Origin of the sequence: Streptomyces sp. NPDC087440, from assembly GCF_044744005.1 — a bacterium.
Taxonomy (GTDB): domain Bacteria; phylum Actinomycetota; class Actinomycetes; order Streptomycetales; family Streptomycetaceae; genus Streptomyces.
In genome coordinates this window covers 1-49,403 of sequence record NZ_JBIUXN010000038.1, presented here as the reverse complement: position 1 = coordinate 49,403, position 49,403 = coordinate 1, and the positions used below count along the sequence as shown (strand labels likewise).

Sequence of the window (49,403 nt, the reverse complement as noted above, 5' to 3'; positions counted from 1 at the left end):
CGCAAACCCATCCCGCACTCGGCACCGCCCCGCTACACTCCCCACACCCAAGCCGTTGACCAGGCAGTACATCAAAGTCCGGCTGGAGTACTAGGGCGGAAGCCGTGGGCCGCGCTCCTCCCGGTCGCCGAGTGGATGCCGTACCGCGTCCACCGCGCGTAGACGGCTCACGCCCCTGCGATTGCCGTGCCGCTGCTGGCCCGTCCCCCTGTGCAGAGCACGGCGTTGTACTGCACACCGCGAAGCGATTCAGTGCCGACGCGGCACCGTACGTGACAACCCACCCCCCACAGGAGCAATCTGACTGTTCGTCACCCTGTGCCGTGTCCACAGCTCTGCACCCTTGCTGCGAGGAGCCTTGAGGTCATGGAACCGTCGCCCGGCTCGTCCCACCGCCCCGCGGATCCGTTGTCGCGCTTGGTCGAGGAGTTCGGCGGCGAACGGGACGTCTGGTGTTCCGCCCCCGGGCGGCTGCTGGTCACCGGGCCCGGAGCGGCACGTGAGGTCATGGGCAACCGGCACGGCAGGTACGTGGACACGTCGGACTTCTTCCACACCCGGCACGGGGTGTTCGGTCCCCGGTCCGCACAGGTGGAGATCGGCCGCGCGGCGCGCGTCCTTCTCCACCGGCACCTGGCGGCCCATCGTCACACCCTGCCCCAACTGGTCGAGGACCGGCTCTCCCCCTTCAGCACCTGGCCGGACGCCGGGAACCTCCTCGTGTACGCGCACCTGGCCGACGTACTGCTCCACCGCGATGCCCCACAGGCGCTGAGGGACACCGTGGAGAACGTCATCGAACGAGCGGTGCTGGCCGGGGCGCGCGCCAGGCATGCGGCGCTGTCCCGGCTGGTCTTCCGGCGCCGTGCGATGTCCGCTCTGGCGGCGGAGATACAGACACGTCGCAGCACGGTGCGTCCAGACCCCCGTGACCTGCTGGACGTCGTGGTGGCGGGCGGCGGGAGGGAGGCCGATCCCGCGGAACTCGCCGAGGTCTACCTGTCGTTCGTGTTCGCGACGGTCGGCTCGATCGGCTTCGCACTGGGCTGGGCGGTCCGGCTCGCGGGTACCCACCCGGGCAGCGCCGACGTGCCGCAATGGGTCGTCCGGGAGGCGCTGCGGCTGTGGCCGGTCGCCTGGCTGTTCACCCGTACCCCTCGTGTCCCGCACGAACTGGCCGGGGTGGCGGTCGGCCCCGGGGACACGGTCGACGTGTGCGCGTTCCTGGTGCACCGCCACCCCGGACACTGGGAGCACCCGGACGCCTACCTGCCCGGCCGCTGGGCGCGCAGCCCGCGCGAGCCGGCGTTCCTGCCCTTCGGCCACGGTCTGCACAGCTGCGCCGGCGCGACCTTCGTGACGGCGCTGCTGGAGGACCTCGTCCGGATCATCGTCTGCGGCCGACGGCTGTCGGTCACCGCCGAAGGGGACCTTCCCCTGCTCGGCCCCGCGCTGGCTCCGCCACGCTTCACCGCGGAACTCGGCGACCGTACCGGCGCGCCCGGAAGGAGGTGATCCCCATGCGCAAGCTCTACCGCTCCGCCCTCGCCGCACTGAACATCCGCTCCAGCTACGGCGGGCTGCACAACTTCTGGTACCTGTACCACCACATCTGATCCCTTCGGGGGCGGCGGGCCGTCGTACCGCACACCCGGGGACGGCCCGCCGCCCCGCCCTCGGAGAGGAGGGTGACGACATGACCAGTCCGCACCGTCCCGATGACTTCCTGCACGACCTGCGTGCACGCAGTGCGGCGGAGGGCGGCGTCTTCTGGATCAACGACGGTCTCCTCGCCGTGTTCGAACCGGAGGCGGCACGACACGTCAGCAGGACGAACTGGCAGGGCTTCGTCATGCCCGAACGGGGTCTCGACCTCCTGCGCCGCCGCCCCAGCCCCGAAGTGGCCTGGACCCGCGTGCGCACCGCCTGGCTCACCCAGCTGCACCACCTCTCCACCGCCGAGCGCAGAGACCGGCTGACCGCCCGGATGCGCGCGGTGATGGACGCGCGCCTCGGCCGCCGCATCGATCTGGTCACCCTGTCCCAGGACGTGACCGTACGGTCCTTGCTGCCCGTCGCCCTGGCGGGGCTCACTCCCCGGGAGAGCGTGTGGGTCGAGCGGGACCTCGATCAGAAGCTGCGGCGCCTGATCGACCGCGCCCCCGGTACCGGCCCCGGTCACCGGCTGCACTTCGCCGCCGTGCAGGTACGGGCCGGACGGGTCGTGCGCAGGGTGCTGCGGGCCCGCGCCTCGGGCCGCCGTCCACGGGAGCGCGACCTCGCGGACCCGTTCGTCGACCTGTTGCCGGAACTCGGCATGGACCGGGCCCTGAGCGTGGTCACCACCGTGCTCACCGCGATCGGCGGGCCTCCCGGGTCGGCAGCTGCCGCCGTGCTGTACGAGTTCGCCCGCCGGCCCCGGTGGGCGGCGCTGCTTGCCGCTGAACACCAGGGCACCGACGAGGCCGACTTCCTCGCCGCACCCGCCGGGGCCGCGCCGCTCACTCACCGCTTCGTCCAGGAGACCCTGCGCATGTGGAGCCCGCCCCTGCTGCTCGTACGGCGGGCCCGCGGCACGTACGACCTGGGCGCCGCCACTCTCCGGGCGGGGCAGGAGTACATCCTGAGCCCGCACATGATCCACCGCGACCGCCGGTACTGGAACGAACCGGACACCTTCGACCCCGACCGCTTCCTGCCCGGTGCTCCGCACGGCCCGGCCGGCCGGGGCTCCTACGTGCCGTTCGGCTGGGCACCCAAGCGCTGTGTCGGCGCCGACCTCGGCACCGTACAGCTCATGGCACTGTGCAGGCTGCTGTGCACCCGCTACCGGCTCACGGTCCCGGATGCGGACCAGGTCGCCATGGCCTTCCGATTCGCCCCCGTACCGCAGGACTTCCACGGCACCCTCGCACTGCGCCGGCACGTGGCCCGGGACGGCACCGGCCACGGCGGGTGAGCCGGTGGAGCGAGCCGACCGGCGGTCCCTGTGCCGCTCAGGCTGCGGCAGGGGTCTCGGACAGAGCGGTGCGCAGTGCGAAGACGCCCAGCAGGCCACCGGTCGTGAAGCGCTGTGCGGCCATCACGCGGGGGCGGGTGGCGAGGAATCCCGCCACCTGTGCCGCGCCGAGCATGATCAGGGCGTTCACGGAAACACCCACCACGATCTGGACGCCGCCGAGTTGGAGCATCTGCGCCCAGTCCGGGCCTGCCTGCGGGTCCATGAACTGCGGCAGGAGAGCGGCGTACAGGAGCGCGATCTTGGGGTTGAGCAGGTTGGTGAGGAGGCCCATCGAGAACAGGCGTACGTCGGACACCGGGGGCAGATCGTGCTGCGGGGCGAAGGGCGAACGGCCGCCGGGCTTGAGGATGTCCCAGGCGAGGTAGGCCAGGTAGGCGGCCCCTGCGAGCTTCACGATCGTGAACGCCAGCGGTACGGCGGCGAACAGCGCGGACAGGCCCGCCGCCGCGGCCACCAGGTAGCACAGGAATCCCACCGCGGTCCCGCTCAGGCTGACCAGGCCGGCCCTGCGGCCCTGCGTGATCGCGCGGGAGGCGAGGTGGATCATGTTCGGGCCGGGGATCAGGGCCATGCCCAGTTCCACCAAGGCCACTCCCGCCACTGCGGCCGCACTGATCACCGGTCAACTCCTGTTGTCGGCCGGGTGTGTGGCACCCGGGGCGGGGCGGTGCCCCGTCGAGGCGTACGGGGACCGCGGCGACGCTCTGGTGTCTGCGGCGCCCGCTCATCCTACGTTTGTGCTGCTCGACGGCTTCGGGCACCCCTGCGTACCGGGTGTCTGACGGCGCCGCCGGGACACGAGGAGCCCGCGGTGCAGGCTTCGTGTCCCGGCGGCGCCGGTGTTTCTCGGGATGCGTCGCGGCGGGCGCGGTGTCGGCCCGCTGGTGCGTTCAGCAGCTGAGGTTGGAACCCGGGGCGACACCCAGGATCTGGGTGAAGCTCTGGTAGCTGTTGACGCGGCTCTGGACCTGTGCCGGGTTGCGTCCGTCGCACTCCAGGGAGCCGTTGATGGAGCGGATGGTCTCGCCGAAGCCGCGTCCGTTGACGATCGCGTCGTGCGGCGTCATGGTGCCGGGACCGTTCTGCGTGTTCCAGTACCAGAGGCCGGTGCGCCAGGCGACGGACGGGTTCTGCTCGACCAGGTACGGATTGCGCAGCAGGTCGATGCCCAGGGCGTCGCCCGCCGCCTTGTAGTTGAAGTTCCAGCTCAGCTGGATCGGGCCGCGCCCGTAGTAGGCGGCTTGTCCGGCGGGGCAGCCGTAGGGCTGGGCCGCGTCGCAGTAGTGGGGGTAGTTGGCGGTGTTCTGCTCGACGACGTACCGCAGGCCACCGGTTTCGTGGTTGACGTTGGCGAGGAAGGCCGCGGCCTCCTGGCGGCGGACGGTGTCGCTGCCGGTCTTGGTGAACGCCGGGAAGGCCTTCAGCGCGTCGACCAGGCCCGCGTAGGTGTAGAAGCTGTTCCGGCTCGGGAACATCTGGTTGAACTGGGCTTCGGAGACGACGAATCCGGACGGGTCGGGGTCCTGGCCGCCTCCGCCGCCACAGGCGCCCTGGTCGGCCCAGACGCCCCACTGGCCGGTGGAGCCGGGCGTCTCGCCCTGGGTCCACCACTTGGCCTGGTAGTTGTGGCCGCCGTGCGAGACGGTCATGCCCTGGGTGTAGACCGCGCCGGAGCTCCAGGCGGCGGCGCAGCTCGCGGCTGCCGCGGTGGGCACGGCTGCTGCGGTGGTCGCGGCGACGAGGGGGAAGAGCACCGCGAGCAGGGCCGCGGCAAGGAAGGAGGCGAGGAGCCGGGGGAGTTGGGTTGCGGAAGTCAGTGTGCGTAACACGACATCACATCCTCGGTGGGGGGGGCGAGTGGCCCGAGCCAACCGCAATGGTCTGGACCTGTCAAGGTCCAGACCATTGCGGGATGCTGGGCGAGGTGCCGCCGTGGCCGAGGGTGCGCCCGACGCACCGCCTCCCGACCGGGGAACCCCTGCCGAGAGCCTTGACAACCCCATTGGTCTGGACCAAGTTGGGCGGCCATCGAAACCTCCATCTCCCCCGCACCGGAGGCAGTTGTGGATCGTCCCCGTCGAGACCGCGGCACCAGACGCCGCCGTTCCGTCCGACCCCTCGCCCTCACCGTCACCGCTCTCGCCCTCGCCGCCTCCGGGCTGACCGCCGCCGCCCCCGCCGTCGCGGCCGATGCCGAACTCGCCCGCAACGGCGGCTTCGAAGCCGGGCTCGCCGGCTGGAACTGCACCGCGGGGGCCGTGGTCACCACTCCGGTCCGCAGCGGCACCTCCGCCCTGAAGGCCACTCCCGCGGGCAGCGACCACGCCAAGTGCGCCCAGACCGTCACGGTCCGACCCAACTCCACGTACACACTGAGCGGTTGGGTCCGCGGTTCGTACGTCTACCTCGGCGCGAGCGGCACCGGCACCACGGACGTGTCCACCTGGACGCAGTCCGCCGACGCCTTCAAGCAGCTCAGCACCACCTTCAAGACCGGTGCGAGCACCACGCAGGTGCAGATCTACACCCACGGCTGGTACGGAACCCCCGCCTACTACGCCGACGACCTGAGCCTCCTCGGCCCCGGCGACCCCACTCAGCCGCAGCCGCCCGCCCCGCCGACCGGGCTCGCGGCGGGCACCGTCACCTCGACCACCGCCGCCCTGAGCTGGTCGGCCTCCACCGGTGCCACGTCGTACGCGGTCTACCGCAACGGCGTCAAGGCGGCCACCGTCACCGGCACCTCGGCCACCTTGACCGGGCTCTCCCCCGCGACCGCCTACAGCGTCCAGGTCGCCGCGGTCAACGCCGACGGCGAATCGGCGAAGTCGGCCGCCGTCACCGTGACCACTCCCCCGGGCGGCGGCGACCCGGATCCCGGCGGCGGCCTCCCCGCCCACGCGCTGGTCGGGTATCTGCACTCCAGCTTCGCCAACGGCTCCGGGTACGTGAAGATGGCCGACGTTCCCGCCTCCTGGGACGTCATCAACCTGGCCTTCGGTGAGCCGACTTCCGTGACCAGCGGCGACATCCGGTTCCGGCTGTGCCCGGTCGCCGAGTGCCCGACCGTGGAGTCCGAGGCCGATTTCAAGGCGGCGATCAAGGCGAAGCAGGCGCAGGGCAAGAAGGTGCTCATCTCCATCGGCGGGCAGAACGGGCAGGTCCGGCTGACGACGGCAGCCGCCCGCGACACCTTTGTCGCCTCCGTCTCGAAGATCATCGACGAGTACGGGCTGAACGGCCTCGACATCGACTTCGAGGGCCACTCGCTCTCCCTGGACACCGCCGACACCGACTTCAAGAACCCGACGACCCCCGTCGTGGTCAACCTCGTCTCGGCGGTCAAGTCGCTGAAGGCGAAGTACGGCAAGGACTTCGTCCTGACCATGGCGCCCGAGACGTTCTTCGTGCAGTTGGGGTACCAGTTCTACGGCGTGGGCAAGTGGGGCGGGCAGGACCCGCGGGCGGGAGCGTACCTCCCGGTCATCCACGCGCTGCGCGACGACCTGACCCTGCTGCACGTCCAGGACTACAACTCGGGCCCGATCATGGGCCTCGACAACCAGTACCACTCCATGGGCGGCGCCGACTTCCACATCGCGATGACCGACATGCTGCTCACCGGCTTTCCCGTCGCGGGCGACGCGAACAACGTCTTCCCGCCGTTGCGCCCCGAGCAGGTCGCCATCGGAATGCCAGCTTCCACGCAGGCCGGAAACGGGTGGGTGTCGTCCGCCGAGGTCAACAAGGCACTGGACTGCCTGACGAAGAAGACCAACTGCGGCAGCTACCAGACCCACGGCACCTGGCCGTCCCTGCGCGGCCTGATGACCTGGTCGATCAACTGGGACCGCTTCAACAACCAGGAGTTCAGCCGCAACTTCGACGCCTACTTCGGGAGCTGACAGCAGTTGCTCCGCGCCGGTGTGGTTCCCTCACGCGGGCGCGGGGCACCCGTGGCGCAGGAGGACTCCGCAGTCTCCGGTGCGGGACAGTCTCCGGTGCGGGACGACTCCGGGTCGCCGGAGTGCGGAGTGCCGTGAGCGGCGGGCCGCTCCCGTCTCCCCTTCCCGCTTCGCGGACACCCGTCCGCCCGGTACGAGACGGGCATCGCGCCCGGTTCCTGGTACGTCCCCGCAGTCGCGTCGGGCGTCCGGTGCGAGCCCGGGCGGTGGCATACGGAGCGACTGCACGCACCTCGCCGCCCGGGATGGTCCCCGCGTTGCGGTTGCGCGGGGAGTTCGGGCATACGGAGCAGGCCAGTGATGGGCCGTCGGCCATGGGCAGGTCGTCCTAGGCGGAGACCGGGCTGGCGTCGATGCCCGCGATGCGGCCGGCGGCGTCGAAGGAGACCACCGCGGCGCCCCCGCCGGGCAGAGGAGCGGTGATCCGGTCGGCGGCCTCCTGCACCGGAACGCCGTGCAGGGCGAACCAACCGGTGACGACCAGCCGCGACGAACGTGCGAACAGCTGGGCTCCCGTGAGCAGATGGCGCGGCATGGCGACCGGGTCCAGGCGCGCGGGCCGGAGTTGCGGGTCCTGCGGGACGAAGTAGACCCGGGTCTCCGGGCCGGCCTCCTGGCCGATGTAGCCGGGCGCGCCGAGCACTGCCATGCCCAGGAAGGCCAGCGCCTCCGCGGCGCGGTGCGGGTCGGCGAAACGGGCCAGGTCCACGCTCTCCTGCTGCAGTTCCGCGATGCCGTGGCTGCGGCCGAACTCGCCGATGCGCGTGCTGGCGGCGGTCACTTCGGTGCCACGCAGCCCCGGGTTGGCCCAGCCCCACAGCCAGGTCTGCTCGGCCTGGTCGTAACTGCCCAGCAGTCCGATGCGAAGGCTTCGGCCGCCCGACTCGTAGCGGCACTGCTCCAGGTCCGCCGTCCACGGTCCAGCCGGGAAGGCCTGGTCGATCAGTTCCAGCTGCTGTACGCCCCAGGCCGCGTGGTACTCGGCGGCGTGCAGGAAGGCGTCGGAGAAGGCCAAGGTCATCCGGGCAGCGTAGCCAGTGCCGGGTCGACCGCCTTCAGCGGCCTCGTCCCGGGACGGTGGAGTGAGGCAGTCACGCCCTGCCTCCTCCCCCTCCGTGCGCCGCACGCGGATCCCACCGGCAGGGCCTCGGCGGTGGCCGTGCGGGCGCAGAGCACGAGGCGTCCCCTCCGGTACGGCTCGACCGGGCCGGCGGATATCAGCCCCGCGAGGACCAGGGCCCGGGACCGGCCGAGCAGCGCGGCCGCCGAACTCCCGCAGCGGTGCTGCTCGTACGACTCATACGAGCGGGACGCCGCACCGTGCACTCAGCGGCGCAGCACCTTGCGGGACAGTGCGTTGCCGAGCAACTGCGCCGCCTGGACCAGGCCGATCAGGATGAGCACCGTGACCGCCATGACCCGGTCGTCGAACCGCAGGTAGCCGTGGGTGATGGCCAGGTTGCCCACTCCCCCGCCGCCGACCGTGCCCGCGATCACCGAGAAGTCGATCAGGGCGACCAACATGAACGTCATGCCGAGGATCAGCGGTCCGAGCGCCTCGGGGATCAGCACGGTCAGCAGGATGCGGATCCGGTTGGTGCCCATCGCCCGGGCAGCCTCGATCACGCCGGGTTCGACGCCGACCAGGTTGCTCTCCACGATCCGGGCCACCCCGAAGGTCGCGATGACCGTCATGGGGAAGATCACGGCGTCGGTGCCGACCGCCGTGCCCATCAGCTCGCGCGTCAGGGGGTTGAGGATCACGATCGCGATCAGCGCGGGAACCGGCCTGATGACGTTGACGAGGAAGCTCAGCACCACGAAGACGAGGCGGTTCTGGAAGATGCCGCCCTTGCGGGTGGCGTAGAGCGCCAGGCCGACGGCCGTGCCGAGCAGCGTGGCGAAGACCAGGGTGGCGAGCACCATGTAGACCGTCTCGCCCGCCGCATCGACGATCTTGGGCCAGAGGATGTTCCAGTCCTGCTGCATTACGCGCTCACCGCCCTGTTCTCGCTCGCGACGTCGTCGCCGGTCTCGGAGCCGTCGCCCGATGAGTGGTCGCCGTGAGGGGTGAACTCCGTTTCCCCGTGGTCTTCCCCATGGTCGAGTTCGGCGAGGATCGCCTTGGCGGCGGACGGCTCCACCCCGTGTTCCCGCAGCAGGCCCGGAAGCAGGCCCAGCACGGGGGAAGCGTGCAGGGCCGCCCGTACGAAGGCCTGGGTCGTCGGGTGCTGCGGGCGCGTGAAGACGTCGTGGACCGCGCCCCGTTCGACGACCCTGCCGTCCTCCATGACCGCGACCTGGTCGCAGATCGCCGTCACCACCTCCATCTCGTGGGTGATCACCACGATGGTGACGCCCAGCTCGGTGTTGACCCGCCTGAGCAGCTGCAACACCTCCTGGGTGGTCTGCGGGTCGAGCGCGGACGTCGCCTCGTCGCAGAGCAGTACCCGGGGTGAGGTGGCCAGCGCACGGGCGATGCCGACGCGCTGGCGCTGGCCGCCGGAGAGCTGCTCCGGGTAGCGCTTGGCGTGTTCTTCCAGGCCTACGAAGCGCAGCGCCTCCAGGGCCTTGGTGCGGGCCTCGGCGCGTGAGCTGCCGGACTGGCGCAGCGGGAAGGTGACGTTGCCGAGGACCGTGCGGGACCGGAAGAGGTTGAACTGCTGGAAGATCATGCCGATGTCCCGGCGTGCTGTGCGCAGTTGGCGCTCGCCGAGCGCGGTCAGCTCCTGGCCGCCCACCGTCACGGTGCCCGAAGTCGGCCGCTCCAGCAGGTTGACCAGCCTGAGCAGGGTGGACTTGCCCGCCCCGCTGTGTCCGACGATGCCGTAGACGCTGCCCGCGTCGACGGTCAGATCGACCGCGTCGACGGCGCGCACGCCACCCGCGAACTCCTTGCCGACCGCGTCGAGCCGGATCATCTCCGGCCCGGAGCGCTGCCCGGAATCCTGTGCGGTCCTCGGTGCGGTCCTCGGTGCGGGCCTCTGCTCGGACTTCACCGCGTCACTTCTTGAGCTGCTGCGCGACACGGTCGAGCTCCTTCTCCAACTCGGGCTGCGTCAGGTCGAGATGGACGCCCGTGCCGTTGGCGAAGCGCTGGTAGGCGTCCTGGACCGGCTTGCTCGCGTACAGCTTGGCGATCTTCGCGTAGTCCGGGTTGTCCTTCTCTCCCTCGCGTACGGCGATGACGTTGATGTACGGGCGGATCGCCGCGTCCTTGGGGTCGTCGTGGAAGAGCGCCGACTTGGCGTCGATCTTGGCGAGGCTGGCGACGCCGTCGTTGATGATCGCGGCGTCCACGTCGGGCAGCAGGCGCGGCGTCTGCTGGGCGTTGACCGGGGTGAACGTGATGTTCTTGGGATTCTTGGCGATGTCCTCGGGCGTCGCGTAGAGCCCGGTGCCCGGCTTCAGTTCGATGACCTTGGCCCGGTCGAGCAGGTGCAGCGCCCTGCCCTCGTTGGCAGGGTCGTCGGGGTGGGCTATCTTCGCGCCGGCCTTGAGGTCCTGAAGCTTGGTGATCTTCTTGGAGTAGATCCCCATCGGTACGACGGTGGTGGCCGCCAGCGGCACGATGTCGGTCTTGTTCTCCAGGTTGGACTGGGCGAGGAAGACCAGGTGCTGGAAGGCGTTGAGGTCGATGTCGCCCGCGGACAGCGCCTTGTTGGGCAGGGAGTAGTCGTCGAAGGAGACGGGTTCGACGTCGAGCCCCTCCTTCTTGGCCTCCTGGACGAGCGTGTCCCACTCCTGCGCGTCGCCGCTGACCCCGACCTTGATCGTTTTGCTGTCGTCGCCGCCGAGCAGTCCGCAACCCGACATCAGGACGGTGAGGGTGGTGCCGGCGGCCACCGCGAGGGCGGTACGGCGGCTGAGCGCGAAACGGTGCATCGCAAATCACTCCAAGGGAGGTCGGGGTACGGGCGCGACGGCCTGTGGGCCGCGGTCGCGCCGGTGGTTCGGCCGACGGATTCTCAGCGGCGCGCGGCAGCCGTACGGCCGGGGTCACCGGAGTACGTTGCGGGGCGCGTCGCCGGACGGCTTCGCCTGTTGCGTGCCGTCACAGTCAGCGACGCTATCCCACCCCAAGGGCGGAAACGGCCCCGTACGTGAACCCTCTATTTCAGCTTCAATAAAACGCTGACCTGCGGCTTTCCCGCACCCGGCGATCGGCGCACCACGCGGTTCACCGTGTACGAGGCGACTGCTCAGCACGGGAGGCCGGAGGCTTCGTCCCAGGTCTAGGGTTCAGCCCTGCGGGTAGGCCCCGGCGACGAGCTTCTCGCGCAGCACCTGCCACTGCGCCGCCATGTCGTGCACCAGGTACAGGTCCCGGCGTCGGGTCCACGGCTGGCCCGACTGCGGGTCGTACGTGTGGGGCATGCTGTGGCCCTGCGGTGCGTAGGCCGTCATGCCCCGGTCCCGTGTGGTCTGCACGCAGCGCTTGATGTGGTCGCGGAAGCCGACCACCCCGGCCGTTCCGATGCCTCCGGGCAGGCTCTCCCGGGCTTTGACGACCTGCGCGGCAACGCCGTCGGTGCTCAGATAGGTGATCGTGCCGTCGGGTGCGACGACCGGCTCGATCGACGTGACGTGCCGCATGCGGTACTTGGACTCAAGGAAGTGCGCGATCTCCCACTGCGCGTACACGGGGACGTTGCGGTGCTTGCGGATGCGGGCGACGGTGTCGGCCAGCTCCTCGTTGACCGGGCCCGGTCGGGGGCGCACCTTCGTCGGGTCTCCGCCGCCGGCCGGGGGCCGGTTGCCGAAGCCGTACGCCACGAGGAAGTCGAGCTTCCGCAGGGGCGCGGTCTCGGGGTGCCAGTCGAAACCTACGTCGTACAGGTGCGGGACGAGGGTGCGAGCGGCTCCCCTGTCGTCCAGTTCGGCGGACAGCACCGGCAGCATGCGGCGGGCCAGGTCGTCGGGGGTGTGGCTGTCGCCGGAGTGCTGCTGTGCGGTGGCAGGGGACGCGCCGAGCACTGCGGGCACGGCGAGGGCGGCGGCCAGTCCGGTCGCGAAGTCACGTCGCTGCATGGTGAGGGGGAGACCTTTCTCTGGGGCAGGGCTCCTCGACCGTTCCGGTCGTGGGGGACGGGCGGCTGAACACCGTGGGGCGTTCTCGTGTCGGGAGCAGGGCATCGGGAGCACGGTGTCGGCAGCTTGGCGTCGGGAGTTTGGCGACAGCGACGGTCGCACGCCGAGGTGCGGACCGGAAGGTGCGGGACGCGGGCAGTTACGTACGGGTTCACCTGCTGCGGCCCGCGCGCCGCGGCGTCCGCTCCGACCGCGCGGCGAGCACCGCGCCGATGCCCGAGGGGGTCTGCCGCCCAATCGGGTGACGGATCAACCGGCTTGCGTTGAAGGACAGATGGGAAGGATGGCGCTGCACCGCGTCCACCGTCCCGTACGGGGTCTCGCGCCCCCGTCTCCATCCCCCCTTCCCCCGCTTCCCACTCCATCCCTGGAGGCATCCCATCGATCCGGTCCGTGTCCCGCTCGACCCCCATCTGGACCTCCAGGAGCAGGCACGCGTCCTGCGTGCGCACGGCAGTGTCGTACGAGCCCGCTGGCCCGGTGGCGTGGACTGCTGGGCCGTCGTCGGCCGCGCCGAGCTCGAACGGGTCCTCACACAACCGCAGTTCGCCCGATCGCCCACGCACTGGCGGGCGCTGCGCGACGGCGAGGTCCCCGCCGACTGGCCCATGACCGACCACCTCAGCAGGCAGTGGATGCTCACCTCGGACGGCGCCGACCACTCCCGGCTGCGCCGGGCGGCAGCCGGGGCCTTCGCACCACGCCGGGTCAAGGCTCTCGCCCCGACGGTGAGTGCGACGGTGGAACGGCTCCTGGACGGCATCACCCCGGCAGCCCAACCGGTCGACCTGCGTGCGCAGTTCGCGCTGCCGCTCGCCCTCGACGTGCTGTGCTCCCTGCTCGGCGTGCCCGACGACGAGAAGCCCCGGGCGACCTCCCTGGTCTTCCGGGCCCTGTCCCGGGCGGCCCTCACCCCCCAGGAGTCACGGCTGCTGAGCGCGGAGATCCGCGCCTACCTCGACCACCTGCTGGAACGCCCGACCGTTCCGGGCGAGGAGGGCGGCGTGGTCACGGCCCTCCGGGAAGCGGCGGACACCGGTGACGTACTGAGCCCCCAGGAGGCACGGGACACCCTCTGGCTCTTCCTGGGAGCCGGCTTCGACACGACGGTGGCCGCCCTCGTCAACGCGGTGCGCGCCCTGCTCCAGCATTCCCGCGAACTGGACCGTGTCCTTACGGGGGCCGTGACCTGGGAGGAGGTGGTCGAAGAAGCCCTGCGCTACGACGCGAGCGTCTTCGCGCTGCCCTTCGCCTTCCCGCGTGAGGCCGTCACCCTGGGCGGGCAGCGCATCGAAGCGGGTGACGCACTGCTCCTGTGCTACGCGGCGGCCAACCGCGACCCGTCCCACGAGCACAGCGACGCGTTCCGGCTTCCCGGCGCGGGCGGCCCCCACCTCGCCTTCGGCCGCGGCCCGCATTTCTGCCTGGGCGCACCGCTGGCCCGGCTCCAGCTCCGTACCGCCCTCTCCGCGCTCTTCAGCCGCTTCCCGGATCTCCGCCTCGCCGCACCGCCGGGCCCGCCCACCCCGTCGCTGACCATCAACACGCCCACCACGCTCCTCGTCACCGCCTGCGCCTGATCCCGCTGCCGCAGGGGGCATGCCGAGCAGATGGCCTGGGGGCTGACGGAGCGTCAAAGTCCTTGCGCTTGCCGCACTTTGACTACGTCTCGGATGAGGTGTACACGCCGAGTGCTAGCCTCCCCGAGTCACAAAGGAGGGGTATCGAGTGAAGAAGCTACGGAGTTTCGCGTCCGTACTGGCACTCTTGACCGGAATCGCCACGGTCTCGACCACGTCCGCCCACGCCGCTACCGACAGGAGCGGGGCGGAACGGCTCAACATCCCGAACAGCAGCCCGTGCAGGGAAGGCCGCACGGTCATGCAGGGCATGGTCGCGGGGGCGGGCGGCCAGCTCTACATCGTCTTCACCAAGGCGGGCGGAAAGGAGCCGGTCCTGTCCCGATGGTTGCGCGACGGCTCAGGGTGGGACGGCACCAGTTGGACCTGCGCCGGGGCACCGACCCCCATACCCACGCTCGGTCACGGCAACGACCTCGCCTACCACCCGAACTATCGGGGCCAGGGTCCTGCTGTGATCGCCACCCAGGGAAGCCAGTCGGCCTTTCCGAGCCCGGATGTGACGATCGTTCATCTCGACGCGTCGGGTTCTGTAGGCGCAAGCGAGGTAGTCCGTCTGCCCATCGGCAATATCAGCGGTTTCTGCTACAGCGCGACGGCAGCTGGCGGAGCGGGCAAATACGTTGCCCGCCGCTTGGGCAACTTGTGGACCCATCCCGGCACCGGTTCGCTGACGAGCGGATGGACGCTGGTGAAGAGCAACCTGACGAGTCACGACAATCGTTCCGACCAGGGCATTGACTGCTCCGAGAACTACATCTGGAACACCAAGTCCATCAACACTTCAACGCCTGTCACCGGGTGGAACTGGGTGTACCAGTACAACTGGTCCGGAGGTGATGTGGAGAGCGACATCGGTGTTCCGGGCGCAGAGCTGGCCGATGAGATCGAAGACGTCACCCACGTCGGGGGAGACTTCTTCATCGGCGTCAACCGGAACGAGGGGAACCCCGACTCCGTGAAGGTCTTCATCGAGTGAAGTGATCGGGCGCTGTTCGTCGTTCCGCACGTGAAGGCGTCGATGGCGCCGGCCGGAACCGCCCGAGACGAACAACGCCTGCCGGACCATCTGTGGCAGCGGCAGGTACGGGGCTCGGTGACCAGGGCGGCGGTAGCGGCTGAGGCCCGCACGATCTCTGCCTACGGCGTGGCGAGCAGCGCATGCACCCGGCGGATCTCCGCGACGTGCGCGGGCGCGATCGCCGCCGGTGCGCGCGTTCTGCCCGCGCCGCCCGCCCGGCGAATCGGCACCCGGGCCACCACCGTCCCCTCCCCCGGCTCCGGGGTTCACTCCCGACGTGTCATACGGAAGTCGAAGGCCAGCGTGCCCGGGTCCAGGGCCGTCGCACCGCCGTCCACCGTCAGGACCGCTCCGTTGACGTACGAGGCGGCGGGCGACAGCAGCCAGTCGATCGCCTCGGCCACCTCGTGCGGATCGCCCGCCCTGCCCGACGGCAGAGGGCGCGTGGCTTCCTCGTACGCCGCCTCCGGGCTTCCGTCGCCCAGCTCCGCCTCCTTGGCGAACCGCGCCATCCGCCTGTCCGCCATCTCGCTGCGCACCCAGCTCGGGGCGACGATGTTGGCCCGCAGTCCCTGCCTTCCGTAGTCCACCGCCAGGGAGCGGCACAGTTGCAGCAGCGCCGCCTTGGAGGTGGCGTACGCGGCATTGCCCGCGCCGTTGCGCAGGGCGGAGACCGAGGCGACGGCGACCACCGCACCGCGCGTCCGCAGCAGGTGCGGGAGCGCCGCCCGCATCAGCAGCAGGGGGCCGGTGACGTTCGTGAGCATCACGTCCTCCCAGTCCGACAGCGCGAGGTCGCCGACCGCACCGCCGCGGCCGATGCCCGCGTTGAGGACCAGCCCGTCGAGGCGGCCGTACGCGGCCACGGCCGCGTCGACGAGAGCGGCACAGGCCTCGGGGTCCCGAACGTCGGACACGTGGGCCAACGCACCCGTCTCCGCGGCCACCTCGTTCAACGGGTCCGGCCGCCGTCCCGAGATGACGACGTGATGCCCTGCCGCCGCGAGCAGTCGGGCACAGGCGGCCCCGATGCCCGTTCCCCCGCCGGTCACGATGACAACTCGCTTCTCTGCCATGGCCGTTCACCCCCGCTGTGAACTCTGGTGCAACATCGCTGTGGTTTTCGGCGTCGGCGCACCCCGTGTGCGGGAACCTGCCGACACCGCTCTTGATCATACGTAGCGGGGCCGGCGGATCGATCCCGCCCGAACACCCCACCCTGCCGGCAGATGCCGTCACGGGAACGGGGCCGTGCCGGCGAGCGCAGGTGCCGCGCCGCACGGCGGGTGCCGTCCGCGCAGCGTGCGGTGCGGCTGTCGGCGGGCTGTCGAGGTGGGGTCGGCGTCCTGTCGGTCCCTGTCGGAGCGGTGTCGGCGGGCGCTGACAGCTTTCGAAGTGTCAAGGCCGGGCGGTTGGGCCCGGCGGTGCTTCGGAAGGGGATGTCTCATGTACGACGTGGTGATCGTGGGCGCGGGCCCGGTCGGTCTCTTCCTCGCCTGCGAACTCGGCCTCGCGGGCTGCTCCGTACTGGTACGGGAGAAGGAGCCCGAGCCGGACTCGCGGTGGCTGGCGCAGCCGTTCGAGAAGCGCGGCCTGTTCGGCTTCTCCACCGGAGCCTTCTACCGGCGCGGCCTGCTGGACGCGTTGCGGGAGACCTCCGCGGACATGGCGGGACACGGGGCACCGGCCGTGGCCGCGGCCGACGGGACGTCACGCCCGCTCGCCGTGGGCCACTTCGCGGGCGTGATGCTCGATCCGGCCAAGGTCGACCTGGCCGCCCTGCCGTACCGGCTGCCCAGCCCGGCGCCCGACACCCTCATGGTCAGGCTGCCGGAGGTCGAGTCGCTGCTGGCCGAGCGGGCGGTCAAACTCGGCGTCGAGATTCAGCGAGGTGTCCCCGTGGACGCGGTCGTCCAGCACGACGACCACGTGGTCGTCACCGCGGGCACCGACGCCGTCGAGGCGCGCTGGGTCGTCGGCTGCGACGGAGGGCGCAGTGCCGTACGGCGACTCGCCGGATTCGAATTCACCGGCACCGAACCGGAGTTCACCGGATACACGATGGTCGCCACGCTCGCCGACCCGGAGAAGCTGCGCCCCGGGATCATCGCGACACCGACCGGCATGTACCTCCGGATGGGCGTCGACGGAACCCTCGGGATGATGGACTTCGACGGCGGCGCGTTCGACCGCTCGCGGCAGCCCACCCGCGCCCACCTCCAGACGGTGCTGCGCCGCGTGTCGGGCACCGACGTGACCCTGAACGACGTCCGGCGGGTCTCCACCTTCACCGACCGGGCCAAGCAGGCGACGACGTACCGCATGGGCCGGATCCTCCTCGCGGGCGACGCGGCGCACATCCACTCGCCCCTCGGCGGGCAGGGCCTGAACACCGGGATCGGCGACGCCGTCAACCTGGGCTGGAAGCTCGCGGCGACCGTGCGGGGGCACGCGCCGGACGCGCTCTTGGACACGTACGACGAGGAGCGCCGCCCCGTCGGCGCGCAGGTGCTCGACTGGTCGCGGGCGCAGGTGGCGCTGATGCGGCCTAACCGCGGCACCTGGGCGGCCCGCGGCGTGATGCGCGACCTGCTGGAGACACGGGACGGGACGACGTACGTCTTCGAGAAGATGTCGGGATCGTCGATGCGCTACGACCTCGGCGGCACGCATCCGCTGGTCGGCCGCAACGCGCCGGACTTCCTGCTGGAAGAGGGTTCCTCGCTCGGTGAGTTGATGCGGGACGGACTGGGGGTCGTCCTCGACTTCACCGCCGACGGCCGCTTGGCGGGATCGGCGTCGGCCTGGGCGGACAGGGTGCGGTACACGGCCGGGACCCCGGTCGCCGGTCTCGGACTGGAGGCCGTGCTGGTCCGCCCTGACGGCACCGTGGCCTGGGTGGCGGGCGAAGGTGCCACGGGTGCCGGATTCGAGAAGGCGGCCTCCCGCTGGTTCGGCCGCCCGACGGCCTGAGGAAACCGGGAATGCCCCCGATGCGGGGGCATTCCCGAGTGCAGGTTCTGCGGTTACGCGTAGGCAGCGGATCGACATCCCGCCGTTCGGCTCAGAAACACTCGGCCGACGGCACTCGGGGAGCTCAGTCGTCGGCCGCCAAGTGGGCCGGGAAGCCGCCCACAGCAACGGGTCCCCAGCGCCTGGGCACCACCCTGATCAGCGACTTGCCCTGCTTGACCATTGCCTCGCGGTACTCGTCCCAGTCCGGGTGCTCGCCGGAGATGCCACGGAAGTACTCCACGAGCGGTTCGACCGAGTCCGGAACGTCCAGCACTTCCGCGTCCCCGTCGATCTGCACCCACGGGCCGTTCCACTCGTCGGACAGCACCACCACGCTGACCCTTTGGTCACGGCGGACGTTACGGGTCTTGGCACGTTCCGGATAGGTGGACATCACCAACCGGCCCTCCTTGTCGACACCGCACGTCAACGGCGACGCCTGCGGGGAGCCGTCCGCGCGTCGCGTCAGCAGCAGGGCCCGGTGCCGAGGCCGTACGAACTCCAACAGCCCGGCGAGATCGACCCGGGAGTTGCTCGCGATCTTTCGAGGCATGCGGGGAACCCTTCTTGAGGTGGACTTCCTGAGGTGAACTTCTTGTGGTGGGCGCTGAGCTGACGGGGTGTCGGCCCTTGTCCCCGTGCGTCGTTCTGGTCGGTGCCTCTGGGGGTGCGCGGAATCTGGAGGTGAACGTCACCCGCAGGGACCGGACCGAACCGTACGCCCTTTGACCGATACGCATGCACATCTACCCCGCGGGCTTCGGCGCTCGTCCGCCGTAAGCACGCGCATGCGTGCGGCGGCGGTCCGTACGTACGGTCGCCGGCGGCCGGAGCCGCACTGCCCGTACGCGTACGGGTGCAGGGGCGCGGCACCCCGCAAGCCCAGCATCAAATGCCGGTGGGGCCCTTGCGCGCGACCGGGCGGCTGTAGTCGGCTTGCCCCATGAGACCCCTCTCGGCTCGGAAGTCCGCGGCCTCCTCCTCCGCAACACCCCACACGACCCGTCCCGGCACGCGTGCCGCCGCGACGCTGGCCGTGTCCGCGCTCCTGATCACCTCCTGGTGGACCTCCCCCGCCGGACCCGCACACGCCTCCGAGGTCCGCCCCGCAGCGGGCCCTTCCCCGGCCTCTCCGGCAGCCGGGGAACTGCGGGGCATCGACCTGAACACGGTGACGATCCCCCAGCTCCAGGCACGTATGGCGAGCGGGTCCCTCACCCCCTCGGGGCTGACCCGCGCCTACCTGAAGCGGATCGCGGAGATCGACCCGAAGATCCACGCCGTGCTGCGCACCGATCCCACCGCCCTCCAGCAGGCTGCCCGGAGTGATGCCCGGCACCGGCGCGGCGCCGTCCTCGGTCCGCTCGACGGCATCCCCGTACTGATCAAGGACAACGTCGACACCAAGGGCCTGCTCTCGACGGCGGGTTCTCTGGCTCTGGCCACGGCCGCCCCGCACAAGGACGCCCCGCTCGTCACCCGTCTGCGGGAGGCCGGGGCGGTGATCCTCGGCAAGACGAACCTGTCCGAATGGGCCAACTTCCGTGCCGCGAAGCCCACTTCGGGCTGGTCCGCGGTCGGCGGGCAGACACACAATCCCTACGTCCTCGACCGGAACCCCTGCGGATCTTCGGCCGGTTCCGGGGCCGCGCTCGCGGCTTCGCTGGCCCAAGTGGCCATCGGCACCGAGACGGACGGCTCCATCGTGTGTCCCGCGGGGATGAACGGTGTGGTCGGGCTCAAGCCCACCCTGGGCGTGGTGAGCGGCCGGGGCGTCGTACCGATCTCCGCCGAACAGGACACCGCAGGGCCGATGGCGCGCAATGTCGTCGACGTGGCGCTGACCCTGGCCGCGATGCGGGAGAAGGGACACGTCACGGGCGAGAGCGCGGCGCCCGGCGCCGCATCGGCGAGCATGCGGGGGCGGCGGATCGGTCTGTGGCGGCTGCCGTCGCTCGGCAAGGACGTGGACCAGGTCATGACGGCGGCGGCGCAGCGCCTGCGGAGCGCCGGGGCGACGGTCGTCGAGGTCACCCCGCCGTACCAGGACCGCCTGGCGGAGCTGGAGTTCCCGGCTCTGCTGAGCGAGTTCCACCGGGACATCGACGCCTACCTCGCGGGACGGCGGGGTCCGAAGAACCTTGCCGAGCTCACCGCGTTCCATCGCGCCAACCCTGCGGAGCAGACGTGCTTCGCCGGGGTGGAGCTGTTCGAGAGCGCGCTCACGGCGCCGCCCACGACCGACCCCCAGTACCGGGCAGCGCGCGCGGAACTCACCAGGCTGGCACGCAAGTCGATCGACGAGACGATGGCCGCCCACCGCCTGGACGCCATTGCCGCGCCGACCAACCCGCCCGCCTGGACCACCGACTGCGCCCGGGGCGACAACGATGTGATCCCCTCCTCCACTCCCGCCGCCGTGGCCGGATACCCCTCCCTCTCGGTCCCCGCCGGGTCCGTGGGAGAACTGCCGGTGGGTCTGCTGCTCATGTCCGGGAAGCACAAGGACGGGGCGCTGCTGTCCCTCGGCGCGGAAGTCGAACAGCGACTTCGGGCCTGGCGCGCCCCGCGCTACCTCCCGACCCTGCCGACACCCACGGCGTACGAGGAGCTGCACGGCACGGTTCACTGAGCAGGCCCCGGCATGCGGCCGCACCTTCCGGTGCGGCCGTTCGGGCATGCCGGGGGCCGGGCTGCGTGACACCCTGCGAGCCTGCCCTGGTGGTGGTGGGCGGCGGCCGCGTGGGAAACGCGCGGACTCTGGGGACCTGCGCGTCACGTGGCGTGCCTCCGACGTCCTGGAACAGGGCACCGGCATCTGCCACGCCAAGGCGCACGCCCTCACGGCGCTGCTGCGCGCCGAGGACATTCCCACCGCCCTCTGCTACCAACGGCTGGAGTACGACGAAGGGCAGGGGCACTGCGTGCACGGGCTGATCGCCGTGCGGTTCAACGGGGCCTGGCACCGGCAGGACGTGCGCGGCAACAAGGAGGGCGTCGACGCCCAGTTCTCCCTCGACGGCGAACGGCTCGCGTGGGTGCCGCAGGAGGGGCGCGGGGAGGTGGACTACCCGGGCCTGTACGCCGCGCCCCACCCCGACGTCGTACGCGCCCTCCAAGAGGCACCCGACCGGCCCCACCTGTGGGACGCCCTGCCAGACGCCCTGTGAGTGCTGCCGGTCAGCGGGTGAGGGAGACCGCGAAGGGTTTGAAGCCGTGGCGTCGCAGGATGTGGGGTACGACCAGGATCATCGCCTCGGTGGCGCGGGCTGTGGTGATGCCGCCGAGGTCCTCGATCTGTTCGGGCCGCCAGCCCAGGTCGCCGAGCAGGGCGGTGACCGTTCTCTTCGCGTGTGCGTCGTCGCCCGAGAGGTAGGCGGTCGGTGGGGTGGTCAGGGTCTCGGGTGCGGTCATGACCATGAAGAGCATGGTGTTGAGGGTCTTGACCACCTGGGTGTCGGGGAGCGCCGCCTGGAGCTGCTCGGCGAGGCTGCTGTCCGGGTAGCACAGGGCTCCGGGCAGGCCGTCATCGTCGTCGAGGGTGGCGTTGGAGACGTCGATGAGGATCGTGCCGCCGAGTTCGCCGCGCAGGTCGGTGAGGCGGTCCAGGGAACTGTCGCCGGGGGTCGCGTTGATCACGACGTCCGCGGTGCGGGCGGTGGTGCGCTGGTCGGCGAAGGTGATCCGCGACGAGGGCGGGGAGGCGTGGGCGGCGTCCTCGGGGTTGCGGGCGCCGAGGGTGACGTGGTGTCCGGCTGCGGAGAGCTTCGCCGCGAGGTGGGTTCCGACGCGGCCGGTGCCCAGGATGCCGATGCGGGTCATGGGGTGGTGCTCCTAACGGTAACGGTGGAGGAGGGTCAGGCGAGCGGCGAGAGGACCTTGAGTGCGGCGGTGTGGATGCCGGGGGCGGAGGCCAGGAAGTCGCGGCTGGCGGTGTTCCAGGGTTCGCCCGCGAGGTCGGTGACGGTGCCCCCGGCCTCGGAGACCAGCAGGGCCCCGGCGACGAGGCCGGAGCGGACGTCGGAGAACTGCCAGAACGCGTCCATGCGCCCGGCGGCGACGTGGATGAGCTGCATGGTCGCGGGCACGGACACGCGTACGACCAGACCGTTGACCAGCATCGCGGTGACGGAGTCGCCGATCCGCCGGAACGTGCGCTCGTCCTCTCCCGGCTTGGCCTGGCCCGTGCCGATGAGCGCGGCACCCAGGTCGGTCTTGGCGGAGACCTTCAGGGGCCGCCCGTTGAGGTGGGCGCCGCCGCCCGCCACCGCGGTGTAGGTGTCGCCGGTCAGCGGCAGGTGGACCACGGTGAGGACCGGCTGGTTGTCACGGACCAGGGTGGCGGTGACGGACCAGTCGTCCATGCCGTGGACGTGGTTGATGTTGCCCTCGGCGGGGTCGACGACCCACCACTCGCCGGACGGGAGCGCGCCGCCCGCCAGTTCGTCCTCGGCCCACTGCGAACCCGGCCGGGCCGCCAGCAGCGGCTCCCGGAGCACTTCCAGTACCGCGTCGTCGTTGGCGTGGATCTCGCCGACGATCGCGTCGAGGCTCACGCCCCGGGCGTACGAGGTGTGGCGGTCGCGCAGCACAGCGCCGGCGGTCTTCACCGCGGCCGTCACGTCGGACAGGAGCGTCGTGCCGGCGGCGAAAGGCATGGCTGTGCTCATGGTGGGCTCCCTGGGTTCGGGTGAAGTGGGCTTGTGGCGGGGGCGGTTGTCCTGCCCCGCACTTCGAAGGTAGGCCGCAGCAGCATGAACAACAAGTGCATGCTTTGCACTTGTAGAGTTACTGTCATGCAACTGGATTTGAATCTGCTCACGGCCCTGGACGCCCTGCTGGAAGAGGGCAGCGTCGCCGGTGCGGCGGCCCGACTCCATGTCACCTCACCGGCGATGAGCCGCTCCCTGGGCCGCATCCGCAAGGCCACCGGGGACCAGATCCTGGTCCGCACCGGCCGCAGCATGGTCCCCACCACCCGCGCGCTGGCCATGCGCGCCGAGGTCCACACCCTCGTGCAGCAGGCTCATCGCCTGCTGTCCGCGCAGCAGGACCTCGATCTGGCTGCTCTGGACCGGGTGTTCACGGTGCGCTGGCACGACGCCCTGACCACGGCGTGCGGCACCGCCCTGGCCACGGCCGTGCACCGTCAGGCACCCGGCGTCCGGCTGCGGCTGTCGGCCGAACCGGGCAGGGACGACGCCGAACTGCGCAGGGGAGAAGTCGACCTCGAATCGAGCGCCGGTGTGCCGACGCTTCCCGACATCCGCCATCACCTCGTCGGCAGGGACCGGTTGGTCGTCGCCGTGCGTCCGGGCCATCCGCTCACCGTCGGTCCGCCGAGCGCGGAGCGGTACGCGGCGTGCGAGCACCTCACCGTCTCGCGGCGCGGAAGTCTGCGTGACCCGATCGACGACACCCTGGGCGCGCGCGGGCTCGAACGCCGGGTCGTCACCGCGGGACCCACGGCCGCGTTCGCCCTCCAACTCGCCCTGGACTCCGACCTGGTGGTCACGCTCCCCGACGCGGTCACCCGGACGGCCCGGGAGCAGCTCGGCCTGGTCACCTTGCGGTCGCCGCTGCCGCTGCCCGACGTACCGCTGTATCTGCTGTGGCACCAGCGCTACGACGACGACCGCGCCCACACCTGGCTGCGCAACCTCGCCATGGAGACCGTCCGGGAACTCTTCGCTCCGCAGACCGCCTCCCCCTAGGGTCCGCTTCGAAAGTGGATCTTGATGTTGCGCTTGCCTACTCCGGAGGTAATCGCCCCGGCCGGACCGTGCGGGCTAGGTTGGTGATCTCACCACAGGAGCAGGACGCGGACCATACGGAGGGGCCCATCATGTCCATAGCCACCACACGGACCACGGTCGAGGAGTTACTGCGCACGATCGGTGAGGGCGATCCCGAGCGCATCGCCGAACTGTACGCCGAGCGGGGCGATTGGAAGCTGAGCTGGCCGGAGGCCGAGCACGGTCGTGCTGCCACGCCCTGGATCCGTCATCGGTCCACCCGGGCCGACGCGGCCGCCCACTATCGCGAACTGGCCGAGCACCACGTGCCGGAGGGGGTGGCGACGGAGGTCGAGCGCATCCTCGTCGACGGAAACGACGCGGTCGTGCTCGGCGAGATCCGCCAGACCGCTCGGTCCACCGGTCGCGCGTATCGAGCACGGTTCGCCATGCACCTCACCTTCGAGGACGGCTTGGTCACCCGGCACCATGTCTACGAGGACAGCCTCGCCGTTGCCCAGGCGTTCGACACCGACGACCGGTGAAAGCCTGGTCGTCGAGCGGGCCCCCGGAATGGGGAAGGAAGGTGCCGCACGCGGGTTGTGCAAGGGAGTTGTGCCTCGGGGTGACTGGCGGCCCCCGTGACGGGGTACAGCGCGAGAGACCAGTGATCCGTGTGCCGGGAGAAGGGCGACGACGCCATGAGGACAACCACCGTCAGAGGTCCGGCCCGAGTGGTCCTGGCCCTGGGCGCGGCCACTGTGGCCGCAGCCGCACTGTGCACCTCCGCCGTTGCCGCGACACCAACGGAGGTCGATGCAGCAGCAGTTGGGCGCATCGACGCACAACGACCGTGCCCTTACGCGTACTTCGACCTGGGCGAGACCCTCATCCACACCGCCGAGGACGGCAGTACGGACTATCGCCCCGGCGCCTACGCCCATCTGCGGGCCCTGCGCGAACGCCACATCAAGGTGGGGCTGATCACGAACGTGCCGCCCTCCTGGGGTGCGACCGACGCCGAGCGCGCAGCACGCCTGAAGCAGGAGGTCGACGCCACCTGGAAGGGCTCCGTGCCCTTCTCCTGGGCGGACTTCGGCGACCGGATCTACACGCCCCGCACCGAGGCCGAGCGCAAGCCCGCACCCGCGCTGTGGCAGCGGGCGAAGGCGCGCTCGGGCGGCTGCGCCGTGGTGCACCAGGCGGAGACCGCCGAGGAGGTGCGGGCGGCGGCCGCCCAGGGATTCGTGGCGTACCAGGTGGGGCAGCCGCACCGGCCCGGATTCCTGCCGGTGCCGGTCATCGAACTCCTGGGCCGGGTCCGCGGGTGACCGCCGCGGACCCGCTCCCGTAACGGTTACGGCGGGGACGAACGGCCGCCACCGGCCACCCGAGACCGTCGCTCGCCGCTGGGCGATACCGCTTCCGCCGCGTGTGACGGCTCGTACCGTGACGTCCGTACGACACCCGTGCGCAGCAGGAGTTGGAAGACCCCCAGCAGCGCCACCGTGACCAGCGCGCTGTGCCACAGCAGTGCGTCCAGGTGCCCCGCCGCGAGGTACGCGCCCGCGGCGACCGCCGCCAGCGCGCACACCGCGCGGTCCACGATGCTCTCGACCGACAGCAGCGTGGCGCGCGGTGCGTGCGCGGGCACCGCGTCGTTCACCAGCTTGCGCTGGATCGGGTACGCGAACCCGGTGGCCGCCGCGAACAGGCACAGCAGCGCCACCACGACCCACGGCCCGCCCAGCGTCATCGCGGCGAGCGTCCCCGCCAGCGCGAGGCTGAGGATCGACACCCAGGCCACCGGCGGCAGCCGCCTGCTGAGCCACTGCGGGCGGGCCGAGGCCACCGCCTCCGCGACCGTCATCGCGGCGAGCACCCCGCCGTGCGAGGCCTCCGCGATGCCGTGGTCGAGCAGGATCGGCTGGAAGAGGTTGACCTGGCAGATCCGGGAGAGCGTGAACACCGCCACGCCCTGCACCATCACCATCGCCAGCCACGGCGAGGTGACGACGCAGCGCAGTGCCGTGCCCGCGTCGCGCAGGAACGCGCCGCCCCGCCGTCCCCCGTCGGAGCGGTCCGCGGCCTTCTCCCGGTCGCCGTCCGGACCGGCCAGCCTGGGCAGGGCGACCGCGCAGGCCACGGAGCCCGCGGCACTGGCGGCGCTCAGCACGTACGGCGTCGAGTGCGCCACCGCCATCAAGGGGCCCACCAGCGGCCAGCACACGACCTTCGCCGCCAGGCCCAGCGCCCGGGCCGTGCCCTCCGCCTTCAGGTAGTGCGCGTCGCACTTCTCGGCCCGCAGTCCGTCGTAGAGATAGGCGCTGGCGGCGCCCGAGGTGAGCGAGCGGCCCGCGGCGATGGCCAGGAAGTGGACCAGGAAGCCGGTGTAGGAGGCGGAGAACACCGGTGCCAGGTTCGCCGCGGTCATCACGACCGCACCGGCCCGCAGGCAGTTGCGGGTGCCGATCCGGTCGGCGATCAGGCCGGTCGGGATCTCGAACAGGCAGAACGCCACGTAGTAGATGCTCTGGATGCCGAAGATCTCCGTGTCGGAGAGCCCGGCCGCCTTCTGGTACGCGTAGAAGACGGGCATCCACCACAGCAGGTTGAACAGGAGCTGGAAGCCGTAGTTGAGGCGGATGATCCGGCGGGCGGTGGCGGTGAGTCCGCCGCCGCCCGCCGCCCGCTCCTCGGCGCGCCGGGACGCGGGGCCGCGCCTCACAGCGCGTACGGGCGGATCTGGACCAGCCGGAAGTCGCCCTGCCCGGTCATCAGCCACTCGATGTCCAGCGCCCTGTCGACGTCGCCGCCGGGCTCCGACCCGCTGAAGTGCGACTGGAGCAGCCGGCCCGTCAGGGACAGGTCGGCGAGACGGGCGCGCGTCGCGGCGGGCAGCCCCTCGTCCCAGGAACCCAGGGCGACGGTGCGGCCTCCGCCCTCGACCGTGTTGTAGAGGTACTGCTGCGGCAGGACCGTGCCGTCGACGACCTGTTCCGGGGAGCCGGGGGAACAGTTGAGGTAGACGTTGCGGAAGTCCTCGCGACGCGTCGGGTTGCAGGTGACCAGGACTCCGCCGAGTGTGGCGGGCTCGTACCGCTGGACGATGACGCCCATGTACGTGTCGTCCAGCGAGATCCCGACCTGGTGGCGCAGCCGCACGCTGCGCGGGGACACCAGGGAGGCCCACACCTGGCGTACCGCGTCGAGGAGTTCCCGGGCGGAGCGGACGGTGGTGACGGAGTCGTACACGCCCGCGGCCGAGAAGCCCGGCAGGTCTTCGGCGTTGGAGGACGAGCGCACCACGAGCCGCTCGCCCCGGTCGACGCCGGGGAACGCCTGGCCGACCTGGCGGGCGACCGAGTCGGGCAGGGGCGTCTGCCGGATCAGGTGCTGGAGCTGGAGGCACAGCGGGTCCAGGGCGTCGCCCGCGTCGAGTTCCAGCGCCATCTTCAGCTTGCCGATGCCCTGCTGGATGGCGGGGCTGGAGGCGAGGAAGTGCTGCTGGAGCGCGAAGGGCAGGGCGACTCCCTCCGGTGCCGCGACCGTCGAGGCCACGAAGTCGGCCGCGCGGGAGGCGAGTTCGGCGGTGCTGGGCGAGGTGAGGCCGAGGCGGGCGGCGAGGTGGTGGTAGAGGTGTTCGCGGGGCGGGCGGGGCCGCCCGTAGTAGGCGGTCAGGTCCGCGGTGCGGCTGTCGAGCACGTGGTGCAGCTCGCCCAGGTTGGCGGCCTTGGTGCCGTACGTGTCGCGGTCGGCGGCGCGCAGCCGGTGCAGGGAGAGCACCGGGGTGTCGTCGAGCAGCGGAGGCTCCAGGCGGATGCGCTGCTGGTGCCAGGCCGGGGCCTGCAACGCGGGTTCCTCGTCGAGGAGTTCGAGCAGGATCTCGTCCTCGCGCACCCGGTAGCTCACCCATGCTCCGTCGAGGCCGTCCGCGTCGACGAGCTGTTCCAGATCGCGCACGATCGCGTTGGGGATGCCCCAGCCGGACGCCAGGACGTTGGTGTGCGAGAGCGGGGTGATGGGGGCGGTGTTGACGAACCCGGCGACCCGGGGCACGTCGTCCGGCAGGCAGGCCATGGCCACGATGTCCGCCCAGCCGAGGGAGGACTCGGCCGCCGCGTACTCCTCGTGGGTGCGGAAGAACCGCAGGCGGCCGGTGGCGTCGCCGGGGTTCAGCGGGGTGCGGGTGCGGTTGCCGAACAGCTCGTGGCTCAGGACGCGCGGAACGCGTTGCTCGCTGATCGCCGCGAGCTCCTCCTCCTGCCGGTGGTTGGCCGGTTTCAGGAGCACGGGGAGCCTGCCGTCGACCCGTTCGCGTACGAACTCGTAGAACTCGGCGAGGAGTTCACCGCCCATGGTGTCGGCCTCGGTGGTCTCCAGGACGAGGAAGGTCCGCTCCTGGCCCTCCGGGTCTTCGCCGGTGTGCAGCGACAGCACGCCCAGCAGGAAGCGGCGGTCGGGGGCCGTGTAGACGGAGGCGTTGAACGCGTCGAGGTCCGCGTCCAGCGCCGCCATGGGCATGCCCAGGACGCGGGTGGCGACGTAGTCGACGTGGAAGGGGTGTACGGCCGTGTCCAGCAGGTGCCAGGTGTGCTCGGTGCGGTCGACGACGACCTTGAGGTACGGGTGCCCGGCCAGCACCCCGGAGAGGGTCCGGAACAGTGGCAGCGACAGGTTCTCGCCGACGACCGTGCGGTCCGTGGCGAACTCCTCGGCGTCGGTGAAGAGCGCGGCGGTCATACGGCAGCCCCCTCGGCGTCGGTGAAGAGCGCGGCGGTCATACGGCAGCCTCCTCGGGCCGGGCCGCGGGCAGCACCCGGGGCAGCGCGTCCACCAGCGCCGCGAAGTCGTGCAGGACGGTGCGGGCGTCGGTCGCGGCCAGCAGGCACAGGGCGGCCATGGTGTTGGCGCCCGCCGCCGGGTCGTACTCCGGTACGGGCGTGCCGTCGGCCAGTGAGCTCTCCGCGACCACCGACAGGCTGCTGCCCCGGCTCAGCGGCACGTCCGCCGCCACCACGGGGAAGTCCCAGATCCTGCGGTCCGGCCAGGCCTTGCCGTGCCCGTCGACCGCCAGCACGACGAGGGAGCCCGCCGCACCCTGGGCCTGCGCGGGTGTGAGCGCCCGGTCGGGCCACGCCACCTCGCGCCCCAGGAGGTGGTCGACGAGCATGCCGACCAGGTCGAGGCCGAAGACCTCCTCGATCTGCGGCACGGTCATCGCGCCGCCGAACCTGGCGGCCGTCTCGATCAGCCACATCTCGCCGCCCGCACCGAGTTTGATCTCGGTGTGGATGCCGCAGTCCCGCAGTTCCAGGGCGTCCACGGCGGCCCGCGCGAGTTCCACCACGCGTTCCTGCGCCTCGGGCGGCAGCAGCGCCGGGGTGATGGCCGCCCGCTCGGTGAATGGCTCGACCGTCGGCATCCGGCCGCTGAGGCAGACCGGATGGAAGGTGCCGTTCGCGACGACTCCCTCCACGCTGACGTAGTCGCCCCAGCCGGGCTCGTCGAACCAGTCGGACGCCGTGCCGGTGACGATCTGCTCGACGACGAAGTCCGCGTCCGCCGCCGCCACGTGCAGCTCGGAGAACCCCAACTGGGCGGACTCGGCCATGACGTCGCGCGAGCGCCGCCAGGCGGCGGACACCTCGTGCGGGGTGCGGATGATCTGGTGCGCGGTGGAGCCCGCGCTCCACGCCGCCTTGAGGAGCAGCGGGAAGGGCAGCTCGCGGGCCGCCTCGTGCAGGTCGTCCTCGGTGGCGACGGGCCGGAACGCAGGCTGCGGCAGGCTGTGTTCACGCCAGGTGCGCCGCATCAGACGCTTGTCGCGGGCGAGGTGGGCCGCACCGCCGGGCCCCGCGAGCCCGAGGGCCTCGCAGGCCTCGGCCACGGCCACCACCGCGTACTCGGAGAAGGTCAGCACGGCGTCCGCGCCCACGGCCCCGGCGCGCGCGACGATCAACTGCACCAGATCGGCGCGCTGTGCCTCGGTCGGCGTCTCCACGGAGGCGCACAGGCTGCGGGCGGCACCGGCGACGGCGGGAGGAAGAGCACTGAGCGCCAGCAGGTGCACCTCCGCCTTGGCGGCCGCCCGCAGCAGGACGTGGCCGAGCGGCGGGCCGCCCTTGGCATGCACTAACAGCACCTTGCTCACGGAAATCCGTCTCCATTCGTCGTTCGGTTCGGGTCGGTGGGGGTGCGTACGCGGTGCGTACGGCCGGGACGCGCGCCGGGGTCGAAGGGCCGACGGTGCGGGGCCACCCGGCGGCGGGGTGCGGGGCGCGTTCCCACGGCGGGCCCGCACGAGCCTCGGCCGTACTTCCAGGAGACCAGGCCAGGGATGTGCGCAGCGTCGCCGCGCGCGTCCACGACTCAGGCAAATGCCTGAATCCCGGGCGGTATCTCCCCCTCCGGATCGCCCCTCGGAGGAGTACAGGCCACCGGACGCCCGAACTGCCCCGCCGTACACGGCACTTCGGCCGATAACCGTGTATGCGCGGCATCGGCACGGGATACCCATCGTCAGGTGACTGAGCGTCAGCCAGTCGCCTACGGACGGAGAGAACGCTGTGCACGAATCCACCCTCAAGGCACTGCTCGCACACCTTCCCGTGCTCTGGTGGGAGACCGTCGACGAGCCGGTGTGCCGCGGCCCTCTGCCCGCCGGCACCGGGCCGCAGCGACCGCCCCGGTACGAGACCTTCGCCGACCTCGTCGATCTCGCCCCGGCGTCCGCCTTCATCCGGGACGGCGACGGCCGCTACCTGTGGGCCAACCACGCCTACGCGCATCTCTACGGCACCGTGCCGGGGGAACTCGTCGGCAAACGCATCGAGGACTTCGACGCCCCGGCCGACGCGGACCGGTTCCGTGCGCTCGACCGGGAGATAATGACCCGCGGCACACCCGTGCGCCACACCCTGCACTACCGCCGCCCCGACGGCACCGAGGGGCAGGCGGTGGGGCACCGCTTCCCCGTCCGGGAGGACGCGCGGACCTGCGTCGCCGGGATCTACGTCGACGTCACGGACCACCTGCGGGCCACCGTCAGACGGCAGCGGGCGGAGGAGAGCCTCCAGGCGCTGCGGGACCACAGCGGCCTGCCCTGCGCGCTGCTGACCGCGGGCGGGCGCGTGGTCGAGGCGAGCACGGCGGCGGCCGAACTCTTCCACCTCGGGCTGCCCGACCTGCTCGGCCGCCGCGCCCACACACTGCTGGCCCCCGACCTCGGCCTCGACCGCCTGCACCGGAGGTGGCACGGGCTGATCGCGCGCCGCACCAGACGGCTGGAGACCACCGCCGTCCTCGTCGACGCCCGGGGCCGCAGGCGTCGCGCCGAACTCCACCTGACGACGGTCGGCGGTCCCACCGGGCGGGCCCGGCACGTCTGGGCCGTGGTCACCCATCAGAGTCTGGCCGTGGAGGCGCATCCCACGCCCACCGCCGCACAGGTCAGAATCCTGTCCCTGCTCGCCGAGGGCAGCAGCAACAGCGACATCGCCGCCTCGCTGAAACTGTCGCGGCAGACGGTCGACTACCACCTCGGGCGACTGCGGGAACTGCTGGACGCGCCCAGCCGACCCGCACTCGTCGCCCGCGCCTACGTGCTGGGCATCCTCGCCCCGCGCGCGTGGCCCCCGCGCTCGGCCACGGCCCCGCATCCGCTCAGTACGGTCTGACGCCTCCGCCCGGCTGCGCTCCTCCGCCCGGCTGCGGTACGGCCGCGCCCGGGCGGATCAACGGGATCACGTCGAGGCGCGGAGCCGGTCAGGCACCGCCCCGACCGGACAGGTCCCGCTCCGTGAGCGGCTTCCCTCCCTGTGCCGAGACCGCCAGGGTGGAGACCTTTCCGTCCGCGCCGATCTCGATGAGCGGCACCGCCTTGCGTTCCGGCGACCCGTCGCCGCCCAGCGAGATCAGCCCGCTGGCGCCCTTCACCGTTTCCGGGCCGTGCAGGGAGCGCCAGATCTGGATGACCTCGGAGCCGGACACCGCCCCGTTGTTGGTTTCGGAGTTCTTCGCGACCAGCCGGATTCCGGCCACCGCGGTGAGGACCGCGTCGTGCCCCATGATGGCCTGCCCGTCGTCCAGCGCCTCCTCCTTGAACAGGGCCCTGAACCGGCCGCCGGGGCCGAACGACGGCTTCGCCGGGCCCGGGTAGGCGTCCGGCAGCTTCTCCCAGCTCCCCGGGTGCGCGAGCCCGGTGTAGACGAGCCGCACATTGCCGTCCCGCAGGGTGTCCTTGATGTCCTGGAACCCGGCCGCCTGCGCCGTCTGCGAGGCGTCGTCCCCGGAGATCACCAGCACTTGACGGTCCTTCACGCACGGCCGGTCCTTGAGCGGGGCCAGGAAGCGCGGCAGGTCGATGCCCCGGCCCGCGAAGTAGATGACGTCCGGCCCGGCCGCGCAGATCGTCGACATGCGGGTCTTGAACGCGGTCGCCACGCCGGCCTGCGACGAGTCGTACTTCTCCGTCGGACCGGCCAGCCGCTTCGCCGGGAGTACGGCGAGGAACTTGTCCCCCAGCGTCTTGGTGTAGGAGTCGTCGGCCCGCTCGTCCTGCACCACCAGCACCCGCTTCTTCGCGTTCTCCTTCTGCGTCAGGAACGCCGCCGCGGCAGCCGCCTCGTCCGAGTTGACGGGTGCGACCCGCACCAGACCCGGCACCTTGCTGAGGGTGTCGGCGGTCAACACCGAACCCACGGCGGCCAGTTGCAGCCCTCCCTGGGCGGGGGAGGCGGTGATCCGGCGGATCACCGCTTCTGTGGCCGCCGTGCTGGTGCCGAGCCCGGCGACCGCGACGAGGTGCTCCGCCGGGGTGCGCAGCCGGAGCTGCCGCAGGGTGGCCTCGGCCTGCGCCGGGCCGTTGCCGAGGTGGGCGAGCAGCAGCTTGATCTTCGGTACGTCGCCGTACTTGTTGGAGTGGTTGGCCTCCATCTGCGCGATGTAGGCGCCCTCCAGCTCGTGCCGTACCGAGTCGGGGGTGTTGGTGTCCTTGGCGTCCGGCACCATCGACATCAGGTAGGCGATGCCGACGTGACTGGCCCCGCCCTGCTTCGCGGACTCCTGGTCCACCGCCTCGTTCTCGGTGCGGATCCGCTCGAAGAGCGGGCCCAGGTTCTTCTCGTCGAAGTGGTACGAGCCGTCGGTGATCCCCACGCACACGCCTTCGACCCGCTCCACGCCGGTCGCACACGAGGTGTCCACCGGCGGGTCGGGCCTCAGCCACAGCACCAGTCCGCCCGCCACGAGGGCGAGCACCACCACGCCCAGGATCGCGTTGCCGGGCCAGCGCCGCCACCACGGGGGCAGCTCCCCCACCCAGCCGGTGCGACGCCCCCGGCCCCTGCCCGGTACTGCCACCGCAATCCCCTCCTTCCTGTCCCGCACACCGTTCGTTCGATGCCGCCGGGGCGGTCATGACGCCGTGCCGTGTCAGTCCGTGTAGCGCTCGGCCTCGTCCAGCAGCGTGTCCGCGTCCGCTTCGGCCACCATCGCCAGCTGCCGGAGCTTGGCGCTGATCTTGTGGTTCAGTTCGGGGTGGCCCAGCGGCAGCCGGTTGCGGGGGTCGCCCGCCAGCCACAGTGCCGCGCACAGCTCGGCCAGCGGCCGGCCGAGGCGCTCGTCCGCGTAGGCGTCCGGGGCCAGCTCCCGGGCCAGCTCGGTCGCCCGTCGCTGCGGGGGCTCGTCCGACAGCCACGCCGGGTACATCGGCGCGGCTGTCACGTGGTACAGCTCGCGCAGCCACGGGATCAGGTCGCCGTCCGCCAGCCCGAGCCCGAAGTGGTCGACGACGGAGGAGAGTTCGCCCCGGGCGAGACGGTGGTAGAGGGCGTCCAGCGGCTGCTGGTGACGGGCGTGCCAGGAGGCCAGTACTTCGTGCAGCTGCCGCCACCGCTCCAGGGAGCCGCTCGTCGGGTCCTTCAGCCGGTCGAGCAGCAGCAGCCGCAGCCAGGGGTGCAGCACGGGCTGCGTGTCGAAGGTGGTGTCCACCGCGCCCGCGCCCCTGGCCCCGGCCCGGGGCAGCAGGTAGCCCGAGGGGCCGCGCCCGCCCCGGGTGTGGGCGTCCTCGGGAACCCGGCGCGACAGCCACAGCCGCTCGCGCAGCTCCCGCATCAGGGTGTCCCTGGCGTGCTCCGGCTGGTCGTTCAGCAGGCCCGCGTTCACGGCCGACTTGGGGGTGCGGGCCGTGGCGATCAGCAGGGCCGCCTCCTGCTGGTCCGCGGTCAGCCCCGTCAGCAGTCTGTCCCGTACGACATGGGCCAACGGCACCCCCTGCCCCGGTGGGCGCACCGACAGCAGCCCCCGCAGGTCGCTCTCCGCCGGGCCGCCCTCGCGCAGCCCGGCCAGCACCTCGTGGAGGGTGCGCACGCTCCACGGATGCCCGTACGTCAGCCGGTGGATCAGCGGAGTGGTGGCGGGCAGCACCCACGGCTCCGGGCGTCCGGTGCGTCCCGCGCGCTCCTTCTCGTACCGGGTGGCCTCCAGGGTGACCTCGACCTCGTCCAGGTCGCGCAGCCGCACCGGGCACCACCAGTGCGGCGGGGCCGCGTCCGGGCGCGTGCGCCAGGCGTCGTAGGAGAGGGTGTCGGGGGTGCTGATGTGCGGGTCGTCGGGGCTGCCGTCGCTCGGCCCGGGCACCGCGCGGGTGGTGGCGGCCGTAGCGACGATCAGCAGCGGGTCGTAGAGCCCGGAGCGGGCCTTCTCGGCGCGCAGTTGAGCGAGCAGTTCCAGGAAGGCGGTGATGTGCGGGCGGTCGATGTCGTCGAGCAGGGCCAGGCAGTTGTAGAGCCTGCGCCGGCCGCCGAACGAGGTGGCGAGGTCGTCGAGGAACACCTCGCACAGCCCTCGGTCCACCAGCGCGGCGTCCGCGGCTATGCCGGTGCGGTGGCGCCGGTTGAGGTCGATGAGCGCGTCGATGCCCGCCTGGGTGCTGCCCTGGCCGTAACCGACCAGGGCGCGGTTCAGTGCCGTGGCCACCGGCAGGTGGGTGAAGCCGCGCACCAACAGGCCGGCCGCCAGCTCCAGATGGGGCACCGGCGAGAGACCGAGCTCGTCGATGAAACCGCCCGCCGCCTCCAGGGCGTCGACGGCGGCGCTGCCGCGGGCCTGGCTCAGGGCGGACTTGAGCCGCTTGCGGGCCGCCTCGCGGTTGTCCAGCGGCAGATCGCCCAGGCTCAGCGCGAGCAGTCCGAGCATCAGCCGGGGAAAGCGCGGGGGCCGTACGCCGGGGTGTTTGCGGGACAGCAGGAACGCCAGGTGCACGGCCAGTTCGTACGGTCGTTGCACCGGCAGCGGTGCGAAGTCGATCCGTGCCGTGATGCCGCCCGCCGCCTCGCGGGCGAAGTGGTCCAGTGCGTACGTCTTGCCGCTTCCCGGCCGTCCCAGCAGAACGATCACCGGCAGCGGCCGTGCGGTCTCGCGCCGCCAGCAGTCCTGTACGAAGGCGGCGATCTCCGCCTGGCCGGCGGGGGGCGTGCTCGGGCCCTGGGGCATCCGGTCTCCCTCTGACAGGAGTGACCACTGAGGCGACATCGTTTCACGAACTCGCCTCCACAGCAGGCGTATCAGGCATCACAGGCATCTGCCGGGCCTCTCGCTGTCCGAATATCGGACACCTGATCCACTCATCGCGTGATCACTCCATACTGTGACCACATTCGTCTCACATATCGAACAGGCAAGACCATGAACCGGACAGCCCCCACGGGTACGGCCCTGGCCGATCCCCCCGCTCAGCACGGCCCTGCCACGGGTGACGCGCCCAACGGCCTTTCCCAGGGCCTCAAGCAGCGACACCTTTCGATGATCGCGCTCGGCGGGGTCATCGGGGCGGGCCTCTTCGTGGGGTCGGGCGCCGGCATCGCGGCCGCCGGTCCCGCGGTGGTGCTGTTGTTCGCGGCGGCGGGCGCGGTCGTCATGCTGCTGATGCGGATGCTGGGCGAGATGTCCGCCGCACGCCCCTCCACCGGTTCCTTCTCGGTGCACGCGGAGCGGGAGCTCGGCGCCTGGGCCGGGGCCACCTCCGGCTGGACGTACTGGACCATGCTGTGCTGCGGTGTCGCGGCGGAGGCGGTCGCGGCCGGTGAGATCATGCACGGCTGGGTCCCGTTCCTGCCCACCTACGGGTGGGTCGCCGTCTTCATGGTCTTCTTCTGCCTCAGCAACCTCGCCGCGGTGCGCAACTTCGGCGAGTTCGAGTTCTGCTTCTCGGCCCTGAAGGTCACCGCGATCTGCGCGTTCCTGGTCCTCGGGGTGCTCGGCATCTGCGGAGTGTTCGGCGACGCCCCCGGCGCCTCGAACCTCACCGGCGCGGGCGGCTTCTTCCCGACCGGCACGACCGGGCTGATCGCCGGTCTGCTGACCGCGGTCTTCGCGTACGGAGGCCTGGAGACCGTCACCATCGCCGCGGCGGAGTCCGACGATCCGCGCGCCAACGTCGCCCGCGCGGTGCGCACCGCCGTCTGGCGCATCGCCCTCTTCTACGTCGGCTCGATGGCCCTGGTCGTCGTCCTGGTGCCGTGGAACGACCCGCGCGTCGCGGCCGACGGACCGTACGTCACCGTGCTGGACCGCCTGGGCATCCCGGCCGCGGGCACGATCATGCAGGTCGTCATCCTGATCGCGCTGCTCTCCGCGATGAACGCCAACATCTACGGCTCGTCCCGGATGGCGTACTCGCTGGTCTCGCGCGGTCTGGGCCCGCGCTTCCTGGGCGGGGTGCGCGGCGGTGTGCCGGTGGCCGCGGTCGTCGCCTCCTGCTGCTTCGGCTTCTTCGCCGTGTTCGCCGGGATCTGGTGGCCGGACACGATCTTCACGTGGCTGATGAACACCACCGGCGTCGCCATCCTGGTCGGGTGGGTCTTCATCTGCGTCACGCAGCTGCGGATGCGGCGCAGGCTGGAGCGCGAGGAGCCCGAGCTGCTGACCATCCGGATGTGGGGCTTCCCGTACCTGACGTGGGCAGCGCTGCTGGCGATCGCCGGAGTCTTCGTCGCGATGGCGACGACTCCCGGCGGACGCGACCAGCTGTACGTCTCCGCCGTGCTGGTGGCGGCGCTGGCCCTCGGCGGATGGCTGAAGCAGCGCAGGGACCTGGCGCGGCCGACAGCGGGCTGATGCGGGTGCCGGCGCGGGTCCGTCGGCGGTGGGGGGCTTCGGGCGAACTCCCCCATCGCGGACACCTGGACACCGGGCCCGGTTCGCTCGGGGGGCAAGCCCGGCGGGGTCTTGCCGCCCGCGGCACTGCGTCTGCGCGCCGTCCTGCCCCGCACGCGGCGCCGTGACCGGTGTCTTCGCCCAGCAGGCGCCACACTGGAACCATGAATCGCCGCCGCCCCGACCAGCCCACCCTCATCGACGACCCGCAGACCGGGGCCCGTCACCGCTACTGCCGACGCTGCGGCGCCGAGCTCAAGTCCCCCGAGTCGAGAATGAACGGCTACGGCCCCGACTGCGACCCCCACCGCCGGCCCCCGGCCGCCGACACCCACCAGGTCGACCAGGACACCTTGCCCGGCATCTGACGCGCCTCGACCGACCTCGACGCACATCGATGCGGCCGCAGTCGTCGGCCGGCCCCGCGGCGCACGACCTCGTGGACCGTGCTGCGCACGTACGTGCCGGACGGGTGCGCGAGCACAGCGGAATCGTGGGCAAGGGGCGGATGAGACTCCGCCGAGGCGGGCAGCAGACCGACGGAGGTCCGCACGCGTCCCAGCCACCGGTGGAGGAGCCGACACCATGCCACTTGCCCCCTTCCTCGACCGTTTCCCCGTCACCACCCCGGGCACCGGCACCGCGATCTCCGCCGACCCGGCCGACGAGGAGTACGTCCCGCCCCCGCTGGCGGAGGTGTTCGGCGAGCTGGCCGGTGCGACCCTGGCCGACGGGCTGCTCCGGTTCCACACTCCGGCGTCGGCCCGGCAGGCGTATCTCGCGTGCGTGCGGCTCGTACCGGACGTGGAAGAGCGGTTCTACCCGTTCGCGTTCGACTGGCAGGGCAGGGAGATGGCCCTCGACATCGGTGCCGACGGCGACGACGCGGACCGGCACGTCCTCGTCGTCGACCCCGGTACGGGTGCGGGCCTGGCCACGGGCCTCGGCCTGGCGGACTGGCTCGCCGCGGCGTCCGACGAGGGCGCCGAGGCCGATCCGTTCGCCCAGCAGGCGTACGCCCACTGGTGCGCGGCCGTCCCCGAGGCCGGTGCTCCCGCCTTCGACCAGGTCGTCGGCTACCGGGTGCCGCTCTTCCTCGCCGGGGAGGACGACGTCCACAATCAGGAACTCCGGGACCGGGCCGAGTACTTCGACACCTGCACCGAGCTCGCACTGCCGACCCGGCGGCTGCCGCCCGGCAGCGAGCTCAGCAGCCTCGTCCGCAGCCCGGAGACACCACGATGACGGATCACCGGGGTGTCCCCGACCGGACGGCGGATCTCGTGCCCACCGGTGGGCAGCGCCGTAGGGTCGCACCGGCGCCGCCCGCGCGGCCCTATGGCGTGTAGACGGCGGCGCTGCCGTACAGCTCCTTGGTGAACGCCGAGACGTCGGCGCTGCGGTCGCTGCCGTCGAGGTTGTACGTCAGATAGACGCCGTACCCCTCCGCGACGGTGCGGCGGGCGAGGGAGGCGACCGTGCTCCGGGAGGTCCCGCCGATCTCGACGGCCGCGGGTGACAGCTTCGACTTGGGCAGGGCGATCCCGGGAACCTGCCAGCTGCCGTAGTACGGGTTCCAGGCGTAGTCGAACTTCGACGTGACGTTGACGCCGCCGTAGGAGAGCCGCGACGCGGCCGGGCCGATGTTGTAGAGGCTGATGATCTTGCCCGGCAGGCTCGCCCGCAGCGACGTCACCAGATGCACGAACGAGCTGCTGTTCGGCTGGCCGGTGCCGTTCTTTCCGTACTCGGCGTACTCGTCGTCGAAGTCGACGCCGTCCAGACCGTACCGGGTGACGGCGTCCGACAGCTGCTTGGCGAACGTCGAAGCAGCCTTCTGGGAGGGGAAGTTGGCGAAGCCCGCGCCCTGGTGGTTGCCGAGCACGGAGAGGACGACCTTGATGCCCTTGCGCTGCAACGGCCGGATCTCCGTGACAGCGTTGTCAAGGACGCGCTGCACGTTCTCGTTGAAGTGCAGGTAGGCCGCTTTCGTGCCGGTGTCGTAGTTGATGTTCGCCGCGAAGATCACGGCGACGTCGAAGACGTTGTCGCCGCCCGGGAGGGTGTACTTGCCGACGTTGCGCATGCTGTTGCTGTTCACCTCGACGTACGCCACCGAGGTCGGCCCCTGCTTCCTGGGGGCGGGGGCCGCCGTCGCGCCGGTCGTGGCGGTCATCCCGCAGGTGAGTGCCACGAGGGCCGAGAGGGCCAGCGCGGCCGTCCGTGCTCTGCTCCGTGCGAAAGCGAACATCGTTGATCGGTCTCCTGTCACGGGGGTCGGCGCCCGGCCCGTCCGGGGCGGGGCAAGTCCTCAGAGTTTTCCGCTCCCGCGCCCGGGAGCCGAGTGCCGGGAGGGAACTCTTCACAACCTCCGCGCACGGAGCCCTCAGTCCGTCCCGCCCGGCTCGTCGAAGTTCTTGTACTTGTCCAGCGGGAAGCCGCCCGTGATGTCGGCGAGCTGGTGGGCGTCGGAGCCCGTGGGCCGGTAGTGGCCGCTGTCGTTCGTCCACTTCTGCAGGACGCCGTCGGTGAACACGGCGGTGCCCGCCCAGTACACGAGTCCCTCACCGGCCCGCTTGGCCTTGGCGAGCGCGGAGTGGCCCTCCTCCTGCTCGGTGCCGACCTGGGAGGCCATGATCTTGTCGGGCTTGCGGACGGGGACCACGAAGTTGTACTTGCCGTTGGCCGGTTCGGGGGCCCCGTACTGTTTGCGGCCCTCGTGGGGCGCCGCGGAGTACAGCATCGTCGACAGGTCCAGGGAGAGCTTGAAACGCGCCCCGTTGCGCTGCTGGACCAGCATTTCGTTGGCGAACGCGATCTTCCCCTCCAGGGGCAGGGGCAGGTTCTTGTCGAGCTGCTCCAACAGCTTCGCCGCCATGTCGGGCTTGCCCTGGGCCTGGAGGAAGTCGGCGTTCCGCTTCAGCGCCCCGCCGGAGCGCGAGGCCTCCACGTCCTCGCGGGTCCGGCGGTTGGTGCGCTGGACCGGGGCGGGTCCGGTGGGGGCTCCGCCGCCGCCCGCGGCGATGCGCTGCAACTGGGACAGCCAGGCGCTCGACATTCCCGGCCGGGGGGCTGCGCCGCGCGTCGCGGCGGAAGGGGCCCGGCCCCTCGTGGCGTGTTCCTGGCCGTGCGCGTGTCCGTGTCCGTGTCCGTGTCCTGGGTGGTGCATGCAAGGGTCCTTCCGGCAGCCGGGGAGGGTTCTTCTCGTCGGGGAGGCGTGCGGGAGGCGTGCGGCACGCGTTCGTCCGGGGTGCGTGAGGGACGCGTCAGGCGCGGTCCTCCGGGCCCGGCGCGTGCTCGTGCGCGCCGTGGCCCGCTGCCCGGTCCGTCACCACCGGGCCCGCCAGCATCCGTACGACGGCGGCGTTTCCGGCACCGTGCTGGAGGTGGCGCAGGCGTACGACGATCTGCGGGTCCGGCGCCCCCCGGGCGATCGGCACCCGCTCTCGGGCGGTTCCCGGCGTGCTCACGGGGTCAGCCCCGCAGGGTCATGGTGATCGTCGCGCCCACGAACAGTCCCGCGCCCGTCCAGCCCTCGTGCCAGGTGCGACCGGCCTCCTGGCCGTACATGCGGAAGTACCACAAGGGGTCGTTGGCGCTGGAGGTGGGGAGGGTGCCTTCCTTCTGTTCGCGGAAGTAGTTCTCCATGGTGATGTAGTCGTCGCCGCTCCGGGCGATGACTCCCCCGAAGTGGAACGGCGTTGCTCCCCTCATCCCGCCGGCCTGCTCGGCGTTGGGCTGCGTCATCGTCGTCATGCCCTCGCCCACCTTGGGCGTGGGGGCGTGCTGGTTGATGCCCAGTGCCTTGAGGGCCGCCTCGGCCTTCTCCTCGTCCTCCTTGACCAGTTCCTGGAACCGGCCGCTCATCGCCTCCGTGGTCCTCATGTAGGGCTCGGTGTCGCCGTCGCTGCCGAGGTCCATGGCCTCCTGGTACCTGCCCTTCCAGCCGCCCTGCGGGTCCAGGCGCACGAGGAACTTCTCCAGGACCTCCCAGTACTGGGCGTCGGCGCCGCGCGCCATGCTGCGCTTGCCCGTGACGACGCCGATCATCTCGTTGCAGCGCTGCGGCCCTGTCACCTCCAGGCCCTTGGTCTTCGGGCCGCCCTTCTCCTTGCGGAGCTTGGGCTCGATCTCGTACAGCGTGACCTTCTTGCCCCGGCCCTCGATGGTGAGGGTCCGGCCGGTCTTGGAGAGGGACATCCCCTTGTTCTGGTGGGCGCCGGGCAGCTTCTTGACGGAGTCGCTGAACTGCTTGTCGGTGGCGAAGAAGTTCTTCGGCTCCTGTCCGGCGCCCGCGTGTTCCACGGCGAGGTCGAAGCCGTCGGACACGGCGAGATCGACCTCGCCCTTGTAGACGAGGTGGGGCTTGGGCGGTGCGTGGGAGGACTGTTCGTCGAACCAGCTGTCCCGGTCGTTCGGCTCCTGGCCGACGAAGAAGTCGTCGGAGTCGGGGTTCTTCGCGGGGTACTCCGCCGAGCCGGCCTTGATGACGTGCATCCGCTGTACGGACGGGCCCGGACCGCCGCAGCCGTCGCCGCCCGCGCAGCCACCGCCGCCCGGATGCGCGGCGGGACCCCTGTCCTGCCCGCTCTCCCGGCCGGAGACCGTGCGCTGCACGGGCGACGGCCCGCGCATGACCTCGTCGGCCTTCTGCTCGGCGTGCCGCTCCCCCGAGTCGCCGGGGGTGGACACGCTGACGCCCTGCCCGTTGTCCCTGCCGGGGACCGGGCCCTGCTGCTGGTCCTGGAAGTGGGCGAACTCGTGCGCCCAGTCCTTCATGCTCATGTCGCCGCCGACGACGATGTGCGGGCCGCTGGTGTACGCCTTGGCGTCGAGCAGGGCGGCGGACTCCCGCGCCTGCGAGCCCCGGTGGATGAGGGCGCCGCTGAAGTCGGCGCCGCCGAAGCGCTGTTCCAGCTCGGTCCGCAGCCCGGTCTCCAGCCCCTCGGCGGGGGAGCTGATGCCCAGGTTGAGTGCGGCCCGCTGCACCTGGGCGTGATCGGGCTCGGCGACGGACGAGGACGCCGACGGCTGCGCCGCGCGCTGGATGTGCTGGAGCCAGGCACCGCTCATCGGTGACGCAACCGGCCGCACGGCGGGCTTCCCCGCTTCCCTGTCCTGTGCCCGGCCGTGTCCCGGCTGCAGAGTCCGCATGTGTTGACCTCTCCTCTCGCCCGCCGAAGGTCACCCGACGGATCACCCGGTCCGCCACATCTATCGCGGCGGGCACGCGCCGAACAGGTCCGCGCGTGCACATCCGGGGGCAGTTCTCGGAGCGCACAGGGGCCTGCCCTTTCGGGCAGACCGTGGGGGCGCCGAGGGCAGGTCCACAACCGCCCCGGACCGGAACGCATCCCTCCTTTCACCTGCCCCACTCCCACGACCGGGTGCCGGAAGGTCCGTGGCCGGTTCCCGTTCGTCCGCGCAAGCCCGCCCAAATCGTCGTGATACTGATGGCCACAAGGGGTTTCCAAGTTGCCCGAGTGAGATCGAAGACGATCAAAAACCGCCCCCTTTCGTAAGGGTGACGCCATGTCATCCCTTCTGCCGCAAGATCCTGCCGACCTCGAACCACCGTTCGGGGCCCATGAGAGGAACGAACCCGTGAGTGACCGTGCCGACGGGCCCCACGTCGCCGGCAGAGGGCTCCCGGACGCGAGTGCCGCCGGTCCCCCGGCGCGACGCGTCCTCGTCGCGGTGACCGCACCCGACCCGCTCAGCCGGGAGGGCGCCGTCAGCCATCTGCGCCGCCATCCGGAGATCGAACTGAGTGAGGAGACGGGGCCTGGCACCGTCGCCCTGCTGATCGAGAACAGCCTGGACGAGGCCTCCCTCACCCGCATCCGCCGCATCTCACGCCGTCAGGGCGCCCGCGCGGTGCTGGTGGTCGGCTCGATCCGGGAGAGCGAGCTGCTCGAAGTCGTCGAATGCGGCGTCGGCGCGATCGTCTGGCAGCACCAGGCCACCGCGCCACGGCTGGTGCAGGCCGTGCTCGCGGCCTCCCGGGGCGACGGCGACCTCCCGGCCGACCTGTTGGGCAGGCTGATCAACCAGGTCGGCTCGCTGCAACGGGGAGCGGCCGGCCGGCCGGGCACCCCCTCGCTCGGCCTCGCCGCCCGTGAGGTCGACGTCCTGCGTCTGGTGTCCGAGGGGCTCGACACCGGGGAGATAGCGGCGAAACTGTCGTACTCCGAGCGGACCGTGAAGAACGTCATCCACGGGCTCACCACCCGGCTGCACCTGCGCAACCGCGCCCACGCCGTGGCCTATGCCTTGCGCGAGGGCTACATCTGACCCCTGCGCCCCGCCGGACGTGCACCCCGGGCGCCCTCCCGATGACTGCTCGGGCACCTCTTCCTGCCCCGCCGCCGATCCCGCGGGCCCCGCCGCGCCCGGGGACGGCGCGGCGGCACAGGCACGATCGAGGCCGGGCGGTGCGGAGCACGGGCCGCCACGGCACGGATGCGGACGGAGCGGCGCGTGATCCACGAGGTGGACGAGGTCCTGGGGAACCTGCTGAGGGGCGGGGCGTTGAAGGAATCGCGGGTCGAGGTGTCGTTCGAGGCACCCACCCGGGACTGGGCGGCACGGCGCAACGCCCCCACGGTCAACGCCTACCTGTACGACATCCGCGAGGACGTGGCCCGGCGGCAGCGCGGTCAGCTCCCGGTGCGCGACGAGCACGACGTCGTCGTGCGCCGCCGCCAGCCGCCCCGCTGGTTCCGGCTGTCCTACCTGCTGACGGCGTGGACGAAGATCCCCCAGGACGAACACCGGCTGCTGTCTGCGGTGTTGGCGACCCTGCTGCCCCGCGAGGTGTTGCCGCCCAGTGAACTCCCGGGCTCGCTGCGGTCCTTGGGGCTGTCCGTACCGCTGTCCGTGGCAGGGGTGCAGACCGAGTCCCGGTCCCTCGCCGACATCTGGTCCGCGCTGGGCGGGGAGTTGAAACCGTCCCTGGACCTGGTGGTGACCGCCCCGTTCCCCGCCTTCCCGGAGTACGACGCCGGGCCGCCCGTCACCGAGGGGGCGACGGTACGGGTGCGTACGGTGGACGGCACCCCGGCGGACGCGTCCGAACGCTCGCACCGCCCCCGGCAGGTGGCCGCCGTCCGCGCCGCCCGGAAGGCCGCCGCCGCGAGCCGCCGCAAGGGGCTGCGATGAGCGCCGGGCAGCCGCACGCGCCCAACACCGCACCGGCCCGGGCCCTCATGGCACGCCTCGCCGGTCTGCGCGAGCGGGTCGCCGCGCTGGTCGAGCGACGCAGCGCCGCCGACCCGACCGCGGACGACCCGTTGCGCGGCCTCTACCTGTCCGAGGACGCCGTACGTCATCTGCTGCGCACCAGGTCGAACACCCCGGGTGACGACGGAAGCCAGGTTACCGACGGGTTCACGCCAGATGCCGGCACCCCTGACGCGGGGGCGGTCCCGCAGTCGCCCCGCTCGGGCGACCGGCTGCCCCTGCTCGCCGCCCGTACCGGCCTCACCGCTCTCGACGCCCAACTGCTGCTGATCGCCCTCGCCCCCGATGTCGACCGCGGCGTCGAGCAGTTCTACGGCTACCTCAACGACGACGTGAGCCGCCGACGCGCCACGGCGGGACTGGCCCTGGACCTGTGCGGGGTGCCCCCGCACACCGGCGCCGCCCGGGCCCGGCTGCATCCTTCGGCCCCGCTGCGCGCGTTCGGCCTGCTGGAGGTCGAGGAGCCGGAACGCCCCTTCCTGACCCGCGCGTTGCGCGTCCCGGACCGGGTCGTCGGCCACCTCATCGGCGACGACACCCCCGATGCCGACCTCATCGGCGCACTGCTGCCGCTGCCCGAGCCGCTGCCCCTCGACCCCGCGGCCGCCGACTTCGCACAGCGTCTCGCGGCCCGGCTGCGCACCGGTCCGCTCGCCGTCCACCTGCGGGAAACCCGCGAGGGCGACGGTCTGACCGTGCTCACCGCCGCGTTGCGCGCGGCCGATCTCGACGCCCTGGTCTGCGGGGAGCCCGAGCAGCTCGTACCCCAGCTGCTGCGCGAGGCACGGCTCGGCGGGCGGGCGATCGTCGTGCCGCGGCTGCCCGAACACCCCGGGCCGCTGGTGCGGGCACTCACCGGCGCACCCGACGTGACCGTACTGCTGGCGGATCCCCGGCCGTACGATCCGCACTGGTCGTCCGCCTGTCCGCTGGTCCTGGAGGCGCCGGGCCGACGGGCCGGCGGGGCGGACGCCTGGCGGGCGGCGCTGGGTCCCGACGCCGAGGCGTTCGACCTGGCGGCCACCGTAGCCCCGTACCGGCTGGACGGGGACCGCATCCGGCAGACGGCGCACGCGGCCCGCGCGCTGGCCGCCTTCGACGGTTCGCCCGTGACCGCCGACCACGTCCGCCTCGCCGCACGCCGCCAGTCGGTGTCGGGGCTCGAACGGCACGCCCGGCGGATCCGGCCGGACGTCGACTGGTCGGACCTGGTCCTGCCGGACGGCCCGCTGACCCAGCTGCGCGAACTCGCCCTGCGTGCCCGTCACCGCGAACAGGTGCTGGGCGACTGGCGGTTGAGCGCGGGCGGCGGGCGCGGCCGCGGGGTGCTCGGGCTGTTCGCGGGAGCTTCCGGCACGGGCAAGACGCTGTCGGCGGAGGTCGTCGCGGCCGATCTGGGGCTCGACCTCTACGTCGTTCAGCTGTCGTCGATCGTCGACAAGTACGTCGGCGAGACGGAGAAGAACCTCGAACGGATCTTCACCGAGGCCGACCGCACCGACGCGGTGCTCCTGTTCGACGAGGCGGACGCCGTCTTCGGCAAGCGCTCCGAGGTGAAGGACGCGCACGACCGGTACGCCAACATGGAGAGCGCCTACCTCCTCCAGCGGCTGGAGTCCTTCGACGGCATCGCGCTGCTCACCACCAATCTGCGGGGCAACATCGACGAGGCGTTCACCCGCAGGCTCGACCTGGTGGTCGACTTCCCGTTCCCGGACGTGGACCAGCGGCTCGCACTGTGGCGGCACGGGACGAAGCACGTGCCGTCCGACGACGGCATCGAACTGGACGCCCTGGCACGGGACTTCGAGCTGGCGGGCGGCACGATCCGCAGTGCGGTGGTCACCGCCGCCTACCTCGCGGCGGGGCGCGGCAGCCCGATCCGCACCGAGGACCTGCTGGAGGGGGCCCGGCGCGAGTACCGCAAGGCGGGGCGGCTGGTGCCGGGCGAGGGCAACTGGTGAGGTGGCGGGCGAGGGGCACCTCGTGAGGTGCCGGGCCGAAAACCCCGGCCCGGCGCCTCACGCCGTCCGGCGGGCGGTCAGTCCTTCAGCCGGATGATGCGCCATTCGTGGTCGTCCGTACGACTGCAGTCGAAGATCATCAGTGCCATGCCGGGGCGGGTGTCGGCGTTCCCGGCCACGTCCAGGCACTTGCCGTTGCTGGCGAAGTTGCGGATCCAGTAGACCCCGGGGTCCGTCTCGTCGAGGTACCAGAGCTGGTTGTCCTTGACCGTGCCGTCGCAGTGGAACTCGCCGATCGGGGTGCGGATCGGCCTGCCGTCGTACTCGCCCAGGTCCATGCAGAAGCCGTCGGCCTTGTTCTTGATCAGGAAGAGCGGCCTGCCGCCGGGGCCGCCCTTGGGCAGGGTGACGTCCAGGTCCCAGATCTGGTTGTCGCCTCGCTCGCGGCACTCGCCCTGGATGACCGAGCCGTTGATCTCCCCCTTGCCCTCACCGGGGAGGTCGGCGCAGCGCTGGGTGGCGGTGTTCCTGAGCAGGACGTTCTTGGCGGGGACGACCTCGGGCTTCTTGGGCGGCTTGGGCGCTCCCCCGCCGCCGCCGCTTCCGCCCGCGGGCTTCTCCTGGGCCGGGGGCTTCTCCTCCTTCGGCGGTTCCGGCTGCTTCTCCTGCTTGGGCGTGGGACTGGGCGGCACGGGCAGCACGTTGCCGACCGCGGCCTGCTCCGATGCGCTCGTCCTGACCTGCGGTTTGTACGCGATCCACAGGGCCACGAAGGCGACCGCGCAGGCGAGGAGGAGGCCGAGGAAGGTCGCCAGCCAGCGTGGCAGGAAGCCCCGCTGCACGTACAGGCCCTCCGTCTCGACCGGGTCGGCGCCGGAGCGGCGCAGCGCCAGCGCGTAGGGGCGTTCCTGCTTGGAGCCGAACCAGATGATCTGCCGCGGCTTGAGGTCGGCGTCCACGAAGACCGCCCGGCCGGGTTCGATCTGTACGTTGCCGGGCCGGATCTCGTACGAGAGGTGGTCGCCGTTGTCGCTGCCGCCGATCGACGCGGTCAGCTTGACGTTGCCGAGGTTGTCGACCGCGAGCCGGGGGCGTCCCCGGAAGCGCCCCTTGACCGTGGGCGGGACGATCTCCGCCCGGATCTCGGAGAAGGGGGTGATGGTGAGGTTGCCCTCCTGGACGGTCACCGCGTCCGGGTGTTCGGTGGGGGTGATGCGCACGGCGTACGGGTTGGGGCCCGCCGTGGCGTCGGGGGTGCGGGGCGGCTCGAAGGTCAGGTCGACGGTTCCCGTCGTACCGGGGTACAGGCGCAGTGTCTGCGGCTCCACCCGGATCCAGGGTGCGAGCTGGCCGACCGGCTCGAACCGGTACTCGTCGACCACGTCTCCGGTGTTGCGCACCCGTAGCTGGGCCCGCGCGGTGCTGCCGGGGTCGACGGTTGCGGACAGGGGTTCAAGGGAAGTCCAAAGGCTCACCCCCGCACGCTAGGCGGGCGGCCTCGGCCGGGTCACCGGCAGCCGGGGCAGAGGTGCTGCCCCCAAGGGCCGGACCGGCGGGCACCGCGGCGCGCGCGGGAGGCACACCGGGCGGACGCCCCGTCCCGGGCGGGCGGGGCGGCGGCGGGTCCCGGTCCCGCCGGGCGGCCCGGCCGGTACGCGGGGCCGCACCCGGATGCCCCTGCGGGCAGTCCGACGGCCGCCGGGCTGCCCCCGCACCGGCCCCTGCGGCCGTTTACGCCGAGGTCGCGCACCCGACAGGCTGACCGGTGTCCTGTCCTATCCGGAGGAGCGCAGAGCATGCCGTCCTACTTGTCGCCCGGCGTCTACGTCGAGGAGGTGGCCAGCGGCTCGCGCCCCATCGAAGGGGTGGGCACCTCGGTGGCGGCCTTCGTGGGGCTCGCCCCCACCGGACCGTTGAACGAACCGACGCTGGTGACCAACTGGACGCAGTACGTCGCCTCCTTCGGCGCGTTCACCGAGGACTACTACCTCGCGCACTCGGTCTACGGCTTCTTCAACAACGGCGGTTCCGCCGCGTACGTGGTCCGGGTCGGCGGCGGTACGGACGACGCGGCGCAGAACGGGAAGGCGGCGGCCCCGGCCGCGGTGCGGGGTTCCCGCACACCGGCCGCGCTGCCCGCGGCCGAGCCCGTACGGCTGGGCACGTTCGCCGTGACGGCCAACGCCCCCGGTGCGAACGGCACGCTGACCGTCGAGGTCGCCGACGCCGAGGGAGAGGGCCCGGCCGAGCGGTTCAAGCTGGTCGTCAACGACGGCGGCAAGCCGGTCGAGACCTTCGAGGTGAGCGCCAGCAAGAAGAGCGGGCGCAGCTACGTCGTCACCCAGGTCAAGGAGCGCTCGCAGCTCATCACGGTGACCGAGGCCGCGCCCGCCGCCGAGCTGGCCCGCCCGGAGAACCAGACGGTGGCGCTGCCCGCCCCGCCCGCGCCTGCCCCCGTCGAGCCCGCCGCGCCGGAGCGCTCCGGGCACCCCGGGCCCGCCCAGTACCTCGGCGACTCCGCGGACCGCACGGGCTTCGGCGGTCTGGAGGCCATCGACGAGATCTCCATGGTCGCGGTGCCGGACCTGATGTCGGCCTACGAGCGCGGCGCGATCGACCTGGAGGCCGTCAAGGCGGTCCAGCTCGGGCTGATCGCGCACTGCGAGCTGATGGGCGACCGGGTCGCGATCATCGACCCGCCGCCGCGTCAGAACGCCCGTCAGATCCGGGTGTGGCGGCAGGAGACGGCCGGTTACGACTCCAAGTTCGCGGCCCTGTACTACCCCTGGATCAAGACCTTCGACCCGGCGTCGGGCCAGTCCCGGCTGATCCCGCCGAGCGGCCACGTCGCGGGCATCTGGGCGCGCAACGACTCCGAGCGCGGCGTGCACAAGGCGCCCGCCAACGAGGTCGTACGCGGCGCGGTCGACCTGGAGCTCCAGATCACCCGCGGCGAGCAGGACCTGCTCAACCCGATCGGCGTCAACTGCATCCGGGCCTTCCCCGGCCGCGGCATCCGCGTCTGGGGAGCCCGCACCCTCTCCTCCGACCCGGCCTGGCGCTACCTGAACGTCCGCCGGTACTTCAACTACCTGGAGGAGTCGATCCTGATCGGCACCCAGTGGGTGGTGTTCGAGCCGAACGACCACAACCTCTGGGCCCGCATCCGCCGCAACATCTCGGCGTTCCTGGTCAACGAGTGGCGCAGCGGCGCGCTCTTCGGGCAGAGCCCGACCGAGGCGTACTACGTCAAGTGCGACGAGGAGACCAACCCGCCGGAGTCGGTGGACGTCGGCCGCGTCGTGTGCGAGATCGGCATCGCGCCGGTCAAGCCCGCCGAGTTCGTGATCTTCCGGCTGGCGCAGTTCTCCAGCGGAAGCGGCGAGTTGGAGGAGTAGTCCTCCTCGGCGCGTACCGGGGTGGGGGGGGGGGGGGGGGGGCCCCCCCCCCCCCCCCCCCCCCAGGAACAGGGGGCCGGGGGAAAACAATATGTGCGCGGGGCCGGCGGGCCCCGGGAGGCACAAACTGGGGGCTGAGGTGGCGGGGGGGT

Annotated in this window: 41 protein-coding genes; 20 read left to right on the top strand and 21 right to left on the bottom strand. The window is 71.7% G+C overall.

What is annotated here, in order from left to right; all coding sequences use genetic code 11:
• Positions 1 to 366 precede the first annotated feature (366 nt).
• Both ACIO3O_RS41680 and ACIO3O_RS41675 read left to right on the top strand, forming a co-directional pair.
• On the top strand, positions 367 to 1,515 hold the full coding sequence (locus ACIO3O_RS41680; RefSeq protein WP_401755893.1) for a cytochrome P450: 1,149 nt from the start codon (positions 367 to 369) through the stop codon (positions 1,513 to 1,515).
• 181 nt (positions 1,516 to 1,696) lie between these two features.
• Complete coding sequence (locus ACIO3O_RS41675; protein WP_401755890.1) at positions 1,697 to 2,959, top strand: cytochrome P450; 1,263 nt, start codon at positions 1,697 to 1,699, stop codon at positions 2,957 to 2,959.
• A gap of 37 nt (positions 2,960 to 2,996) precedes the next feature.
• Here ACIO3O_RS41675 and ACIO3O_RS41670 read toward each other — a convergent pair whose 3' ends face one another.
• A complete protein-coding gene (locus ACIO3O_RS41670; RefSeq protein WP_401755889.1) occupies positions 2,997 to 3,641 on the bottom strand; it encodes a LysE family translocator in 645 nt (214 codons plus the stop codon).
• Here ACIO3O_RS41670 and ACIO3O_RS41665 point away from each other — a divergent pair.
• A complete protein-coding gene (locus ACIO3O_RS41665; RefSeq protein ID WP_401755903.1) occupies positions 3,592 to 3,804 on the top strand; it encodes a hypothetical protein in 213 nt (70 codons plus the stop codon). The genes ACIO3O_RS41670 and ACIO3O_RS41665 overlap by 50 nt on opposite strands.
• 108 nt (positions 3,805 to 3,912) lie before the next feature.
• Here ACIO3O_RS41665 and ACIO3O_RS41660 read toward each other — a convergent pair whose 3' ends face one another.
• Complete coding sequence (locus ACIO3O_RS41660; protein ID WP_401755901.1) at positions 3,913 to 4,839, bottom strand: glycoside hydrolase family 19 protein; 927 nt, start codon at positions 4,837 to 4,839, stop codon at positions 3,913 to 3,915.
• A gap of 342 nt (positions 4,840 to 5,181) precedes the next feature.
• On the opposite strand from ACIO3O_RS41660, the gene ACIO3O_RS41655 reads away from it, so the two are divergent.
• A complete protein-coding gene (locus ACIO3O_RS41655; protein WP_401755898.1) occupies positions 5,182 to 6,927 on the top strand; it encodes a chitinase in 1,746 nt (581 codons plus the stop codon).
• 388 nt (positions 6,928 to 7,315) lie between these two features.
• On the opposite strand, the gene ACIO3O_RS41650 is transcribed toward ACIO3O_RS41655, so the two are convergent.
• The 5 genes from ACIO3O_RS41650 to ACIO3O_RS41630 form a co-directional block, all read right to left on the bottom strand.
• Entirely contained in the window at positions 7,316 to 8,008 is a 693-nt protein-coding gene (locus ACIO3O_RS41650; RefSeq protein ID WP_401755887.1) for a DUF6882 domain-containing protein, read from the bottom strand.
• 305 nt (positions 8,009 to 8,313) lie between these two features.
• Entirely contained in the window at positions 8,314 to 8,976 is a 663-nt protein-coding gene (locus tag ACIO3O_RS41645; RefSeq protein ID WP_401755884.1) for a methionine ABC transporter permease, read from the bottom strand.
• The gene (locus tag ACIO3O_RS41640; protein WP_401755881.1) at positions 8,976 to 9,986 is read right to left on the bottom strand and encodes a methionine ABC transporter ATP-binding protein; all 1,011 of its coding nucleotides are present in this window, start codon (positions 9,984 to 9,986) and stop codon (positions 8,976 to 8,978) included. Before ACIO3O_RS41640 ends, ACIO3O_RS41645 begins: the two co-directional genes overlap by 1 nt.
• Positions 9,987 to 9,990: 4 nt before the next feature.
• Complete coding sequence (locus tag ACIO3O_RS41635; RefSeq protein ID WP_401755878.1) at positions 9,991 to 10,872, bottom strand: MetQ/NlpA family ABC transporter substrate-binding protein; 882 nt, start codon at positions 10,870 to 10,872, stop codon at positions 9,991 to 9,993.
• 357 nt (positions 10,873 to 11,229) lie between these two features.
• Positions 11,230 to 12,018, bottom strand: coding sequence for a hypothetical protein (locus ACIO3O_RS41630; protein WP_401755876.1), 789 nt, complete (start codon positions 12,016 to 12,018; stop codon positions 11,230 to 11,232).
• A gap of 545 nt (positions 12,019 to 12,563) precedes the next feature.
• On the opposite strand from ACIO3O_RS41630, the gene ACIO3O_RS41625 reads away from it, so the two are divergent.
• Positions 12,564 to 13,658: a cytochrome P450 gene (locus ACIO3O_RS41625; RefSeq protein WP_401755874.1), complete on the top strand. Its 1,095-nt coding sequence runs from the start codon at positions 12,564 to 12,566 to the stop codon at positions 13,656 to 13,658.
• Positions 13,659 to 13,806: 148 nt separating this feature from the next.
• Complete coding sequence (locus ACIO3O_RS41620; RefSeq protein WP_401755872.1) at positions 13,807 to 14,697, top strand: hypothetical protein; 891 nt, start codon at positions 13,807 to 13,809, stop codon at positions 14,695 to 14,697.
• A gap of 308 nt (positions 14,698 to 15,005) precedes the next feature.
• Here ACIO3O_RS41620 and ACIO3O_RS41615 read toward each other — a convergent pair whose 3' ends face one another.
• Complete coding sequence (locus ACIO3O_RS41615) at positions 15,006 to 15,815, bottom strand: SDR family NAD(P)-dependent oxidoreductase (protein WP_401755869.1); 810 nt, start codon at positions 15,813 to 15,815, stop codon at positions 15,006 to 15,008.
• 370 nt (positions 15,816 to 16,185) lie between these two features.
• Here ACIO3O_RS41615 and ACIO3O_RS41610 point away from each other — a divergent pair, with 370 nt between their 5' ends.
• Complete coding sequence (locus ACIO3O_RS41610; protein ID WP_401755867.1) at positions 16,186 to 17,712, top strand: FAD-dependent oxidoreductase; 1,527 nt, start codon at positions 16,186 to 16,188, stop codon at positions 17,710 to 17,712.
• A 124-nt stretch (positions 17,713 to 17,836) separates the two neighbouring features.
• Here the strand turns inward: ACIO3O_RS41610 and ACIO3O_RS41605 are convergent, their stop codons facing one another.
• The gene (locus tag ACIO3O_RS41605) at positions 17,837 to 18,307 is read right to left on the bottom strand and encodes a PPOX class F420-dependent oxidoreductase (RefSeq protein WP_401755864.1); all 471 of its coding nucleotides are present in this window, start codon (positions 18,305 to 18,307) and stop codon (positions 17,837 to 17,839) included.
• Positions 18,308 to 18,697: 390 nt separating this feature from the next.
• Between ACIO3O_RS41605 and ACIO3O_RS41600 the strand changes: the two genes are divergently transcribed.
• Positions 18,698 to 20,386, top strand: a complete 1,689-nt coding sequence (locus ACIO3O_RS41600; protein ID WP_401755861.1) for an amidase family protein — start codon at positions 18,698 to 18,700, stop codon at positions 20,384 to 20,386.
• A gap of 46 nt (positions 20,387 to 20,432) precedes the next feature.
• Entirely contained in the window at positions 20,433 to 20,924 is a 492-nt protein-coding gene (locus ACIO3O_RS41595; protein ID WP_401755858.1) for a transglutaminase domain-containing protein, read from the top strand.
• Between the two features lie 10 nt (positions 20,925 to 20,934).
• On the opposite strand, the gene ACIO3O_RS41590 is transcribed toward ACIO3O_RS41595, so the two are convergent.
• Together ACIO3O_RS41590 and ACIO3O_RS41585 are read right to left on the bottom strand one after the other, a co-directional pair.
• Positions 20,935 to 21,576 (bottom strand): NADPH-dependent F420 reductase, encoded by a 642-nt coding sequence (locus ACIO3O_RS41590; protein WP_401755855.1) that lies wholly within the window; start codon positions 21,574 to 21,576, stop codon positions 20,935 to 20,937.
• A gap of 35 nt (positions 21,577 to 21,611) precedes the next feature.
• Positions 21,612 to 22,424, bottom strand: coding sequence for an inositol monophosphatase family protein (locus ACIO3O_RS41585; protein WP_401755853.1), 813 nt, complete (start codon positions 22,422 to 22,424; stop codon positions 21,612 to 21,614).
• Between the two features lie 126 nt (positions 22,425 to 22,550).
• Here ACIO3O_RS41585 and ACIO3O_RS41580 point away from each other — a divergent pair, with 126 nt between their 5' ends.
• From ACIO3O_RS41580 to ACIO3O_RS41570, 3 genes are all read left to right on the top strand, one after another.
• Complete coding sequence (locus ACIO3O_RS41580) at positions 22,551 to 23,468, top strand: LysR family transcriptional regulator (RefSeq protein ID WP_401755850.1); 918 nt, start codon at positions 22,551 to 22,553, stop codon at positions 23,466 to 23,468.
• A 131-nt stretch (positions 23,469 to 23,599) separates the two neighbouring features.
• Positions 23,600 to 24,034, top strand: a complete 435-nt coding sequence (locus ACIO3O_RS41575; protein WP_401755848.1) for a nuclear transport factor 2 family protein — start codon at positions 23,600 to 23,602, stop codon at positions 24,032 to 24,034.
• A gap of 156 nt (positions 24,035 to 24,190) precedes the next feature.
• Positions 24,191 to 24,820, top strand: coding sequence for a hypothetical protein (locus ACIO3O_RS41570; protein ID WP_401755846.1), 630 nt, complete (start codon positions 24,191 to 24,193; stop codon positions 24,818 to 24,820).
• Positions 24,821 to 24,846: 26 nt separating this feature from the next.
• Here the strand turns inward: ACIO3O_RS41570 and ACIO3O_RS41565 are convergent, their stop codons facing one another.
• Genes ACIO3O_RS41565 through ACIO3O_RS41555 form a run of 3 tightly spaced genes read right to left on the bottom strand, consistent with a single transcriptional unit; the run spans position 24,847 to position 29,643 of the window.
• Positions 24,847 to 26,217, bottom strand: coding sequence for an MFS transporter (locus ACIO3O_RS41565; protein WP_401755843.1), 1,371 nt, complete (start codon positions 26,215 to 26,217; stop codon positions 24,847 to 24,849).
• Positions 26,214 to 28,232 (bottom strand): PEP/pyruvate-binding domain-containing protein, encoded by a 2,019-nt coding sequence (locus ACIO3O_RS41560; RefSeq protein ID WP_401755840.1) that lies wholly within the window; start codon positions 28,230 to 28,232, stop codon positions 26,214 to 26,216. Before ACIO3O_RS41560 ends, ACIO3O_RS41565 begins: the two co-directional genes overlap by 4 nt.
• A gap of 37 nt (positions 28,233 to 28,269) precedes the next feature.
• A complete protein-coding gene (locus ACIO3O_RS41555; RefSeq protein ID WP_401755837.1) occupies positions 28,270 to 29,643 on the bottom strand; it encodes an acetyl-CoA carboxylase biotin carboxylase subunit family protein in 1,374 nt (457 codons plus the stop codon).
• Positions 29,644 to 30,058: 415 nt separating this feature from the next.
• On the opposite strand from ACIO3O_RS41555, the gene ACIO3O_RS41550 reads away from it, so the two are divergent.
• On the top strand, positions 30,059 to 31,168 hold the full coding sequence (locus ACIO3O_RS41550; protein WP_401755834.1) for a PAS domain-containing protein: 1,110 nt from the start codon (positions 30,059 to 30,061) through the stop codon (positions 31,166 to 31,168).
• An 88-nt stretch (positions 31,169 to 31,256) separates the two neighbouring features.
• Here the strand turns inward: ACIO3O_RS41550 and ACIO3O_RS41545 are convergent, their stop codons facing one another.
• Positions 31,257 to 32,852, bottom strand: a complete 1,596-nt coding sequence (locus tag ACIO3O_RS41545) for an ABC transporter substrate-binding protein (protein ID WP_401755832.1) — start codon at positions 32,850 to 32,852, stop codon at positions 31,257 to 31,259.
• A 72-nt stretch (positions 32,853 to 32,924) separates the two neighbouring features.
• The gene (locus ACIO3O_RS41540) at positions 32,925 to 34,985 is read right to left on the bottom strand and encodes a hypothetical protein (protein ID WP_401755829.1); all 2,061 of its coding nucleotides are present in this window, start codon (positions 34,983 to 34,985) and stop codon (positions 32,925 to 32,927) included.
• A 192-nt stretch (positions 34,986 to 35,177) separates the two neighbouring features.
• Between ACIO3O_RS41540 and ACIO3O_RS41535 the strand changes: the two genes are divergently transcribed.
• From ACIO3O_RS41535 to ACIO3O_RS41525, 3 genes are all read left to right on the top strand, one after another.
• Entirely contained in the window at positions 35,178 to 36,608 is a 1,431-nt protein-coding gene (locus tag ACIO3O_RS41535; RefSeq protein ID WP_401755827.1) for an amino acid permease, read from the top strand.
• Positions 36,609 to 36,811: 203 nt separating this feature from the next.
• Positions 36,812 to 37,015 carry a DUF6011 domain-containing protein gene (locus tag ACIO3O_RS41530; RefSeq protein ID WP_401755824.1) on the top strand — a complete coding sequence of 68 codons (204 nt, stop codon included), beginning with the start codon at positions 36,812 to 36,814 and terminating at the stop codon, positions 37,013 to 37,015.
• Between the two features lie 217 nt (positions 37,016 to 37,232).
• Positions 37,233 to 37,892, top strand: a complete 660-nt coding sequence (locus tag ACIO3O_RS41525) for a hypothetical protein (RefSeq protein ID WP_401755822.1) — start codon at positions 37,233 to 37,235, stop codon at positions 37,890 to 37,892.
• 91 nt (positions 37,893 to 37,983) lie between these two features.
• Here ACIO3O_RS41525 and ACIO3O_RS41520 read toward each other — a convergent pair whose 3' ends face one another.
• From ACIO3O_RS41520 to ACIO3O_RS41505, 4 genes are all read right to left on the bottom strand, one after another.
• Entirely contained in the window at positions 37,984 to 38,898 is a 915-nt protein-coding gene (locus tag ACIO3O_RS41520; protein ID WP_401755820.1) for an endo-beta-N-acetylglucosaminidase H, read from the bottom strand.
• Positions 38,899 to 39,033: 135 nt separating this feature from the next.
• A complete protein-coding gene (locus ACIO3O_RS41515) occupies positions 39,034 to 39,705 on the bottom strand; it encodes a hypothetical protein (protein WP_401755817.1) in 672 nt (223 codons plus the stop codon).
• 208 nt (positions 39,706 to 39,913) lie between these two features.
• The gene (locus ACIO3O_RS41510; protein WP_401755814.1) at positions 39,914 to 40,117 is read right to left on the bottom strand and encodes a hypothetical protein; all 204 of its coding nucleotides are present in this window, start codon (positions 40,115 to 40,117) and stop codon (positions 39,914 to 39,916) included.
• Positions 40,118 to 40,121: 4 nt separating this feature from the next.
• Complete coding sequence (locus tag ACIO3O_RS41505; protein ID WP_401755811.1) at positions 40,122 to 41,801, bottom strand: DUF4157 domain-containing protein; 1,680 nt, start codon at positions 41,799 to 41,801, stop codon at positions 40,122 to 40,124.
• Between the two features lie 543 nt (positions 41,802 to 42,344).
• On the opposite strand from ACIO3O_RS41505, the gene ACIO3O_RS41500 reads away from it, so the two are divergent.
• From ACIO3O_RS41500 to ACIO3O_RS41490, 3 genes are all read left to right on the top strand, one after another.
• A complete protein-coding gene (locus ACIO3O_RS41500; protein WP_401755896.1) occupies positions 42,345 to 42,941 on the top strand; it encodes a LuxR C-terminal-related transcriptional regulator in 597 nt (198 codons plus the stop codon).
• Between the two features lie 186 nt (positions 42,942 to 43,127).
• On the top strand, positions 43,128 to 43,808 hold the full coding sequence (locus ACIO3O_RS41495; RefSeq protein ID WP_401755809.1) for a DUF4255 domain-containing protein: 681 nt from the start codon (positions 43,128 to 43,130) through the stop codon (positions 43,806 to 43,808).
• The gene (locus ACIO3O_RS41490; protein ID WP_401755807.1) at positions 43,805 to 45,853 is read left to right on the top strand and encodes an ATP-binding protein; all 2,049 of its coding nucleotides are present in this window, start codon (positions 43,805 to 43,807) and stop codon (positions 45,851 to 45,853) included. The genes ACIO3O_RS41495 and ACIO3O_RS41490 overlap by 4 nt, the downstream gene beginning before the upstream one ends.
• 77 nt (positions 45,854 to 45,930) lie before the next feature.
• Here ACIO3O_RS41490 and ACIO3O_RS41485 read toward each other — a convergent pair whose 3' ends face one another.
• The gene (locus tag ACIO3O_RS41485) at positions 45,931 to 47,328 is read right to left on the bottom strand and encodes an RICIN domain-containing protein (RefSeq protein WP_401755804.1); all 1,398 of its coding nucleotides are present in this window, start codon (positions 47,326 to 47,328) and stop codon (positions 45,931 to 45,933) included.
• Between the two features lie 321 nt (positions 47,329 to 47,649).
• On the opposite strand from ACIO3O_RS41485, the gene ACIO3O_RS41480 reads away from it, so the two are divergent.
• Complete coding sequence (locus ACIO3O_RS41480) at positions 47,650 to 49,251, top strand: phage tail sheath family protein (protein WP_401755801.1); 1,602 nt, start codon at positions 47,650 to 47,652, stop codon at positions 49,249 to 49,251.
• The last annotated feature ends 152 nt before the right edge of the window (positions 49,252 to 49,403 follow it).

What these genes read in the sequence shown, in the direction of transcription:
- ACIO3O_RS41570 (WP_401755846.1), top strand. Translation starts at nt 24,191, where the DNA reads ATGAGGACAACCACCGTCAGAGGTCCGGCCCGAGTGGTCCTGGCCCTG.
- ACIO3O_RS41650 (WP_401755887.1), bottom strand. Translation starts at nt 8,008, where the DNA reads ATGACCTTGGCCTTCTCCGACGCCTTCCTGCACGCCGCCGAGTACCAC.
- ACIO3O_RS41665 (WP_401755903.1), top strand. Translation starts at nt 3,592, where the DNA reads ATGCCCAGTTCCACCAAGGCCACTCCCGCCACTGCGGCCGCACTGATC.
- ACIO3O_RS41645 (WP_401755884.1), bottom strand. Translation starts at nt 8,976, where the DNA reads ATGCAGCAGGACTGGAACATCCTCTGGCCCAAGATCGTCGATGCGGCG.
- ACIO3O_RS41585 (WP_401755853.1), bottom strand. Translation starts at nt 22,424, where the DNA reads ATGAGCACAGCCATGCCTTTCGCCGCCGGCACGACGCTCCTGTCCGAC.
- ACIO3O_RS41480 (WP_401755801.1), top strand. Translation starts at nt 47,650, where the DNA reads ATGCCGTCCTACTTGTCGCCCGGCGTCTACGTCGAGGAGGTGGCCAGC.
- ACIO3O_RS41560 (WP_401755840.1), bottom strand. Translation starts at nt 28,232, where the DNA reads ATGACCGCCGCGCTCTTCACCGACGCCGAGGAGTTCGCCACGGACCGC.
- ACIO3O_RS41615 (WP_401755869.1), bottom strand. Translation starts at nt 15,815, where the DNA reads ATGGCAGAGAAGCGAGTTGTCATCGTGACCGGCGGGGGAACGGGCATC.
- ACIO3O_RS41630 (WP_401755876.1), bottom strand. Translation starts at nt 12,018, where the DNA reads ATGCAGCGACGTGACTTCGCGACCGGACTGGCCGCCGCCCTCGCCGTG.
- ACIO3O_RS41540 (WP_401755829.1), bottom strand. Translation starts at nt 34,985, where the DNA reads ATGCCCCAGGGCCCGAGCACGCCCCCCGCCGGCCAGGCGGAGATCGCC.
- ACIO3O_RS41605 (WP_401755864.1), bottom strand. Translation starts at nt 18,307, where the DNA reads ATGCCTCGAAAGATCGCGAGCAACTCCCGGGTCGATCTCGCCGGGCTG.
- ACIO3O_RS41590 (WP_401755855.1), bottom strand. Translation starts at nt 21,576, where the DNA reads ATGACCCGCATCGGCATCCTGGGCACCGGCCGCGTCGGAACCCACCTC.
- ACIO3O_RS41520 (WP_401755820.1), bottom strand. Translation starts at nt 38,898, where the DNA reads ATGTTCGCTTTCGCACGGAGCAGAGCACGGACGGCCGCGCTGGCCCTC.
- ACIO3O_RS41490 (WP_401755807.1), top strand. Translation starts at nt 43,805, where the DNA reads ATGAGCGCCGGGCAGCCGCACGCGCCCAACACCGCACCGGCCCGGGCC.
- ACIO3O_RS41515 (WP_401755817.1), bottom strand. Translation starts at nt 39,705, where the DNA reads ATGTCGAGCGCCTGGCTGTCCCAGTTGCAGCGCATCGCCGCGGGCGGC.
- ACIO3O_RS41610 (WP_401755867.1), top strand. Translation starts at nt 16,186, where the DNA reads ATGTACGACGTGGTGATCGTGGGCGCGGGCCCGGTCGGTCTCTTCCTC.
- ACIO3O_RS41635 (WP_401755878.1), bottom strand. Translation starts at nt 10,872, where the DNA reads ATGCACCGTTTCGCGCTCAGCCGCCGTACCGCCCTCGCGGTGGCCGCC.
- ACIO3O_RS41595 (WP_401755858.1), top strand. Translation starts at nt 20,433, where the DNA reads ATGCCGGGGGCCGGGCTGCGTGACACCCTGCGAGCCTGCCCTGGTGGT.
- ACIO3O_RS41600 (WP_401755861.1), top strand. Translation starts at nt 18,698, where the DNA reads ATGAGACCCCTCTCGGCTCGGAAGTCCGCGGCCTCCTCCTCCGCAACA.
- ACIO3O_RS41535 (WP_401755827.1), top strand. Translation starts at nt 35,178, where the DNA reads ATGAACCGGACAGCCCCCACGGGTACGGCCCTGGCCGATCCCCCCGCT.
- ACIO3O_RS41575 (WP_401755848.1), top strand. Translation starts at nt 23,600, where the DNA reads ATGTCCATAGCCACCACACGGACCACGGTCGAGGAGTTACTGCGCACG.
- ACIO3O_RS41525 (WP_401755822.1), top strand. Translation starts at nt 37,233, where the DNA reads ATGCCACTTGCCCCCTTCCTCGACCGTTTCCCCGTCACCACCCCGGGC.
- ACIO3O_RS41530 (WP_401755824.1), top strand. Translation starts at nt 36,812, where the DNA reads ATGAATCGCCGCCGCCCCGACCAGCCCACCCTCATCGACGACCCGCAG.
- ACIO3O_RS41675 (WP_401755890.1), top strand. Translation starts at nt 1,697, where the DNA reads ATGACCAGTCCGCACCGTCCCGATGACTTCCTGCACGACCTGCGTGCA.
- ACIO3O_RS41580 (WP_401755850.1), top strand. Translation starts at nt 22,551, where the DNA reads ATGCAACTGGATTTGAATCTGCTCACGGCCCTGGACGCCCTGCTGGAA.
- ACIO3O_RS41505 (WP_401755811.1), bottom strand. Translation starts at nt 41,801, where the DNA reads ATGCGGACTCTGCAGCCGGGACACGGCCGGGCACAGGACAGGGAAGCG.
- ACIO3O_RS41680 (WP_401755893.1), top strand. Translation starts at nt 367, where the DNA reads ATGGAACCGTCGCCCGGCTCGTCCCACCGCCCCGCGGATCCGTTGTCG.